Here is a 56,715-nt window from a genome sequence, read left to right as displayed (position 1 = left end):
GGCGAGGAAGGGATCGGGTGCGGGTTTACCGGCCAGACCCTGCTCGAGGATGTCGTTGCCGTCCACGCGGGTGGCGAAGAGATCGGTGATACCCGCGGTGTCCAGGATCGGACCGCTGTTGCGGCTGGAGGTGACCAGTGCAGCGGGGATGCCCTCCTTTTTCAACCGCTTCAGCAGCTGCAGCGTGTCGGGGAATACCTCCACACCCTGCCGGTCAAGTGCCTCATCGAAGTACCCCTGCTTCCGGGCCGCCAGCCCGTGGATGGTGACCTCGTCCGGGCCATCCTCCGCACTCCCCTCAGGGATGTCGACGCCCCGTGAGGCCAGGAATGAACGGACCCCGTCCTCACGGGAGAGCCCATCCACGTAGGCGCGGTAATCCGTCTCCTTGTTGAACAGTTCCTGCTCGGGTGCCCTGTCCGCGATGACATCATCGAACAGGGATTTCCAGGCGGTCGCATGGATCAGGGCGGTGTTGGTGACCACCCCGTCCATGTCGAAAAGCACGGCGGAAATGCCGGGCTCAAGTCCACTGGGAGAATCAGGATCAACCATGGGTACCTCCTCGGCGCGCGTCACCGCAATCGCCGTACATGCTTGTGCGGGCTCGAATATTTCGCCGATACTACCGAAATCAAGCAATACGGTACCGGGGAGTCCCCGTCCGCAAATGTGCAGCTGGGACGGGCCGTCTCGGTGGCAGCACCCTCGTGGTGCTGCTTGTCGACGAAACCCCCATCAGCCGAGGAGGCTCTACCGGAGGCGCCTAATCAGGCCTCCCCCTCGAAGGCGGCCTTCATGCAGCGCATGGCAGCCAGGGTCTTCGGCACACCGATATAGGGCATCAGGTGGACGAAGCATTCCGCCACCTCTTCCCTGCTCATGCCGGCAACATCCACGGCGGTCTTGATGTGGCCGGTCAGCTGTGGTTCCACCCCACCCATGGCGGCGAGGGCGGCCATGTTCAGCATCTGACGGTCCCGCAGTTCCAGGCCCTCACGCTGATAGGTGCCACCGAACACCGCCCCGACAACCCAGTCCGAGGAACCCGGCGCGAACTCATCCAACTGCTGCTTCCAGGCGGCGGCACCTTCCGGTGACTGCGTTGCCTCAACAAACTCGTTGCCCTTGTCCATGCTCAGATCCACAGTGTTCTCCTCTGTTTTTCTCTCTACACAATTCCACTTCGATGCGCCATCGTATCAGGAAAACAGCACGTCAGGGGCACTTAATGGGGAGACTGAGGTTTAAGCCTTGAGCACGTAGCGCAGGGTCTCCACCACCTGGTCGGTGGTCTGGCACCAACCCTGCGCCTCCGCATCGACTTCCTTGAGCGGGTGGATGAGGTCGGCGTCGTGAAGCGTCACGTAGGGCTTACCCAGCGCGGCGCAGTACCCAGCGTCGAAGGCGGCGTTCCACTGCTTGTACTTGTCACCGAAGCGCACCACCACTAAATCGGCCTTCTCGATGAGGGTCCGGGTGCGAATGGCGTTGACCTTGGCGGACTGGTGATCACGCCAGAAGTCGCTGGGGGTCTCACCGAGGTGGTCACCTGCGGCATCACTGGCCGGGTGGTCGGTCACGGGTGCGGTGAAAACCACGTCCAGGCCGGCGGCCTCGGCGCCGCGCTGGATCTCCTCGCGCCAGTCGGTGTGGATCTCGCCGGAAAGGTAGACATTGAAGCTCATGACTGAAAACCTCCTGTTCAGGGGATGGACAGAGCTACTTTTGCTCTTACGTGTCCCCCACCATAACGGCTCAGCGGGCAACCGGGGCCCGGAAGCGTTCCCGGGTGTTTAAGTCTGCAGGGTCTGCCAGGAACGCTCAAAGCGTCCGTGTGCGAGGTCGTCCTCCCTGATCCAGAAGTAGAGGCACCCTTCATTTGCACCCCACGTCATGCCAGTGTGGTCGTCGCTGTCCACCTGCAGCAGCAGCCTCCAGTGACGCGCGCCTTCGCGGACCTCCGCCCCTACGTCGCGACGGCTCTCTGACGTGCCCGCGGATATCCCCCGACTGGCGAGTTCGCAGGTCAGCTCCATGCCCTCCTGGACATTATTCGAGTGGCCCAACAGTTTGGTGTCCAGGCTCAGCTCATGATTCTCGACGAGATCCAGATAGGTGTCGTACTCATCATCGTCGAGGTCGGGATCGACGAGATCGCTCGTCACATCCGGCAGTTCCGTGGCGGCAACGAAGGTCAGACTCCTCGGCTCATACACGTCGATGCCCGTGGGGGCCGGTGTCGGTGTCAGTTCCTCCATCGGCCCGTCGAAGAAGAACACCCGCTGCCCGTGACGGTCCTCTGGCTCGAAACCCCACCCGAAGGCCTCGGCGTCATAGAAGAAGAACAGCATTTCGCGGGCGGGAAGCGGGCGGGAAGCGGGCTGTCCGTCACCGCGGCAACCTCGGCCAGGTTGATCTGCGCGACAAAGTTCAGTGGCGCCCCGGTCGAGGAGTTGAGGAACCAGTCCTGGCCCCGGGGTAAGTCGGGAAGACCGCCGAGACGCGAGCCGCCCACCTGCACGCTCGAGTCCGACATTGGTCGGTGTTCCAGGGCAATCGCCTGCCGGGCATGCGGTTTCAGGCGCTCGAACAGCGACGAAAGGCCCTGGCTTCCATAGAGATCCTGGATTTCATCCAGCGTCCGTGACGTGACATTAGTTTCCACGCAGCCGACGGTAGCGCACACAGGTCAACGACAGGTGAACACCACCGGAAATCCCGTGCCCGACCGTTGACCCTAAACGTTGAACTTGAACTCCACCACGTCGCCATCGGCCATGACGTAGTCCTTGCCCTCCTGGCGGACCTTGCCCTGGGCCTTGGCCTCGGCCATGGAACCGGCTGCCTCGAGGTCGTCGAAGGAGACGATCTCGGCCTTGATGAAGCCGCGTTCGAAGTCGGTGTGGATGACACCTGCCGCCTGGGGCGCGGTGTCGCCCTTGCGGATGGTCCAGGCGCGGGTTTCCTTCGGTCCTGCGGTGAGGTAGGTCTGCAGGCCGAGGGTCTCGAAACCGGCGCGGGCCAGGGAGTGCAGGCCGGGTTCGGTCTGGCCGACGGATTCGAGCAGCTCGGCTGCCTCCTCCTCGTCCAGTTCGAGCAGTTCGGTCTCGGTCTGGGCGTCCAGGAAGACGCAGTCCGCCGGTGCCACGAGTGCGCGGAGTTCTTCCTTCTTTGCCTCGTCGGTCAGCACCTCCTCGTCGGAGTTGAAGACATAGAGGAAGGGCTTGGCGGTCATCAGGTGCAGGTCGCGGATGAGCGTCAGGTCGACCTCACCGTTCTTCGCTGCGGAGAACAGCGTGCGGTCATCCTCGAGGATGGCCTGGGCCTTCTTCACCTCATCGAGGGTCTCCACCAGGGACTTGTCCTTGCGGGATTCCTTCTCCAGGCGCGGGATGGCCTTTTCGATGGTCTGCAGGTCAGCCAGGATCAGCTCGGTGTTGATCACGGAGATGTCATTGGCCGGGTCGACGCGGCCGTCGACGTGGATGACATTGTCATCACTGAAGGCACGGACCACCTGGCAGATGGCGTCCGCCTCGCGGATATTGGCCAGGAAGGCGTTGCCCATGCCCTCGCCCTCGGAGGCGCCCTTGACGATGCCGGCGATGTCCACGAAGGACACGGTGGCAGGCAGGATGCGCTCGGAACCGAAGATCTCCGCCAGGCGGGGCAGGCGGTCATCGGGCAGTTCAACCAACCCGATGTTCGGTTCGATGGTGGCGAAGGGGTAGTTCGCGGCCAGCACATCGTTACGGGTCAGGGCATTAAAGAGGGTGGACTTGCCAACATTGGGCAGGCCGACAATTCCAAGAGTAAGGCTCACGGGCAGTCATCCTATCAAGTGTTGTGCCCACCCAGGTAGAGGGCCTCGGCGTTGCCGTGGAAAACCGCCTCGAGGTTCTCCGCCCCCACCGCCTCGGCCGCGAGCTCGAGGTCGGCGTCGGCAAAGGGCCGACGGGCGCGTGTCGACGGCAGATCCGTCCCCACCATCAACGCCCCGGGGTTGACACCCACGATGGCCCGCATCGCCGCCACCGGATCCAGATCCACCCGCCCGAACCCGGTGGCCTTGACCATGACACCCTCATCCACCAGATCAAGCAGCACCGGCAGGTTCTCCGACCGCATGCCCAGGTGGTCGATGCTCACCGCCGGGAGCCCACGCACCACCTCCGCCACCGGAGCCAGCTCAGTGACATAGAGTTCCGTGTGCCACCCGGCCACCTCGTGGACCCGGCGCGCCAGACGGTCCAGGTCGCCCGCCTCAGCGGAACCTCCCCGGGCCAGGTTGACGCGGACGGCCCGCACACCCATGGCATGCAGTTCAAGGATCCGCTCATCGGAGGTGGTGGCGGGTATCTGGGTGACGCCGACGAAACGGGGGCCCAGGCGTCGTAAAGCATCGCGCAGGTAGGACTGGTCGAATGCCTGGAAGGACCCGGAGACCACCGCCCCGCCGAGCACGTTCAAACCGGCCACCCGGGTGCCGTAGTCCCCCACGGTGAAGGTCGGAGGGAGATAACCGTTGTTCTCCACCAGCGGGAAGCCCGGGTCGATGATGTGGAGGTGGGAATCAAACAGTGCGGTGTCCATGGGTGGATACCCTTCCGAATGGGTGGGGGCGTGTCTGGAAAGAAGTCCAATCTGTAGTCTAGGTCACTTTACTGTGGTACTTTCATCGCACATCCGTAGATCGGTGTCAGGCATCCCATACCTACCCCCATGGGTTGCCCGGCGACCACCTCCCCTTGTTACTCCTCACATTGAAGGAGCTTCAACGATGTCTTCGCCCTCCCCTGCGTCCACTCCCTCCTCCACCACTGGCCCACAGCGCCGCGAAGTCTTCTCCTCACGTTATGTGTTCATGCTCGCGGCCATCGGTTCGGCCGTCGGCCTGGGCAATATCTGGCGATTCCCCTACGTTGCCTACGACAACGGTGGTGGCGCCTTCCTCATCCCCTACCTGATCGCACTCCTGACGGCGGGTATCCCGCTGCTGTTCCTGGATTTCGCGCTCGGCCACCGCTACCGCGGCAGTGCCCCCCTGGTGTTCCGGCGGTTCAAGAAGCGCACCGAACCCCTCGGCTGGATCCAGGTGGGCATCGCCTTCTTCATCACGATCTACTATGCCGTGATCATCGGCTGGGCCGGCCTGTATGCCATCAAGTCTCTCACCCAGGCCTGGGGTGATGACCCGGACACCTACTTCTTCAGTGACTTCCTGCAATTCGACGCTGAGTCAGCCTTCTCCCTGGATATCGTCCCGCAGATCGCGCTCGCCCTGTTCTTCGTATGGTTACTGGCCATCATCGTGCTGGCGGTCGGCGTGGACAAGGGCATCGGCAAGGTGTCGATGATCTTCATGCCGATCCTGGTCATCACCTTCCTCATCGTCTGTATCCGCGCGGTGTTCCTGCCCGGTGCGGAGGTCGGCCTGGATGCCCTGTTCACCCCGGACTGGAGTGCACTGACCAACCCGACGGTGTGGGTTGCAGCCTATGGGCAGATCTTCTTCTCCCTGTCGGTCGGTTTCGGCATCATGCTCACCTACTCCTCCTACCTGAAGCCCCGCACCAACCTGACCGGCACCGGTCTGGTCACCGGTTTCGCCAACTCCTCCTTTGAGGTGCTCGCCGGCATCGGTGTCTTCGCGGCACTCGGTTTCATGGCGGTGCAGGCCAACGTGGCGGTCGATGAGGTGGCCACCTCCGGTATCGGCCTGGCATTCGTGGCGTTCCCTGCCATCATCAACCAGATGCCCCTGGGTGGGCTGTTCGGGTTCCTGTTCTTCGCCTCCCTCTTCCTCGCCGGTTTCACCTCGTTGTTCTCACTACTGGAGGTGGTGGTCTCCGCTGTCAAGGACAAATTCGACCTACAGCGCAAGACCGCGGCCGTCAGTGTGGGGGTGGTCATGGCGATTCTGTCCCTGATGCTGTTTTCCACAACCTCCGGTCTGGCAACCCTGGACATCATGGACAAGTTCACCAACAACGTGGGCATCGTCGCCATCGCCCTGATCGTGGTCATTGTTGTCGACTGGGTGCTGCGCCGCATCGATGAGTTCTCCATGCACCTGAACTCGGTGTCCTCCTTCCGCGTCAACACCCTCTGGCGCATCTGCGTGGTCAACATCACCACCCTGGTGCTGGGGTTCACCCTCATTCAGGAACTGATCACCCTGTCCCAGGAACCCTACGGGGGTTACTCCGAACTGCAGGTGGCACTGTTCGGCTGGGCGGTCCTCGCCATCATCGTGGTGGTGGCCATCATCGCCCCGCTGGTGCCATGGCCCAGCCACCTCAGTGTCGATGGTCCCCCCGGTTCGGATTTTGGTGTTCTGCCGGAATTCAGGCGGGCCTACCACCGCCCGCGTCGTTGGGGCTCCGACGCGGACTTCGAGCCTTTCGACCCCACCGAGAACGCCCTGGCGGTCCCCGTGATCACCAACACCACCCCGGAAGGAAGAACAACACCATGAGCACACCGGCAATTATCATGATGATCCTGTTCATCGTCATCATCTGGGGTGGACTGGTGGTCAGCGCCCTCGCCCTGCGCAGGGAACCAGATGAGCGCACCGGCGCCTTCGGCACCTCTCCCTATGCCACCGACACCGTTTTGATCGGGCAGGAGCTCGGCCGGGCACCATCCCAGTAGGTCATACGGGGGTGTCTTATGCCACGGACACTGTTTCGGGGCAGAATGGGAAACCGTGGCAAGGACGGAAGATTTCCCAGAACGACTCGATGCCTTTGTGGGCAATAACATGGATGACCTGGATGACCTGAAGGATTCCCGTGGGGACTCCCCGGGGAACATCGACTACCCCGCCCGCATCGACCGGTCAGTGGTGATCGGGGACAGTGTGCGGCGGGTCTCTGTATGGAGCCTGCGCATCCTGTTCATCGCCGTGGCCGCGTATGTCGGTTGGTTGATCCTGGGCCAGCTGTGGCGGGGTGTGTTGCCGGTGATCCTCGCCCTGATCGTGTGCACGGTGCTCTCCACCCCGAACATGTGGCTGCGGAAACTGAAATTCCCGCCGGCCCTGGCCGCGGTGACCACCATCATCATCTTCTTCGCCGCCATCGCAGGCGTGTTCTGGTTGATCGCCCCCAGCATCGCCCGGCAGTCCCAGACGCTGTACTACCAGGTCTTCGACGGCATCCTCAGCGTGCAGTTGTGGTTGCAGGGTGACCCCTTCAACCTGGATGCCAATGACGTGGACAACTTCTTCAACGAGGTCGTCGGATGGCTGCAGAACCAGGCGGGCACGATCGCCGGGGAGATCTTCTCCGGTCTGGGTATGGCCACCAGCGTGATCATCACCCTCGGTGTGGTGCTCGTGCTCACCTTCTTCTTCCTCAAGGATGGCGACAGGTTCCTGTCCTGGGGCCGTCAGGCCGTGGGGGAGACCTCCGGCTGGCACCTGACCGAACTGTTGACCCGTGCGTGGAACACACTGGCCGGGTTCATCCGGGCGCAGGCGATCGTGTCCGCGGTGGATGCCGTCTTCATCGGCATCGGCCTGGTCATCGTCGGGGTGCCCATGGCCTTCGCACTGTCGGTGATCACCTTTGTCGCCGGGTTCATCCCCATCGTCGGTGCCTTCACCGCGGGTGCGCTGGCTGTCATTGTCGCCCTGGTCTCCCTCGGGTTCACCGAGGCGGTGATCGTGCTGATCATCGTGGTGGCTGTCCAGCAGCTGGAGGGCAATATCCTCTCCCCCATCCTGCAGTCCAAGGCCATGAATCTGCACCCGGTGATCGTCCTGCTGTCGGTGACGGTGGGCGGCACCCTGTTCGGCATCATCGGTGCGTTCCTGGCGGTACCGGTTGCCGCGATGATCGCGGTGGCGTTCCGCTACTTCCAGGAGGTCATCTCTGTCCAGGCCGGGGAGAAGAACTACCGCGATCTCACCTACGCCACCCCCTACGGACGCCTGGCCGGGCGCAGCGTCACCGAACGCGGTGCACAACTGCGCCGGGATTACTACCGCAATGCCCTTCCCGACCAGAAGCCCGTGGACACGGTGGCAGAACCCGACGACCTGGCCGCCGTACTGGTGGAGGAACCCACCACGGATGTCAACGAGCTGCGCCGCGCCATGTTGAAGAAACGCCTCTCCCAGGGTAGGAAACTCACCGCCCGGGCGCTCGACCTGATGCGCCGCCGGAAGTAGGCGCGCGGGTCACCGTGACGCTTATCGACGCCCCACCCCACCACCCCGGATCCCCCGCACCGGGATCTTCACTGCCCTGAACCGGGTGGTGGAGTCCTGTTTTCCGTGCCGGGACCGGTAGAGTAATCACTCGTGTCACATGGATCAGCAGCGCCGAGGAGAAGATCAAGACCGGACCAGCAGACCCCCTTCGTGGGTCTGCCCACATGGTCCGGCCCCGCCGTGGTTCTGGCGTCGCTGGTGACGGGGCTGCTCGTGAGCCTGCTGTTCGGCACCATCGGACTGCCCTACCAGCTGCTCTTCATCATCTGCAGTCTCGCCGTCACCCTGCTGATCGAGGCCCGGGGACTGTTTATCACCGTGGCCTCCATGCCCCTGCTGTTCGGCATCATGACCCCACTGACTTCGTGGCTGGTGGCCCAGCAGGGCATCTCCGGTGGGCAGGGATTGTCCACCACGGCGGTTCTCACCGCCATCTATCCCCTGGCTGAGATGTTCCCCACCCTGATCATGGTGACCATCCTCGCCACCGTCATCGGTGTGGTCCGCATCAAGCTCCTCCGGCGTAGTCAGCAGCATCTGCAGCTGACCGGTGAGCAGGCCCGGAAGGCCCAGCGGGAGGCCGACCGCACCAATGCCACCGAGGCCAGCCGGGCACGGGCGCAGGCGTCCCGGGCCCGGTCGCGCAGGTCCTCCGCTAACCAGGATCTGACCAGCCGCCAGGTCACCGTGGATGAGCTGATCCGCCGGAACCAGGAGCGGCGTCGTGAGTTATCCCGACCGGTGGAGAAGATCCAGCGGGAGATGCCACGGGCGGGGCAGGTGGAGCGTCGACAAGCTCCCCCACCCATCCCACCACGACGGCGCCCATCGCTGGATGATGACCTGTACAACTGACAAAGAGCCCGGGGGTGACCCCCCGGGCTCTTTCAGCAACCAGGTCTAGCGCGCCGGGCGCAGTACACGCGGCAGTGCGAAGACGATCTTCTCGGCGGCCGTGGTGACCTCCTCCACATCATCGAAACCGTAACCCGCCAGGCGCTCCAGGACACCGGTGACCAGGATCTCCGGGACGGACGCACCGGAGGAGATACCGATGGTCTGCACACCGTCCAGCCAGGCCTCGTCGATCTGGTGGGCGTAATCAACCAGGTAGGCGTTCTTCGCGCCGGCCTGCAGGGCGACCTCGACCAGACGCACCGAGTTCGAGGAGTTGGTGGAACCGACCACAATCATCAGATCGCAGCGCTCTGCGATGGCCTTGACGGCAACCTGACGGTTCTGGGTGGCATAACAGATGTCATCGGACGGCGGGTCCTGCAGCTGGGGGTAGACCTTCTTGAGCTCACGGACGATCTCCATGGTCTCATCCACCGACAGGGTGGTCTGGGACAACCAGATGAGGTTCGGCTCATCGGCGAGGAACGCCGGCAGGCCGGGAATGCTCTCGATGCCGTCCACCAGGTGGGTGCGGTCCAGGGAATGCCCCATGGTGCCCTCCACCTCCTCATGGCCCTCGTGGCCGATGAACAGGATGTGGAAACCCTGCTTGTCAAAACGCTTGACCTCATTGTGTACCTTGGTCACCAGCGGGCAGGCGGCATCGATAGCCTGCAGGTTCTTGGCCGCGGCCTCCTCCTTGACGGCGGGGCTGACGCCGTGGGCGGAGAACACCATATGGGCACCCTCCGGAGCCTCAGAGGCCTCCTCGACGAAGATGACACCCTTTTCGGCGAGGGTGTCCACCACATAACGGTTATGCACAATCTCCTTGCGCACATAGATCGGGGCACCGTATTCCTCGAGTGCACGTTCCACGGTTTCCACCGCGCGGTCAACACCGGCACAGTATCCGCGTGGGGCGGCAAGCAGGATCTTCTTTCCGGTTTCAGGGCTGGGGCTGGATACAGATGAGCTCATGGCTCCCAGCGTATCCAACCTTTGGCCAAACACCTAGACTGGGAACCCGTACCTCCCTGCTGGTTGTTGTCTTCAGCGGGGAACCTCACCACAGGCCGATGGAATAAGGAGCGTCACACACCCGTGCCGTCTGCAAAATCAACCCCGGATACTCCCTGGCCGGTTCGTGATGTCAACAATCAGGTGAAGAACTGGATCGAGCGTCTCGGCCACCTGTGGGTGGAGGGACAACTCGCCCAGATCAACGTCAAACCGAACTGGAAGCTGTCCTACCTCACCCTGCGTGATGTGGAACAGGAGGTCTCGGTGCAGCTGACCTGCCCCACCGAGATCATCCGCAACCGCCCCACCCCGCTGAAGGACGGGGACCGGGTCATCGTCTACGGCAAGCCCGCCTTCTACGCCGGGCGTGGTTCCTTCTCACTGTGGGTCACCGACATCCGCCCGGTGGGCATCGGTCAGTTGCTGGCCCGCATCGAGGAGCTGCGCAGGCAGCTGGCTGCCGAGGGCCTGTTCGATCCGGCGCGTAAGAAACGCCTGCCGTTCCTGCCGAAATGTGTCGGCCTGATCACCGGGCGTGGTTCGGCTGCGGAACGGGATGTCCTCAGTGTGGCCCGTGACCGGTGGCCCGAGGTGCAGTTCAAGGTGATCAACACCGCCGTGCAGGGCGCCTCGGCGGTCCCGGAGATCATCGCCGCCCTGGGCGAGCTCGATCAGGATCCGGGCGTGGATGTCATCATCATCGCCCGCGGTGGCGGATCGGTGGAAGATCTGCTGCCGTTTTCCGAGGAGGCCCTGCAGCGGGCGGTGGCCGCGGCGCAGACACCGGTGGTCTCGGCGATCGGGCATGAACCGGACACCCCCATCCTGGATAATGTGGCCGACCTGCGGGCCGCCACCCCCACCGATGCGGCCAAACGCGTCGTGCCGGATGTCAATGAGGAACGGCTGCTCATCCGCCAGCTGCGCGACCGCGGAGCCGCAGCACTGCGGGGCTGGGTGGCGCGGGAACAACAGGCCCTGGCCTCCATCCGAACCCGACCGGTGCTGGCCGATCCGATGACCCCGATCGTGCGCCGTCGCGAGGAGGTTGAGCGGGCGGTGTCGCTGTTGCGTCGCGATGTCAACCACATGCTGCGAACCGAACAGTCCCTGGTCGCCTCCCTGCGTGCGCAGGTGTCCGCCCTGGGCCCGTCCGCCACCCTGGCCCGTGGTTATTCCGTGGTGCAGGTGGTTCCCCGCGACGGCACCCCACCCCAGGTGGTCACCACCATCGAGCAGACCCCACCGGGCAGCCAGCTGCGTATCCGTGTGGCGGACGGTGCCATCACCGCCGCGGCCATGAACACCCAGAAATCCGATTAACCCCTTAACAAAAACCCCGAAGTGCAAGGAGCAACACCACCATGACCAACCCCGATGTCATCGGATCCGGCGCCGGAAACTACGAGTTCGAGCCCGTTGAGTCCCTGTCCTATGAGCAGGCCCGTGATGAGCTGGTGGAGATCGTCAAGATCCTCGAGCTCGGCCAGATGGGCCTGGATGAATCCCTGAGGTACTGGGAACGCGGCGAGTCACTGGCACGCCGATGCGAGGAACACCTCGCCGGCGCCTCCAAACGGGTGGAACAGGCGCTGGGCAACCAGCCGGCCTGAAGCCCCCCGCCCCACCGTGGGCACGGGGGCGGGTGGGCGTCGATAAGCGTTTTACGGTGAGGCGAGTGGCTCAGCGTCGATGACCGCAGACAACAGTTCGTTGAACTCCTCGTCGGTGGCGGCACCGGACACCAGGATCCGGGCGTCGTTGAGGTCCATCACCCGGAGATCACGCACATCACTCTGCCTGGAGGTGTAGATCTCCACGGTGCGGCCCTGCAGATCATAGGACTCGGAGAAATCACGCCAGCTGCCGTCGTACCCCTCCACGGCATCCTGGACGGTCTCACCGGTCTGGGTGAGCTGGATGAAACCGGTATCGGCGGTGACATAACCGATCACCGGCGCGGGGGTGTCATCGACGACGGCACGACGCGCCGAGTTGGTCACCCACCCCTGAGGGGTGACCGGTTCACGGACCGCGAAGTCCATGCCGCGCGCCTCCATGGAGATGAACGTGGAGGCATCGACCTCCGGGGCCTGGCCCTGTTCCGGGGCGCCCGGGTTGTAGGTGCACATGCCGGTGAAACCCACCGCACCCACCATCACGATGCCGGTGACGATGAGGGACAACACGATGTCCCTGCTTCCCTGAAAGATTCTCGGTCGATTGTCAGCCACCCGCATAGTATGGCACGAAAAATACCCTCCTCCCTCTTTCGGGTGCGGTAAAACCAAACAGACACCTGAAAAGGTGCAAGAATAGGGAAGGTCACGGGTCAACCCAGCATGGGTGGGATCCGTGCCCCACAATAGAGGCGTACCCACCCCCGGGATGAGATCACCGGCGTTTCCCACGCCTGTGTCACGTCCGGGACCGGGTTGTTCACTCCGCTATCGTCGCTATCGTCAAAAGATCTTCAATGTTTTTCACCGGCTTCAGGAGGCCCCCACTATGAACGCACTTCACCCCGAGCAACCGGACCGTAACCTGGCCATGGAACTGGTCCGTGTTACGGAGGCCGCAGCACTGGCAGCCGGACGCTGGGTTGGCCGTGGCATGAAGAACGAGGGCGACGGCGCCGCTGTGGATGCCATGCGTCAGCTCATCAACTCGGTCAGCATGAAGGGTGTCATCGTCATCGGTGAGGGCGAGAAGGACGAAGCCCCGATGCTCTACAACGGTGAAGAGGTGGGCACCGGTTTCGGCCCCGAGGTCGACATCGCGGTTGACCCGGTGGACGGCACCACCCTGATGGCCGAGGGTCGCCCCAATGCCATCACCGTCCTGGCCGCCTCAGAGCGTGGCTCCATGTATGACCCGTCCGCCGTGTTCTACATGAAGAAGCTCGCCGTCGGCCGCGAAGCCGCCGGCAAGGTCGACATCGAGGCCCCTGTCGCACACAATATCAACGCGGTGGCCAAGGCCAAGGGCATCAGCGCCTCCGATGTCACCGTCGTGGTCCTCGACCGCCCCCGCCACACCGACCTCATCGCCGACATCCGTCGCGCCGGCGCCAAGGTCCGCCTCATCTCCGACGGTGACGTCGCCGGTGCCGTGGCAGCCGCCCAGGACACCAACTCCGTGGACATCATGATGGGTACCGGTGGCACCCCGGAGGGCATCATCACCGCCTGCGCCATGAAATGCATGGGCGGCGAGATCCAGGGCATCCTGGCACCGATGAATGACTTCGAGCGTCGCAAGGCACTGGACGCAGGCCTGGAGCTGGACCGCGTCCTGCACACCAACGACCTGGTCACCTCCGACAACTGCTACTTCGTGGCCACCGGCCTGACCAACGGCGACATGCTCCGTGGCGTGTCCTACCGCGCCAACGGTGCGACCACCCGTTCCCTGGTCATGCGTTCCAAGTCCGGCACCATCCGCCACATCGAGTCCGTACACCAGCTGTCCAAGCTGCAGGAATACTCCGTCGTCGACTACACCGTGTAGATTCCGGGCGTACGGGCACCCACCGGCTGACACCCCGCAGGTGGGCGCCCTGCCGGTGGATGCTTGACGACGAACCCCTCCCCCAACCAGAGTGCCCGCGGTTCCGTCTGACAACCAGCCCCCCTTTCCTGCCCTCCTATGCGGCGGGAAGGGTGTATCGGGTCGGTTAATGGGTTGTTCACCCACCGAATTACAGCGCCAATCTGTCGACCCTAAGGGTCGGAGAGAGACCCCCGTGGGCTAGAGCTTATTCCTCCACCCCCGAACTCCCAGGAGCGTCTGCGCCTCCAAAGAGCCCGGATGGGGCATATTCCTTCCATGAATGTGAGCGGACACCAAGAAAAAGGTGGGGTTTCACCGGACCCGGAACGGTTCCCAGGCGGCATACGGCACCGCCAAGGCGCAATTAAACTGCACTGATAGGTTTAACCTGGAGTTAATCTCCCTAGAATCAAAAAGAATGGATCGCTAACCGCACCCCGTTTCCCCATGGAGAGATGGGGGTGACAAAACACTTCCAAAGTGAACCAAACCACTTGCGTGAACCGCGTCACAATTCCAAACTGTCGACACCTACTGATTTCGGTTCACTTACCCAACGGGGAAATACCATGCTTTCTGGTTCCAAGTCGGCTGCCCGTCCCGGTCGTTCCAACCGTGGTCTCCTGTCCACCGCGGCCGTGCTCTCCGTCTCCGCACTGACCCTGACCGCCTGTGGGGGCGGCGGCCTCAACGAGGGCAGCCAGGCTGTCGAAGGGTCACCCGCCGCTGGCGAGAGCATCGTGGTCAAGGCGAATCCGCCCTACGGTCCCGACCACATGATGAGCACCGCGATGACCCAGTTTGGTGACGTGGTCACCGAGGATTCCAACGGTGAACTGACCTTCGAGAACTTCTTCGCCGATTCCCTGGTCAAGCAGCCGGAGGTGGCCACCAGCCTCACCGGGGGTGTCATCGACCTGGGTTACCTGGGTATGGCCTACACCCCGGCCTCCTTCCCGATTGATGCCTGGGCATCCCAGATGGGGTACGGCGGTGATGAACGGCCCGTCGTCGGCCTGCTCGCCAATGCGGCCGCCCTGATCGAGTGGTCCTACAACCACCCGGAGATCTCCGAGGAGCTGGAGAGCCAGGGTATCTATCCCCTGCTCCCCCGTTTCCAGAACCACGACAACTACCAGCTGCTGTGCAAGGATCCCGTGGAATCACTCGCCGATGCCCAGGGTAAGCGCGTCCGTGTCGGCGGCGAGCTCTACTCCGACGCCGTCACCGCGCTCGGCATGACTCCGGTGACCCTGTCCGGCGCCGAGATCTACGAAGGTTTTGAGCGTGGCGTGGTCGACTGCTTCGTCGGCGGCGAACCGGACATGACCGGCCTGGGCCTGTGGGAGATCGGCAAGAACTTCACCAAGGTTGACTTCCCCGGGTGGAGTTCCATCTCACTGGCCTCCTCCACTGACTTCATGGAATCCCTCACCCCGGAGCAGAAGGCCGCGTTCGATGACAACCGTGCGGAGTTCCTCAAGATCTACTACACCGGCTACTTCGATGAGCAGAAGCGTTTCCACCAGGAGCAGGACTCCATGTCCCTGAACTACATCACTCCTGAGGCGGATCTCCAGCAGGCACTGGATACCCACTTCGAGGGCGTGCGCCAGAACATGATCGACAACCCACCGGCTGTGGTCTCCGACTCGGAGGCCGCGGTCACCGAGTACGAGCAGCTGTGCGAGAAGTGGGTCGGCATCCTCGAGGAGCTGGGGTATGACGGCGGTTAATGCCAACCACCAGGAATGGGCCACCGCCCTGGGGGATGAGTCCGTAGATCTCCAGACGTGGGCCGACAGGCTCAACGAGGAGATCTTCAACGAGCTCCCGTAACGCCCTGACCACACAACACCAGCACTCACTGCGTAAGGATTGACATGAGTACCACTCACAACACCACGACGGAGAGGTCGAATGGACTCATCCGTGGCATCGACCTCGCGGTCACAGTCCTGATCCGGCTCTCCATCTCCCTGGGCGCGGCGGCCACCCTGGACATGGTGATCAACGTGTTCCTGGATGTGGTCATGCGGTTCGGCATGAACACCCCGATCCAGGGCACCTACTACCTGGAATCCGGTGATGTCCCGGGCCGCCAGGGCAGCGGCCACGACGCCATCCCCACCTACCGCCAGTTCACCGCCGGCGACGGACGCGACATCGTCACCACCGCCAACACCGAGCGCATGTGGAAGGCCATGGCTGAGGTGCTCGGCCACCCGGAGCTTATCGACGACCCCCGCTTCACCCTCAACCGGGACCGGCTCAAGCACAAGGAGGAGCTGTGGGCCATCATCGAACCGGCCTTCCTCACCCGCGACACCGCCGAATGGGTCCAGCTGTTCAACAAGGCCGGCATCCCCGTCGGCATGGTCAACACCCTCGACCTGGCCCTCGCATCCCCGCAGGTGCTCCACCGCGAGATGGTTGTGGAACTGGAGGACGGCAATGGCTCCTCCGTGAAGACCCTGGGCAACCCCATCAAACTCTCCCGCAACCCCCGCGGGGCGGATTCCTTCCCACCGGCGCTGGGTGAGCACACCACCAACATCCTGCGCACCGTGCTGGGTAAATCCTCCTCCGATATCGACGACCTGCTGGCCTCCGGCATCGTCGTCGCACCGCGCCAGGAGATGGCGGTGGACTAATCCCCCTGCCCCGCCACAACAACCCAGCCCGTCCCCTTCTGTGGGGACGGGCTGGGTTGTTCGTCGACAAGCCCCCTAGCTGAACTGCCAGGTGGAGGGGCTCTCCCCCGTCAACGCCAGGTAGGCGTCCCGGATGATGCCCATCGACAGGGCACGGGCGAGCTGGCGGTCACGGCGTTCGAAGGCACGCAGCAGACGCACATGATCCTGGTAGGACTCCTCCATGCGCCCGGGCAGCGCCATGGATTTGCGCCGCAGACGCAGACTGGACATGCCGATGGAATCGATGAAACCGGCGATCAGGCTGTTGCCGGCGATCTCCGTGGCCGCCTCACCGAAGGAGATACTCGCCCAGAAGAACGCATTGACGTCATCATTTCTCCAGGCTGCACCCATATTGTCCACCTGGGCCCGCATCGGGTCGAGGTCACCGCCCTGCCAGTTGAGGCACACCGCCTCCGACATGAACCCGGTCAGCAGCGCACGCGCATGGTAGAGCTCCCGGATCGGCACATCGAGGAAACCGGACACACGCGGCCGACGACGCGCCGGCACCTCAACCATGCGGTGTTTCTCCAACATCAACAGCGCCTCACGCACCGGGGTGCGGCTGGTGCCGAACTGCTTGGCCAGATCCACGGAGTTGACCTCATCCCCGGGCAGCAGCTCGCCCTCGATGATCCGCAGACCCACATCACCGGCGATCTGCGCCACCAGCGAATCCCCGCGGTCATCCACCCCCAGGCTGCGCATCAGGAGCCGACGCAAACTGTCCCGGAATTCATCCTCAGGCATCGCCTGTGGATCAACGGTCTCAACATCACCGCGGTGATCAGTCATGGTCTACTCCTCGGTGGTCCGTGCACACTGTGTATATTAGCGTCGTTTCCGGGCTGGCCTGGTTGCATCCGGTGGGCAGGCACCCCGTGGAGACACCCCGCCGGTGAATTACCACACCATATTCCACCGGGCCACACCGGCGTGCGCCATAATTGTTGTGGACCCAGACCACTTTCCGTTGACATGCCGGTGAGAATCACTTACCGGCCGGGTAAGCTTGGCTCCAGCCATATTTAACTCGACGCTAGAAATGAGTGATTTCATGACCGAGCAGGAATTCCGTATTGAACACGACACCATGGGTGAAGTGAAGGTCCCCGCACAGGCTCTGTGGCGTGCACAGACCCAGCGTGCCGTGGAGAACTTCCCCATCTCTGGCCGTGGTCTGGAATCCGCACAGATCCGCGCGATGGGCCTGCTGAAGGCAGCCTGCGCGCAGGTGAACAAGGACTCCGGTGCCCTGGATGCCGCCAAGGCCGACGCCATCATCGCCGCCGGCAAGGAGATCGCCACCGGCAAGCATGATGCCGAGTTCCCGATCGACGTCTTCCAGACCGGTTCCGGCACCTCCTCCAACATGAACACCAACGAGGTCATCGCCTCCATCGCGAAGGCCAACGGCACCGAGGTCCACCCTAACGACGATGTCAACATGGGCCAGTCCTCCAATGACACCTTCCCCACCGCGACCCACGTCGCCGCCACCGAGGCAGCCGTCAATGACCTGATCCCGGGCCTGAAGGTGCTGCACGAGTCCCTGGCCAAGAAGGCCAACGAGTGGGATTCCGTGGTCAAGTCCGGCCGCACCCACCTCATGGACGCCGTCCCGGTCACCCTGGGCCAGGAGTTCGGCGGCTACGCACGCCAGATCCAGCTCGGCATCGAGCGCATCGAGGCCACCCTGCCACGTCTGGGTGAGCTGGCCATCGGTGGTACCGCCGTCGGCACCGGCATCAACACCTCCGCCGACTTCGGTGGCAAGGTTGTCGCCGAGCTCGTCGAGCTCACCGGCGTCACCCAGCTGCAGGAGGCAGCCAACCACTTCGAGGCACAGGCCAACCGCGACGCCCTCGTCGAGTTCTCCGGCGCGATGCGCGTTGTCGCCGTCTCCCTCTACAAGATCGCCAACGACATCCGCCTCATGGGCTCCGGCCCGCTGACCGGCCTCGGCGAGATCCAGCTGCCCGACCTGCAGCCGGGTTCCTCCATCATGCCGGGCAAGGTCAACCCCGTCCTGTGCGAGACCGCCACCCAGGTCTCCGCCCAGGTCATCGGCAACGACGCCGCTGTCGCCTTCGCCGGCAGCCAGGGCCAGTTCGAGCTCAACGTGTTCATCCCCGTGATGGCCCGCAACGTCCTTGAGTCCGCCCGCCTGCTGGCCAACACCGCGCGCGTGTTCGCCACCCGCCTGGTTGACGGCATTGTTCCCAACGAGGAGCACATGAAGCAGCTGGCCGAGTCCTCCCCGTCCATTGTCACTCCGCTGAACTCCGCAATCGGCTACGAAGCCGCCGCGAAGGTCGCCAAGGCTGCGCTGGCAGAGGGCAAGACCATCCGCCAGACCGTCATCGACATGGGCTTTGTCGACGGTGAGAAGCTGACCGAGGAGGAGCTGGACAAGCGTCTGGACGTTCTCGCGATGGCCAACACCGACCGCAAGCAGAAGTTCTAAACACGCGTTTAGCCACCACGAGGAGGGGCAGGGCACTTCGGTGCCCTGCCCCTTTTTTCTGTTTGGTCCCTGAGTGGCCTGCCGGTGTGGCTGATGGGCTCCGTGGTCAGTAGCGGAAGTCGTCGGGCCCCAGGTCACGGGGGCCGAAATCATCGAAACTGTCCCCGAACCCGTCCTGCTGGAGCATCTCCATGAGGTAGGCATCCGGTCGGACCTCAATACCGATGGACCCCGGCTGGGGGGCGTCGGCGGTGGGGACGGCCCATTCCTCATCCTCGGTGGGTTCGATGATCCGGTAGTCGGTGAAGGTATTGATCTGGTTGTCATACAGCAGGTGCAGCCGGGGACTGATCGAGGTGGGGTTGCCCAGACCGAAACGCATGGCGATGCGCACCATGGAGGTGATGCCGTTCATGAGGTTCTCACCGGTGGTGACAGGCCGGGCGATGAGGAGATCACGGTCCGGGACGGCGAAGATCACACCCCTGCTCTGATCCAGGTCCGGGGCCCAGCGGTGCAACAAATCCGTGAGGAACAGCGGCGAGCTGCCCAGGTAGTAGGACGAGGATTCAAACGCCCAGAAATCCGAGCCCTCACCGCCTTCATCGTTGTTGAAGTAGGTGACATCCACATCCGCGTCCAGCAGTTCCTGCCAGGTGTTGCGATCGGCCGCCCGTTCCAGGGCATCGAGGGAATCGAACTCCTCCAGCTCATGTAGGGGTTGGATGCGGATGGCGTGCTCGGTGTCCAGGACCAGGGCGATGGAGGTATCCGAGGTGAAGTCCCGCAGCACGGATGTCTCCCGGATCTGGCGTTCCACACCATCGCTGGTCTCCAGGATGCTGTCGCCCTGCTCCGGGTTGGGCAGCAGGCGCAGGCGCAGGCTCTTGTACAGATCCGCCGTGGACAGGGTGCTCAGGGTGGCATCGGCGAGGGTGCCGTGCACGAAGTTGTCGACCAGCTCGGGCAACTGGCCCAGATCATCCAGGCCCGCGGCGTTCATTGCCAGGGTCCGCAGGGAGACATGCGCTGCACCACCATCGGGTCGGTGCACCATGGCGGAGGCACCATCAATGGTGATCTGGGCATCCTTCAGAGCGAAACGGTATTCCAGTTCGCGGCGGAGCATGTTCGCCCGGGAGCGGTTGAGCTGGGGCAGGTCAGTGTCGGGGAGGAAATCCGCCGGGGTGAGGATGCCGTTGCCATCCCGCTCGACCTTCTGCTCCACCGGGTCTCCCGGTCGTCGGCCAGGAACGGGGGTGAAGTCCGGATTGGTGTCATCAGGGGTGTTTTCCGGCGCAGCAGAATGTTCCACCGGTTCCTCCCGGCGGTTCTTTCTGAAACGTCGTCCGAAAAACCCGAAGGCCATGAATACTGACTCCTTCTCTGGCGTTCTCTGACACGATCCTGCAGGAAATCCTAACCCATGCCCTGCTGTGTCGACGGGGTCACCCCGTGCATCATCACCGGGTAGCGGAGGGTATCGGAGCGTAGTGCAGGATATCGCAGCTGAGCTATCCATATTAGTGCATTTTTACCCGTAGGTTTTTGTGGCGGTCGTTTCATCGGCGGGCAGCAGCTCGAGGAGGTTGTTCCGGGAGTGTTCGAGATAACCGCGCAGAAAGGACTCCGCCTCGGAGAACCTGCGCTGCCTCATCAGGTTGAGCAGCTGGCGGTTCTTCTCCACATAGGGCCCGTGGGTTTTCCGACCGCCGCCGGTGGAGATGAAGCCGATCCGGGCCAGCACCAGGACCTTGCGGGCATCCACGGACAGGCGTCTCACCCCGGCGATATCGACCAGTGCCTGGTGGAAGGCGGTGTTGAACATCCCCACCCGGTGCCAGTCCTGCTCCTCCACCGCCGCGCACGCAGCCCGGTAGGCCTCCTCCATGCGGAGAAGACAGTCATCCAGATGGGGGGAATGCTCGGCCTGACGGATCACGGCGGGTTCGATGAAGAGGCGGTAGGCGTAGAGATCAGCCACGTCCTCGTGGGTGAAGGAGTGGACGAACACGCCCCGGTTGGGGATGTGGTCCACCAGGCCATCCCTGGCCAGTATCCGGAAGGCCTCGCGCAGGGTGTTGCGGGAACACCCGAGCTCCTCAGCCAGCGGGATCTCCAGCAACTGGGTGCCGGGGGCCACCTCTCCCCTGTCAATGCGTTCCATGATCTCTGTGGCCAGCTGCGTCGATACTCCCAATGCCGTGGTCATGCCCCCATGGTATTTCACCATTGGTGCGGTGTCGGCGCTATGACGGGGCCAGATCAACCCCACCCCTCTTGTGTCGTGAACCACAGGGGGTCTACACTCAAACCCATATCACCCACATTGTTGAACAATCCTGAGAGTAGGTGGGGCAGTGCCCGCGAAGTCCGAGAAGAATAATGCGCTCCCAACCACACACGGCACCACCCCGGACGTGGACGGTGCCAGCACGGAGACCCACCCCGACCCCCACGCAGCAACCCACCCTGACGCCCGGCGCGCCGCCGCCCCGACGCTGAAACAGGCGGCGGTGGGGGCGACGTCGAGAAGCGCCCTGATGGGGGCGATCTTCCTGATGGCCACCTCTGCCATCGGGCCCGGGTTCCTCACCCAGACCGCCGTGTTCACCAACCAGCTGGGTGCGGCCTTCGCGTTTGCCATCCTGGTCTCCATCCTCATCGACATTGCCGTCCAGCTGAATGTGTGGCGGGTCGTCGGTGTCTCCGGCCTGCGTGCCCAGGAGTTGGGCAACACCGTCCTGCCGGGCCTGGGCTGGGTGCTGGCGGTGCTCGTCTGCGTCGGCGGTGCGGTGTTCAACATCGGCAACATCGCCGGTGGCGGCCTGGGGCTGAATGCGCTGCTCGGTCTCGACGTCAAGATCGGCGGCGTGATCACCGCGGCCATCGCGATCGCGATCTTTCTGTTCAAACGCCTCGGCGCGGCCCTGGACAAGTTCCTGGTGTTCCTCGGGGCGATCATGATCATCCTGACCATCTACGTCGCGTTCGTCTCCCAGCCCCCGGTCGGGGAGGCACTGCGCAACACCGTCCTGCCGGAGACCGTCGACTGGTTGGTCATCACCACCCTGGTCGGTGGCACCGTGGGTGGTTACATCACCTACGCCGGCGCCCACCGCATGCTGGATTCGGGCAAGACCGGGCCGGAGAACGTCCGGGCCGTGGCCACCTCCTCGGTCACCGGCATCCTCATCACCGGTGTCATGCGCGTGGTGCTGTTCCTGGCGGTGCTCGGCGTGGTCGCCGGGGGCATCACCCTGTCCACCGAGGGCAACCCCGCCGCGGAGGCCTTCCAGCACGCCGCGGGTGAGGCCGGTCTGCGTATCTTCGGTGCCGTGCTGTGGGCGGCGTCGATCTCCTCGGTCATCGGCGCGAGCTACACGTCTGCCACCTTCCTGGTGAAGAACAAACCCGAGACCCGTCGACTGCAGAACTGGGTCACCATCATCTTCATCCTGCTGTCCTGCACCGTGTTCGTCTTCCTCGGCACCGCCCCCGCCCTGCTCCTGGTGTTCGCCGGTGCGTTCAACGGTCTGGTGCTGCCGATCGGTTTCACCCTGATGATCTATGTCGCGATCTTCCGTCAGAAGGATCTGCTGAAGGGGTACCGGTACCCGCTCTGGTTGATCATCATCGGACTCATCGGGCTGGCCATCGCCTGGTTCCTGGCCTATGTCTCCTTCGGCGGGGTCTTCGACCTGCTCACCACAACCGGCTGATCCACCGCCGGTTGATCCCGACTGATCCACATTCTCACCTATCCCCCATGAAAGGATTAACCTCATGAATCCCCCACACTCCATCGATCTCAACAGCGATCTCGGGGAGAGCTACGGCAGTTGGGTCATGGGCAATGATGAGGCTGTCCTGGACCTGGTCTCCAGCGCGAATATCGCCTGTGGTTTCCACGCCGGTGATGCCACGGTGCTGCTGAAGACCGTGGTCGCCGCGAAGGCCCGGAATGTGCGCATCGGTGCCCACATCGGTTACAACGACCTCACCGGGTTCGGGCGCCGCGCCATGGAATACGACCATGAGGTACTGGTGGCCGAGACGATCTACCAGATCGGGGCGATCCAGGCCGCCGCCACCACCGTCGGGGCCACCGTCGACTACGTCAAACCACACGGTGCGCTCTACAACCGTATCGCCGTGGATGAGGCTCAGGCCGCCGCGGTCATCGAGGCGATGAAGAAGCTCAACCCCGAGCTGCCCCTGATGGTCCTCTCGGGTGCCCCCATCGTCGAGCAGGCCATCTCCGAGGGGCTCACCGTCATCCAGGAGACCTTCGCCGACCGCGCCTACACCTCCGATGGGCGGCTGGTCTCCCGGACCCAGACCGGGGCGGTGCATCACGATCCGCAGGTGGCTGCCCGGCAGGCACTGGCGTTCGCCACCGGCGGGTCCATCACCTCCATCGATGGTGATCCGGTCACGGTTCACGCCGATTCCATCTGTGTCCACGGTGACAACCCCGCCGCCCTCGAGCTGGTCCGCACCATCATCGACACGCTGCGCGCCCACGATGTGGAGGTGCGTCGTGCTCGCTAGACCATGCGGGGATCAGGCGGTGCTCATCGACCTGCTGCGTGAGGATGCCGAGGCCGTCCGCGGCACCGTCCTGGATGCTGTCCTGTCGCTGCACCGCGTGCTGACCGCCCAGCAGGTGCCCGGCATCATCGACATGATCCCGGCCGCGCAGACCCTCCTGGTCACCCTGGACACCCGCCAGATCAGCCCGGCCCGCTTCGTGGAGATCCTCGACGCGATCACCCTGTTGCCCGCCTCCACCGGCGGGGGTGTCACCCGGGAGACGGTGGAGATCCCGGTGCTTTACGACGGCCCGGACCTCGCCGCGGTTGCCGAACTCGCGGGACTCACCGTCGCCGGGTTGATCCGGGCCCACACCGAGACGGTGTGGACCGCCGCCTTCGGCGGCTTCGCCCCCGGGTTCTACTACCTGGTCCCCCGTGGTGACCGGCGCCTCCCGGACATCCCCCGCAGGGATCAACCCCGCACCAAGATCCCCCCGGGTTCGGTGGCGCTCGCCGGCGAATTCAGTGCTGTCTATCCCCAGCCGTCACCGGGTGGGTGGCAGCTACTCGGCACCACCGACATCCCCATGTGGGATGTCGACCGGTGGCAGCCCTCCCTGCTGCAGGCCGGCGACACCGTCCGTTTCGTGGAGGTCACCCCATGAGTTTCACCGTCATCTCACCCGGGCCGCAGGCACTGTTCCAGGACCGGGGGCGTTTCGGGTTCGCCGGATCCGGGGTCGGTTCCTCCGGCTCCTTCGACCGGCTCTCCGCCGCCCGGGCCAACCATCTCCTGGGCAACGACCCCAATGCCACGGTCATCGAGATCCTCATCGGTTCCTTCGAACTGGAGGTCCACGCCCCCGCCACCATCGTGTTCACCGGTACCGCCGCCACCGTCATGGCGGTCGACCGGCGGGGACGATCCAAGAACGCCACCACCAACACCATCCTCGAGGTGGAGGACGGCGACCTGGTCCGCCTGGAGAACGCAGACCACGGCATGCGCGCCTACCTGGCTGTCAGAGGTGGTTTCGAGGTACCCAAGGTCCTCGGCTCCGCCGCCACCGACCTGCTCTCCGCACTCGGCCCGCCCCCGATCCGGGAGGGCGACCAGCTCACCATCGCCCGGGACATCGCGGATAAACAGTGGTGGCCGGTGCTACGGCAACTGCCCACCGTGTGGCGTCACCCCTCGATGACCGAAACCCTCACCGTCATCCGGGGCCCACGCGATCGGTGGTTCACCGACGAGGCCCTGGACGGGTTCTTCCGGCAGCGGTTCACGGTGTCGGCGGACTCCAACCGGATCGGCATCCGCCTGAATGCAGAAAAACCCCTGAGCCGCCGCATCGAGGGCGAACTCAAGAGTGAGGGTATGGTTCGTGGTTCCATCCAGGTGCCGCCCGGTGGGCACCCGGTGATCTTCGGGCCGGATCATCCGGTCACCGGTGGTTATCCCGTCATCGCTGTGCTGACAGCCCGCTCAGCTGACCGCTGCGCCCAGCTCTGGCCCGGTGACAGGGTCCGTTTCACAGTGCAGCACTAGGGCCTGATATCGGGTTTGGGCAGCAGCTTCTCCCAGACATCGGTATCGCGCCATTCCCCGGCCATCTCCCCGTAAGGCATCTTGGCCAGGTGGTGGAAGGTGGCCACCTTCTCAAACCCCCGGGAGGCATGCAGCTTGGCGGATCCCACGTTCTCCGGGAAGATCCAGGAGTGGATCGACCATTTGTGCAGGTCCTGACAGACCTCGATGAGCTTGTCCAACAATGCGCCACCCACGCCGCGTCCCTGCCCCTGCGGGTGGATGTAGATGGAATCCTCCACCACGCCGTGGAACACCGCGCGGGTTGATGCCGGTGCTGCAGCCACCCATCCCAGGACGAAGTCGGGATCCTTCTTCTCCGCGGCCACGAAGACGGTTTCCATAATCTTCATGCGGGTGAATTGTTTCCACGTCGGGCCCTTGCGTTCATAGGACGCATGCCCGGTTTCCAGTCCCATCTCGTAGATGGCCCGAACCTGAGGGAAGTCCACCTCGCGGATCGGTCGGATGATGAAGTCGGTCTCAGCCATGCCCTGATTTTCCCTACTCTTGCCCACCTCCGCAACGAGACATTCACGGGTGTAACCCACCCCACAAATTATCGACGTTTCCGGGGCTTGGGGGCCGGTTTTTTCTTCACCAACCGTCCCCTGCCACCCCCATTTGAGTCCCGGCGCGCCTGCTTGGCCAGGGTTTTCTCCCGCGCTGACCGCTTGGGGGCCACCTGTCGGCTGGAGTTGATGGTCCGGCCCCGGGCGATGCCCACAAAGTCCTGGATCGCGTCGGAGTCAGCATCCCGTTTCCACACCAGCGCGATGTGGGTCTCCAGGGCACCGGCATAGTCACGGTGTTCCACCAGTTTCCTACTCAGTACCTTCAGCAGTGGGCGGGGGGCGATCACCACGCCCACATTCGCCGCCACGATCTGCAGGGCGTCCCGCACCGCACCGGCATCCACCTCCCCGGAGGCGGGGGGCTCCCAGTTGATGATCTCCCCGGTCAGCTCCTCCGGGCCCACAGCCCCCTCGGCGGCGGCGAGGAAATAATCCTTGGGGAACGCCACACCCGGTGTTTCCCGGTAGAGCTCAACCACGTGGAAGCGGTCGTCGATACGCGCGTCGGGGAGGCGGGTCAGGGCGAGGGCGGCGTTACCCGCCAACAGTTCCCCGAGGGCGTCATCGGTGTCGATTGCCTCAAGTCCGCCGTGACGGGTGCGTTCGCGGAAACGGGTGAACCACTTACCCGGCTCGGTACCGGTGACGAAACTTAAGGTCAGCATGGAAGTAATGCTACCGTTGTGGGCGTGAACGAAGAATCTGTACGCAAGCCATCGGGCACGGCCATGAAGCCGCAGACCGCCGCCAAGAAACTCGGTCTGTACCTGCCCGCCACGCCAGAGGAGTTCCAGAACAATGCGCTGACCCACCAGGAGTTCAATGCATTGCAGGAAAATCCGCCGGAGTGGCTCCAGACCCTGCGCCGTGAGGGACCGCACCCGCGTCCCGTGGTCGCCCAGAAACTGGGCATCACCATCGCTGCACTGAAGAAGAACGACATGGACCAGCCCCTGACCACAGCTGAGATCAAGGCCCTGCTGGAAAACCAGCCGGACTGGTTGCGGGCCGCACGCACCCAGCTGGCCGAGGGTCGCACCCCGGCAGCCGAGGACGAATCCGAGGACTAGACCTTTTCTGCACTCTCCCACAGCGCCTTGTTCCACCGTTCAACCGGTGGGGCGGGCGCTGCTTTTATTCTCCCGGCACCTCTGCCCCAGTGGGTCACCGGTGTCCATCCGTGCAGTGCACTGCCGCACCAGGCCGGCAGCTGGAGCTGCCGGGTATCAGCGCGGATGACGGTGATGCCAGCATCCCGCCACAGCGGGAGGGTCTGCCGCAGGGTCACCGATGCCAGCACCGGACGCGCCGGCAGGATGACGGTGTCCGGATCCCGCCAGAACACCAGCGCGGCGTTGGCGGCCTCCAGCACCACACCGTGCGCGTCGATGAGCAGGGCATCATCACAGTGGTAGTCGGTGGCCAGGGCGCGCAGTCTGGATAGCACGGGCAGGTCCGGCCCCTTGACGGTGTGCCGTCGGCGGGGATCAGTCAGGTCGGGTATCCACAGGCTCGAGGTGCGGCGCAACGGCGGGGCGGGGCGGATGGTCACCCCGAACCGGCCGTGACCATCCCGGCTGTCCCACCCGATCCGGGGGAACCACACCCCATCGCGGGGCAGGGCGTCACGCACCGCCGCGAACAATCCCACCGGCACCACACCGGGCACCCAGCCGGCGAAGCGCTGCTGGTGGGCGGACAACCCCACCACCCGGCCGTGATCCAGCAGGAAGGACGTGGTGATCTCCGGTTCCACCACCGGGCCGGGAACCAGTTCCCCGGCCTCCCACCGCAGGTGCCTCACGGGAACTCCACCCCGAGCAGACCCAGCAGGGGCCTCGATTTCACCCGGATCTCCTCCCACTCTGCGGCGGGGTCCGACAGGGCCAGGATCGCCCCGCCGACCCCGTACTCCAGGACGCCGGGGGTGTAGACCACGGTGCGGATCACCATCGACAGATCCACCGCCCCATCAAGGGAGAAATAGCCCAGGCCACCGGAATAGACACCACGGGGGCCGGTCTCCAGCTCGTCGATGATCTCCATGGTGCGGATCTTCGGTGCACCGGTCATGGAACCACCGGGGAACGCCGCCCGCACGCAGTCAATGGGGTCCTTACCCTCCAGCTGGGCGGTAATGGTGCTGACGAGCTGGTGGACGGTGGCGTAGGTCTCGACGTCGAAAAGCTTCTCCACCTGCACCGTTGCCGGTTGCGCCCCGCGGGCGAGATCATTGCGGACCAGGTCGACGATCATGAGGTTCTCGGCGCGGTCCTTGGGGTTGTCGGTGAGATCGGCGATCAAGGCCGCATCCTCCTGCTCGGTACTGCCCCGCGGGCGGGTGCCCTTGATGGGTTTGGATTCCACACGTCCGGAGGCGTCGATGGTGATGAACCGTTCCGGCGACGAGCTCAGCACCGCCATCTCCCCCAGCTGCAGGAATGATCCATAGGAGGTGGGGTTGGCCGCCCGCAGCGCCAGATAGGCGGCGAGGGGATCCACCTCCACCTCCGCGCGCAGCTGGGTGGTCAGGCAGATCTCATAGGACTCCCCGCGGGTGATCAACTCCTGGGCGCGGGCGATCATGTCCAGGTAGCTGTCGCGGTCATCCCGGACGGTGAGCTGGGCGGCCGGGGCGGCAGCGGCACGGGGTGGGCGCAGCTGCCCCAGGGCGGCGGTCATCTCCGCGAACCACTCCCCCTGCTCACCGAGCGCCATGAGCCACACGCGGCCGGGTTCGATGGCGATGGCCCGGTCGGCGAAGATCAGGTGGGCATCGGGATGCGATGAGGCGTGCCGATTGTCCACCCCGCATTCGGCCTTCATCTCATACCCGAGGTATCCCACCCACCCCAGGCGGAAACCCACCCCCGGGGCCACGCGGTTGCGACGCAGATCATCACGCAGCCAGTCGAACAGCTCCCCCTCCCCCACCCGGTGGGTGCGGATCCGTGCATGCGGCCCGGAGGCATCACCCATATAGGTGGTGCCCTGCGGATCATCGAGCCAGAACGCGTGCTCCGACCCGGCGAAGAGCGTCTCGAACACCGCCGCCGGGTCGACGCTTGTCTCCACCACATGCTCGGTGATCTCCCACCGGTGCGCTTGTCGACGCGCCAGGCTCAGGAAATTCGCCATGATCCGGTGCCCGAACTGCCCGCCGATGGATTCCGGGTGGAACTGCACACCCCACTGGGGCAGCTCGCGGTGGCGCAGCGCCATGATCAGCCCGTCCCCGGTCCTCGCGGTGACCTCCAGTTCCGGCGGCAGATCGGTGGCCACCAGGGAGTGGTAACGGACGGCGTCGAACTGGGGCGGGATGGCGTCGAAAAGCTCGGACCCGTCGTGGTGGATGCGGGTGACCTGACCGTGCACCGGGACCGGCGCCGGGCCCACCGCGCCGCCGTGGGCGAGCGCGATGCCCTGATGCCCCAGGCACACCCCGAGGACCGGGACCAGACCACGTTCGATCACCCCGCGGCAGCTGCCGAAATCCGCCGCCACCCCGGGGTGGCCGGGGCCGGGTGAGATGATGACGGCGTCGAACAGCGTCTCGTCGATCTGCGCATCATTGGGCACCACCGTCGGTGCCGCACCGGTGACCTCCTCCACATACGTGGCGAGGTTGAAGGTGAAGGAATCATAATTGTCGATGATCAGTACGCGCACACGGGGGTCCTTCGTGGAATCCTTTTAAGAATGGGTGAAGGCACCGCCGGGAACATCCGGCGATGCCTTCTCAACACGGCAGAGGTGTCAGTTTAGACGATGGTCCAGTCCTCGAGACCCTCGTACAGCGGGTACTGCTCAGCCAGCTTGGTCACGCGGGCCTGCAGTGACTCCAGATCCGCGGACTTGCCCTGTGCCAGGGCGGTTCCGATGATGTCGGCGACCTCGGTGAAGGCGGTGGCATCGAAACCACGGGTGGCCAGCGCCGGGGTGCCGATACGCAGACCGGAGGTGACCATCGGCGGACGCGGGTCGAAGGGAACCGCGTTGCGGTTGACGGTGATGCCGACCTCGTGCAGGAGATCCTCGGCCTGCTGGCCGTCCATCTCGGAGTTGCGCAGATCAGCCAGGACCAGGTGCACATCGGTGCCACCGGTGAGGACATCAATGCCTGCGGCCTTGGCGTCGGAGGCGGTGAGACGCTCCGCGAGGATGCGGGCACCCTCGATGGTGCGGGCCTGACGCTCGGCGAACTGGTCGGTGCCGGCGATCTTCAGGGCGGTGGCCTTGGCGGCGATCGCGTGCATGAGCGGACCACCCTGCTGGCCCGGGAACACCGAGGAGTTCAGCTTCTTGGCGTAGTCCTGCTTGGCCAGGATGATGCCGGAGCGGGGACCACCCAGGGTCTTGTGGACGGTGGAGGACACCACATCGGCGTACGGCACCGGGCTGGGGTGCAGACCGGCGGCAACCAGGCCGGCGAAGTGCGCCATGTCCACCCACAGGGTGGCTCCGACCTCATCGGCGATCTCACGGAAGGCCGCGAAATCCAGGTGACGGGGGTAGGCGGACCAACCGGCGATGATCACCTTCGGCTGCTCCTTGATGGCCTGCTCACGAACCTGATCCATGTCAACGAGCATGGTGTCGGGGTCCACGCCGTAGGCGGCGACTTCATAGAGCTTGCCGGAGAAGTTCAGTTTCATGCCGTGGGTCAGGTGACCACCGTGGGCCAGGGACAGACCCATGATCTTGTCACCCGGGTCGGCCAGGGTCATCAGGACCGCTGCATTGGCCTGGGCACCGGAGTGCGGCTGGACATTGGCGAACTCGGCATCGAACAGGGCCTTGGCACGGTCACGGGCCAGGTCCTCGATGATGTCGACCTGCTCGCAACCACCGTAGTAACGGCGGCCGGGGTAACCCTCTGCATATTTATTGGTGAGAACGGAACCCTGGGCCTGCAGAACAGAACGGGGCACAAAGTTCTCGGAGGCGATCATCTCAAGGGTGTCGCGCTGTCGGCTGAGCTCGCCAGCGATGGCCTGGGCCACCTCCGGATCGATCTCGCTCAGTGGCTGGTAACGGACATCATCCGCATGGTGGGCATCGGTCATCAGGTCAGCTAACCTTTCACAAGACGAATCCCGCGTGTAAGACCTCACGCGCGGGACAGGTACAAATTCAGCATAGCCCCCCACCCCCCAGATGAGAAAGTGCGGGGGCCAGGTTAATTCCCCTGCGTTCTGCGGGTGTGCGACCGCCCCCCACATCCCCGCCTCTGTTGCCCCAATCACAACCCCGACAGCACGGTGCCGGGGGTCAGGGGGCACAATAGGATCTATGGCAGCTCCGCTCAATGCTCAGACCCGTGCACCCCAGGCAACCGGTCGCGCCCCGGATTTCAGTCCGTACCTCGACTTCGACCGTGCCCAGTGGCGGGAACTGCGCAAATCCATGCCCCAGGTCCTCACCGAGGAGGAGGTCGTGGCGCTGCGCGGACTGGGTGAGAACATCGACCTGGATGAGGTCGCCGAGGTCTACCTGCCACTGTCGCGTCTGATCCACCTGCAGGTCAATGCCCGCCAGGAACTGACCGTGGCCACGGAGACCTTCCTGGGCACCTCCTCCGCTCGCATGTTCCCGGGCAGCCATGTGCCGTTTGTCATCGGTGTCGCCGGTTCGGTGGCGGTGGGTAAATCAACCACCGCGCGTCTGCTGCAGGTGCTGCTGCAACGCTGGAGTTCCCACCCGCGGGTGGATCTGGTGACCACCGACGGTTTCCTCTACCCAGGTGAGGAACTGCAACGCCGCGGCATCATGAACCGCAAGGGTTTCCCCGAGAGCTATGACCAGCGGGCCCTGCTGCGTTTCGTCACCGACGTGAAATCCGGCAAGTTCAATGTGCGGGCACCGGTGTATTCGCACACCGCCTACGACCGGGTGCCCGGCAAGTACATCACCGTGGATCAACCCGACATCCTCATCGTCGAAGGGCTCAACGTCCTGCAGACCGGTCCCACCCTCATGGTCAGTGACCTGTTTGATTTCAGCGTGTATGTCGATGCCCGCACCGAGGACATCGAACGCTGGTACATCGAGCGCTTCCTGCAGCTGCGCGACACCGCCTTCCGTCACCCCGACGCGCACTTCCGGCACTACGCCGACATCGGCGATGAGAAGGCCACCGCCGTGGCCCGCGAGATCTGGCAGTCCATCAACCTGCCCAACCTGGTGGAGAACATCCTGCCCACCCGGGTGCGCGCCTCCCTGGTGCTGCGCAAGAGCGCCGACCACCTCGTCGAGCGGGTGCGGATGCGCAAACTCTGACACGCTGCTTGTCGACGAACCGACCCGCCCGCCATTTGTTGGGCCGTGCGCCCGGCAGTGTGCTCAGCCGTTAGCCCAGGCGACGACCTCATCCAGGCGGGTGAGATCAACCCGGTCGACGTCGGTGTCGAAGGTCTCGATCATCATCTTGTCATTGGCGTTTTTCATCGGCTTGGCCTTGAGCATGTTGACCACGGTCCACATGGTCGTGCGGTGCGCGGTGGACAGCTCCGAGTAGTTCAGGCGACCCGAGAGGTAGAACCGGGTGACGCGGTCGGCCTTGTTGCCCAGCGCCCGGGCGGAACCGTCCTTCTTCACCGCGACATCATCCAGGGTCATGCCGACGGTGCACAGCGCCACGCGGCGATCCCCCAGGTCGGTGTCGGTGATGAACTTCGCCCCCGCATTCATCGGCCCGTGGACCGGGCTCAACACCACCAGCGGTGCCTGCGGGTCGGCGGATAGACGCGCCTGTGCCTCATCAAACGACACCGCCTCCACACCACACCGTGCGGCCAGTTCGCTTGCGTACTGCCGGGTGGATCCGTAGACGGATTCAAACGCAACAATCGGCTGGGACATTGCTCTCCTTCATCAGAAGCTGGTGACTATTTTCCAAACCGCCTGCTGCGCTGCGAATAGTCACGCAGTGCCCGGAGGAAGTCGATTCTGCGGAATGCAGGCCAGTAGGTATCAGTGAACCAGATCTCCGAGTACGCCGACTGCCACAGCATGAACCCGGACAGTCGCTGCTCACCGGAGGTGCGGATCACCAGATCCGGATCCGGCTGCCCGGAGGTGTACAGGTGGGTGGAGATGGCCTGGGCATCCACCGACTCAATGACCTCATCGAGGGTTTTGCCCTCATCCCGGGCGGAGGTGAGCAGATCACGCACCGCGTCGACGATCTCCTGGCGTCCGCCGTACCCGACCGCGATGTTCACGGCCACGCCGGTGTGATCCACGGTTTCGCACACGGTTCCACGCAGTCGTTCGGCGAACTCCTTGGGCAGCAGATCCAGGTGGCCGACCAGCCGCACCCGGCAGTTGGTCTCCGGGAGGGAGAGCTCCGCGACAACATCACCGATGATGTCATAGAGCAGCTGCAGTTCAGCCTCATCCCGGCCGAGATTCTCCGTGGACAGCAGGTAGACGGTGACCAGATCCACATCCACGTCATCACACCAGCGGACCAGCTCCCCGATCTTCTTAGCGCCCACGCGGTGTCCGTGGCTGAGATCAACGAAACCGGCCTCCCTGGCCCAGCGGCGGTTGCCATCACACATGATGGCAACGTGCCCAGGCTGCCTCGCGCCGTTGAGCTCCTTGAGGAGCCGGCGTTCATAGAGGGGATAGAGCAGTCTGGGCAGGTTCAACACGTTTAACAGTCTAGTCCCCACCACCGGGATATCGCGCACCCCCGCACCGCGATTCCCGTCTGGGCGTTGTTCGACTATTGCTACACAGTCCTGGCCGGGGACCCCTGGTGTGTCGGAATAGTTGCATGTCCACCCCGGATGCATGTGACTATTCCACCACGGGTCAGGCTGTGGGGCCCCGGCGTGTCGGGATAGTCGAACTCCGGATCTCCCTGCGGTCAGGCCTGCCGGCGGGTACGGACCGCCGCGGCGAGCTCACCGAGCAGATCGACGGTGGTGTCGATGTCGATGCACTTGTCGGTGACGGACTGGCCGTAGACCAGCCCCTCACCGCCGTTGATCTTCAGCCTGGCAGGATCCAGGTTCTGGGCGCCACCGACGAGGAAGGACTCGATCATGATGCCGGCGATGGCCTCATCACCAGCGGCGATCTGCTCGGCGATCTCACGGACCACACCGACCTGACGGATATGGTCCTTGCCTGAGTTGGCGTGGGAGGCATCGATCATGAGACGTGCCCCCTCCCCCAGCTTCTCCACGGCCTGCGCCACGGATGCCGCATCGTGGTTGGGTCCGGTGGTGCCACCACGGAGGATGATATGGCTGTTGGAGTTACCCGCGGTCTGCACCACCGAGGGTGCACCGTGGTCGGAGGTGCCAAAGAAGAAGTGGGGGCTCCGGGCGGATTCCACCGCATCGATGGCAACCTGGACATTGCCGTCGGTGCCGTTCTTGAAACCGATGGGCATGGACATCCCGGAGGCGAGCTGGCGGTGGACCTGGGATTCGGTGGTGCGTGCACCGATGGCACCCCAGGCCACGGCATCGGCGTAGTACTGCGGGCTGTTCGGTTCGAGGAATTCACAACCGACGGGCAGGTCGAGGTTCACAACGTCGATAAGCACCTTGCGTGCCAGGCGCAGTCCCTCGGCGATGTCGTAGGTCTCGTTGAGGTGCGGATCATTGATCAGCCCCTTCCACCCGACGGTGGTGCGTGGCTTCTCGAAGTAGACACGCATGACGATCTTCAGGTCCTGGTCCAGCCGCTTGGCCAGGGGCGCCAGGCGGTTGGCGTAGTCGATCGCAGCCTCCGGGTCATGGACCGAACACGGGCCGACCACAACCACGAGGCGGTCATCATCGCCGGCGAAGATATCGGCGATCTCCTGGCGGTCGCGCTCAACCTTCTCCGCCTGACGTGGACTCAGGGGGTTGTCGGCGGTGAGTTCGGCCGGGCTGGGCAGCTCATGGAAGGCAACCACCCGTTTGTTGCTGGTGGATGCCGGGTTGGGGAGGGACACTGGGGCGCTCATGGTGCTGGGGTCTGCCTTTCGGGCGGTGATGGTGGTGTGGAAACCGTTTATGGGGGAAATCATATGGGGAAACAAAAAAGCAGCCCCTCGACCCTTGCGGGGAGGTGCTGCTCGGCTCCGGTTCTGTTCGCGTTCTAGCTAGGCACGATCAACGGCCAGCTGACGCGGGAAGGCCCCGGAGCCGGTCGGAAAATAAAATCGTGCTGCGAACATGAAGAAGACCATAACACACTTCCTATCTAAAGGAAGCCTTTCTTGGATTTATCATTCAGACCGGCCTCCGCCATGGCCTTCCGGATCCCCTCGATATCAAAGGGATCCAGGCCGTTGCGCTCGGCGAAGATTCGACGGCGGTTCATCCGCGACCAGCGGCGGTGGAACATCCACCCGAGGGTGAGGATGGCCGCACCCATCAACGCCAGGATGAGCAGGCCGATCGGGGAGGCCTTCCCGAACTCGGGGCCCAGGGGGCCACCTCCCTGCTGCTGGGCAAGGATGAAGAAAGTCGTGTCGTTGTACACGCTGGCTGCGGTAGTCAACACGGGGCTGATGTCAATCACGCCTGAGCGTCCTTCCTGAAGGATCTGATCCGGTAACGGATGTCAGAGGGATGCCAACTAGTCCGCATCCGGGTTGATACCGGCGAACAGGTCGTCTTCCGGGATGGCGGTCCTGACCCGTGTCTGGGCCAGTTCGAATTCCTCTGTAGGCCATAGCCTACGCTGCACCTCCACCGGAGTTCCAAAAAATGCCCCGGCGGGATCGATCTGGGTGGCGTGTGCACGGAGTGCGTCATCACGCTGCTCAAAGTACGCATCACAGGTGACCTGGGTGGTCACACGCGCCATGATGTCTGCCTTGTTCTTCTCCCACCGCTCGATCATCGGCGCATAGGGGCTCGGCTGCCCCATTGACAGCAGCCGCTCGTGGAACATCTCCATCCGCTGGCGGATGAAACCATGGGAGTAGTACAGCTTCAACGGGGTCCATGCCTCACCCAGTTCCGGGGCATAGGACTCATCACCGGAACGCTCCCACGCCAACATGGACACCTCATGGACCTTGAGGTGATCCGGGTGCGGGTAACCACCGTTCTCGTCGTAGGTGATGATCACATGCGGGCGGAATTCGCGGAGGATCTCCACCAGGTCACGGACGATGACCTCGTTGTCCTCGAGCGCGAAGCACCCCTCGGGCAGTGGTGGCAGTGGATCGCCCTGGGGGAGGCCGGAATCGGCGTATCCCAACCAGCGGTGTTCGGTGCCGAGGATCTCCATGGCCTTGTCCATCTCCTCGCGGCGGATGGCCGGGATGTTCTCCAGGACACCCGGCTTTTCCATCGCGGGGTTGAGGATGTCACCGCGTTCACCGCCGGTGCAGGTGACCACCATGACCCGGTTGCCCTCTGCGACATAGCGGGCCATGGTGGCGGCGCCCTTGCTGGACTCGTCGTCGGGGTGGGCGTGGATCGCCAACAGGCGCAGACCACTCACGTGTATTCATCCTTTCCTTGAGGTTTTTCCCGGAACCTGGGGTGGCTGGACGGAAAACCTCATGAAATATTTTGTTGATACGTATCCAGTTAATGATAGACGTAACCGCGTCGACCCCGGTTATTGCTTTGGGCAACTGTGACTAAGATGTTGAGGTGTCTATGCATACGTCCCGCCACGGCTGGGCGGTATGTTCCCCGAACGGCTGTTTAGGATGTCGACGAATTCCGCTATGAGCAACAACCCCAACTCCCCCTCCAACGTCCCAGGCACCCCGGAAATTCCTGACGTCACCCAGCGCCCGGCTTCCCGTTACCGGGGCAACCGGGAGACGATGGCAACCAACAGCTGGTCCGGCAAGGTCATCGCGGTGCTGGCGGTGGTCATCGTGGTGGCGATTGTCATCGCTCTGGTGCAGTTCATGCAGCGTCGCGAGGCGGAGACGGTCACCGGCACCATGGGCGCCTTCGAACGCATCGATGATTCCACGTTTCAGATGAATGTGGATGTCACCCGCGACAACCCCGAGCTGCCCACCTACTGCATCGTGACCGCGCTGGATTACTCCCGTGCGGAGGTTGGTCGCCGGGAGATCCTGGTGGAGCCGAGCACCGAGTCCGTGGTGCGTATCACCACGCAGATCCCCACCAGGGAGCCCGCGGTCTCCGGTGGGGTCTACGGTTGCTCCACCACCATCCCCTCGCATATGAACCTGTAATTCGTGGGGGTCGGGCTGTGCTAAAATCACACCCAGAAAACGTACGTTGACATCGCTGGTCGACTTCCACGCGCGCATATCCGAATGTTGGCCCCGGTTTTCCCGGGGCCTGTGTCATGTGCGCCGGAGGTTGCCCCGGTGGTACATCTCTACAGTTCCCGGGAGGGTTAAAACCATGGCAAGTGCAGATAAGCAGTACATCACGCCTGAAATGAAGGCCAAGCTGGAGGAGGAGCTCAACACCCTCATCGCCCGTCGCCCGATTGTCGCCGCGGAGATCAACGAACGTCGTGAGGAGGGCGACCTCAAGGAGAACGCCGGCTACGACGCGGCCCGCGAGATGCAGGACCAGGAGGAGGCCCGCATCAAGCAGATCTCCGAGGTGCTGGCGAACGCCACCACCGAGCGTGAGGGCATCGTCGAGGGCGTGGCCAACGTCGGTTCCGTCGTCCACGTCTACTACGACGGTGATGAGTCCGACAAGGAGACCTTCCTGATCGGCACCCGTGCCGCCGCGACGGACAACCCCGATCTGGAGACCTACTCCGAGCAGTCCCCGCTCGGTGCAGCAATCCTGGGTGCACACGAGGGTGAAACCCGTGAGTACACTACTCCCAATGGCTCCGCTGTATCAGTTACGATTGTTTCCGCTGAGCCATACAATTCTGAGAAGGCCGCGACCCCGCGCGGCGAGAACTAAGGATTTTGATCTTTGATGACTTCCCTTTCCCGAAAGCTCCTGATCACCGGTGTCACCGCTGCTGCGGCTCTGGCCATCACCGCGTGCACCCCTCCGAATGAGAATGATTCGGACGTGAAGGTCGACACCGCCACCGGCGTTGCCGCCCCCACCACGGAAACCACCGCCCGGACCACTGGTGCGGAGGGGACCACCACCGCTGTCGCCGTTGCTGATCTCCCCGGTTACATCGATTGTGTGGCCGCCCCCACCCGGGAGCCACAGGTGATCTCCCTGAACTGTGCTGACAACAGCGATCAGCTCACCGCAATCGAGTGGGTGTCCTGGGATGAGGACGGCGCCACCGGTTCCGGTACCCGCATCATCACCACCACCGTCGGCGAGCAGGAAGTCATCGAGGACGTCGACGTGGAACTCTCCGCCGTGACCGAAACCTCCCAGGGCCTGGTTTTCTCCCAGGTTGAGGTGGACGGTCAGGTCGTCGCCCTGTAGCACACCGGTCGCACCGGATACACAGAGAAACTCCGGCCCGCTCCCCTGATCACAGGGGGCGGGCCGGAGCTTTTCTTGCGCTCGAGATGCGCGGGAGCTAGCGGTTGGTGAAGTAGCTCAGCAGGCGCAGGATCTCGGTGTAGAGCCAGACCAGGGTGACGGCCAGGCCGAGGGCCACGCCCCAGGCCATGCGGGCAGGAACGCCCTCACGGACCATCTTGTCGGCTGCGTCGAAGTCGGTGAGGAAGCTGAACGCCGCCAGGCCGATGCAGAACAGGGAGAAGACGATGGCAAGGATGCCGCCGTCACGCAGCGGGCTGCCGAAGCCGAACAGCGACATGGCGAGGTTGCCCAGGACCAGGACGAGCACACCGAAGATCATGCCGGTCATGATGCGGTTGAACTTCGGGGTGACCTTGATGGCGCCGGTCTTGTAGACGAACAGCATGCCGAAGAACACGCCGATGGTGCCCAGAACGGCCTGGCCGATGAGGGCACCGGCGCCGTCGTAACCCTGCAGGAATCCGGAGAACAGCAGGGAGATACCGCCGACGAACAGGCCCTCGAAGGCCGCGTAGATGATGGTCACTGGTGCGGAGCCATACTTCTTGCCGAAGGTGGCCACCAGCACGGTGATGAAACCACCGATGGCGCCGATGATGGTCAGGATCATCGCCATGCCCGGGTTCACCAGGGAGACGCCGAAGGTCAGGACTGCGAAGGCAACAATGATCGCCAGCGTGATGCCGGTCTTGGTGATGACATCATCGACCGTCATCGGACGCTCAGTCTGCTGGGGTGCGTTGTACTGGGTCTGGTACTGCCCGCCGAACTGATCATAACCGGCGTAGGAGTTCTGGCCGTGGCTCCGCTGGGTGTCTGTCAGTGAACTGAAAACGGGATTGCTGCTGCGCAAGAGGTTCCCCGATCCTTTCGTTGGTTTTTCTACTACTACTGCTAAGACAACGAAAGTTTATCGGTTTTTGTTCCCGTTACCACCCGAGTAATCCATAGGGGTGAAGCATCAGAGCGACACAGGTGCCGTGGCGGGCAGCAGTTCCCTACCGAGGTGCACCCACCGGGATTCCTCGACGAGCATCAACCCCGTGGAAGGTTCCTGGTCGCGCAGGGTGGCCACCTCCTGCAGGCTCATGCCCTGCTCCCCCACCCCGATGGGCACGGGGATGGCGATGGATCCTGCGGCCACATCGATGCGTGTGTGGGTGCCCGCCGGGATGGTGGCCATGTCCCCCTGGGTGAGAAACCGGCAGTAACCGGGGGTGGTGACGGTGGCGGTACCGGTGTAGATCCACAGCTGCTGATCACGGGTGGCCGCGGCGAAGGTGGTGCGCGAGGGGATCGCCGCCGGGGTCCCGGCCACCCCCATGCCGATGCCACCGGTGGTGAAGGCGGACGGGGTGGTGCCGATGTGGCGTCGAAAAGCTCTGGTCAGGCTGCTGGTGGCCGAGAAACCGACCAGGTTGGCCACCACGGCGATGCTGAAGTCATGTGCCAGGAGGCTGGTGGCCACGCATACGCGCTGCGCTGCGCGCCACTCACTGAAGGAGTACCCCGTGGAGCTGAGGAACTGACGTTGGAGGGTGCGCGCCGATACACCGCGCTGCGCGGCGAACTCCTCGAGGCTGGTCTGGTCGGCGGGGTTGGCCGCCAGCGTCTGCGCCACCGCCCGGGCGTGCCGGGGTGCGGGCAGGGGTGGGGTGGGCACGCGGTCCGCAAAGAGCTTTGCGACGTCCCCGCTCACCGCATCCTCACCGAACAGCGAGCGGGAATACTCATGGACCATGCGCTCCGCCCAAGCCCGCCCCAGGTGGATACGTCGCGCGGGCCCATCGATGCCCAGGATGCGGAACCGCAGCTCCAGAATCAGACCCGATCCCGTGTCAGACCAGAAGGCACCCTCGGGTGCATACAGCAGGTCCCCGGCCACCAGGGTAAATGTCTGCTCCCCGAGACATACATTCACCACACCGGAATGACACCACAACAAGCGTGCATTGTTCATCAGCGACTCCCTTTCTCCCAAACCGTTAGCACACTTCAGATAAGGTAACGCTAACCTTAAAAGATCAATGCAAGCGATACTACGTTCTACCTCACCCATCACGCAACAGTGTGATTCACCACTCCCCCACGGAATGCAAAAAGTCCCGAGACAAGGGATGTCTCGGGACTTCTCTACTGTGCCCCCAGTGGGACTCGAACCCACACTGAATTGATTTTAAGTCAACCGCCTCTGCCGATTGGGCTATGGGGGCGCCGTACCGGCTGGCACCAGATCATCATAGAACATGGCACCGGCAGGTCAGGCGAGAAGGGCCCGGTTAGGGTGCCACGGTGCCGTATTCCTCCACCAGGCCCAGGATGAGACCATCGAGGATGTCCTTCTCCGAGATGACAATGGAGTTGACCCCCGCCTCACGGGCAGCCAGGTCGATGGCTCCCTGGACCACCACGGACCCACCGGCGATGACATCGGCGCGCCCCGGATCCACCACCGGGTTGCCGGCGCGCTGTGCAGCGGATTCGCGGATGATCTCATCGGTGACCACGCGCAGGGCGTCGAAGTTCAACTCCGAGAGGTGAATGGCCGCACGGTCATAGGATTCCAGCCCCTGCACCCAGGCCGAGATGGTGGTGAAGGTACCGGCCACCCCCACGAAGGTGTTGGCGCGGGAGATCGGCACGATGGCGCTGACCTCCGCGATCCGCTCGGAGACATAATCGCGGGCGATCTCGACCTCCGTGGCGGTGGGGGGATCACTGCGCATGATGCGTTCGGTCAGGCGGACACAGCCCATCTGTGCGGAGTGGGAGCCGAGGATCTCACCGTCGTGGGTCCCCACGATGAATTCCGTGGACCCACCGCCCAGATCAATGACGCAGAATGGCCCCTGTGCGGGGTCCAGATCGGCTACCGCACCACGGAAGGACAACTGCGCCTCCTCCTCACCGGTGATGACCTCCGCCTGGTATCCGGGGCGGATGCGTGAGAGCAGGACGCGGGTCATGGAGAAGAACGCATCGCGGTTGGCGGCGTCACGGGTGGCGGCGGTGGCCACCATGCGCACCACCTGCACACCTTCGGCCTCCATGAGTTCGACGTACTCGGTCAGTGCGACGCGGGTGCGTTCGATGGCCTCCGGATCTAGTTCACCGGTGGCATCCACGCCCTGGCCCAGGCGCACGATCCTGTTCTCGCGGGTGATCTCCCGGAAAACATCCGCGGTCACCTCCGTGATGAGCAGGCGGATGGAGTTGGTGCCACAATCCACCGCGGCGAAACGGGTCATCACAGTCCCCCCGCCCGGGAGAAGTCAAAGTCCCCCAGATCGATGCCGAGGTCGGCGGTGGTCGGCCAGTCCTGTGGAATGGCGGTGCCCCGCAGCTCACCGTGATCCGCGGCAAGCGCCACGGCCTCGGTACCCAGCCGGAAGTGGTCAGGTCCCTCCGCCAGTGCGTAGGCGATCAGGACGTGCAGGCACTTGACGCGATCCGGCATGCCACCACCGGAGAAATCGGTGCCCAGATCCTCGATCGCGTTGCGCTTGGCCAGGAAGTACTCGTGTGCCCGCTGGTAGTCGGCACGGAGCTCCTCATCGGTGTCGAGGCGGCCCGTCATCCACTTCATCACATGCGCCACCTCGAGGCGGGAGGCCTCGGTGGTCAGGCGTGGATCGGTGAGGTAGTACAGGGTCGGGAACGGGGTGCCGTCCTCCAACCTGGGTGCGGTCATCACAACACCGGGGGCGCCGTCCGGGCACCGGTAGGAGATTTCCAGAACTCCACGGGGAGCCCTCCCCAGCTGTTCTTCGACCGCGAGAAGGTCTGCTTCAGATACACTCATGCGCTCTATTCTGTCATGAGTGCGCGAAGTCCTCCCTATTGCACCGTCTCCCCCTCCGGCACAGCGGGTTCACCGGTCCCATTGTCCGGGGTGACCGGATCCGCCGGCGGTGGGGGCAGCTCATCGGGTTCCAGCAGCTCAGGTTCCGTAACCGATTCCCAGAGGGTCTCATACCAGGTGCCGCGGGGCTCCTCCTCCGTGCCGTCCGAGGTGACGGTCGCATCGTTTTCCAGGGCGGGATTCAGGATGCGGAAGGCGGTCTCCCCCTCCTCGATGACACCGAGCCTCAGGCGCGCCTGCTCACGGATATAGGCTTCCGAGCGGTACCGCTCCAACTCGCCGGTCAGTTCCTCGATCTGTTGCTGCTTGGCCAGGATGGATTCCTCGGTGCGTGCGATCTCCGCCCGCTGCTGGAAGTAGTTGCGCAGCGGGATCGCCACGGCGATGAGGATGAGCAGCACCACCACCGCCAGGGCCACCACCCCCACCGCACCGAGCCGGAAAGGCGCGCGAGCAGCGGAAACAGTCTCAGGTGCACGATCTCTGCTGGAGACCGGAACAATGCCCCTGTGGGGTTTCTTCTGCTTCGCCATAATCAACGATCATAGTCCCACCCGTCACGCCAGCTGCTTTGCGACGCCCGAACATGCCCCGATACGCCAACATCCCGCCACCTTTTGAGGAGGTGACGGGATGCGGGGTCAGGGTTTCGTCGAAAAGCGTCTAGCCCTGGAAACGTGGGAACGCGGAACGGCCGGCGTAGACGGCTGCGTCACCCAGCAGCTGCTCGATGCGCAGCAGCTGGTTGTACTTGGCCACACGGTCGGAACGTGCCGGTGCACCGGTCTTGATCTGGCCGCAGTTCAGCGCGACAGCCAGATCGGCGATGGTGGTGTCCTCGGTCTCACCGGAACGGTGGGACATCATGGAGGTGTAACCTGCGCGGTGTGCCATGTCGACGGCGTCGAAGGTCTCGGTGAGGGTACCGATCTGGTTGACCTTGACCAGGATGGAGTTGGCGGCCTTCTTGGCGATGCCCTCCTTCAGACGGGCCGGGTTGGTGACGAAGAAGTCATCGCCGACGATCTGAACCTTGTCACCGATCTGGGCGGTCAGTGCGACGTAGCCATCCCAGTCGTCCTCCTGCAGCGGATCCTCGATGGAGACGATCGGGTACTCGTCGACAAGCTCGGCGTAGACGTTCGCCATCTCCTCGGCGGTGTGCTCGCCACCCTCGAAGTGGTATTTGCCGTCCTTGAAGAACTCGGAGGAAGCAACATCCAGGGCCAGGGCGATGTCCTTGCCCGGCTCGAAGCCGGCCTTCTTGATGGCCTCGACGATGAGGTCCAGGGCTGCACGGGTGGACTCGACGGACGGGGCGAAGCCGCCCTCATCGCCCAGACCGGTGGACAGGCCCTTCTCGTTGATGACCTTCTTCAGTGCGTGGTAGACCTCCGCGCCTGCGCGCAGGGCCTCGGAGAAGGAGTCGAAACCGATCGGGGCGATCATGAACTCCTGGACATCCACACCGGAGTCGGCGTGTGCGCCACCGTTGATGATGTTCATCATCGGGACGGGCAGCACGTGGGCGTTCGGGCCACCGATGTAACGGAACAGGGGCAGACCTGCGGAATCCGCGGCGGCCTTGGCCACAGCCATGGAGACACCCAGGATGGCGTTGGCGCCCAGGCGGGACTTGTTCTCGGTGCCGTCCAGCTTGATCATGGCCGCATCGATGAGACGCTGATCGTCGGCCTCCAGGCCGGCCAGCTCGTCGCCGATCTCCTCGTTGACGTTCTCAACAGCCTTGAGAACACCCTTGCCCAGGTAACGATCTCCGCCGTCACGCAGCTCGTGCGCCTCGTGGACACCGGTGGACGCTCCGGAGGGAACGCCGGCAACGCCGTGGGAACCGTCATCCAGGAAAACCTCTGCCTCGACGGTCGGGTTACCGCGGGAATCCATGATCTCGCGAGCAAATACGTGCATGATTTCAGCCACTGTGGCCTCCTATGCCAACTTGGGAACTAACCAGATATGTTCACGCGACAAAAGGAACCAGGGCGGCGGCATGCACCGGAATGGACCATCAGTCACGTCTGAGTCCAATTGTTACACGAAATTCCTTTTTGTGACGCAAAGGGATCACATTCATCGCAGTGTCGTGGTTGAAATGGGGTTTTTGGGTGCGCGGGGCGTCACAATCGGGGTTACGGGAAGGGCTGAAAGTCGCCGGGGGCGCGGGTTCAGATCACCGGTTGGCGCAGGGCGTAGGAGGCCGCCGCATCACGGACGTTGATGAGGTACTCGGTGGATCTGTTGTAGGCGTACAGTGCCGTGGTCCACCCCTCCGCCGTCGTGAGGTTTCCACCCGTCTTGCACAGCAGGTGCGCGGCACTCAGCGCCGCATCATCGATCTGGTGCGGATCGGCATATCCATCCCCGTTGGCATCCCGACCGTAGCGTTTCCAGGATTCCGGGATGAACTGCATGGGGCCCACCGCCCGGTCATATTCGGTATCCCCGTCGTATTTGCCGTCATCGGTGTCCTGGATGCGGGCGACCCCCGGGGACCCATCGAGCGCAATTCCGATGATGGGCGGGGTGGCGACCCCGTTCTCATCGAGCGAACTGCCGCCGAACATCTTGCCGTTGTAGGTACCGTGACGGGTTTCCACATATCCGATGCCCGCCAGCGTGGTCCAGGCGATACCGCACTCCGGCCACGCCTCCGCAGCGATCAGGGCGGCATTGCCATAGGCCGCGATGGCCTGGGAGGACACGCCGGTGTCCGCGGCGATGGGATCAGCCCAGTACCTCAGGTGGTCGGAGGTGCGCCCCTCTGCGTGGATGTCGATGGAGGGCACCGGTTCCCCCGCCGCCGGGGGAACATTGTCCGGAATCGGCTGCAGCTGGCGGATCGGGGCGGCCCCATCCATGAAACTCAACGCCCACCCCACAAACGAGATGACCATGATGACAGCCAGAACGGCACCACAACCACATCCAGCTGCACCTTTTGCCCCAGAACCCATGGGTAGCGATGTTACCGTTTCCGACCCGTGAGACCCATTCGACCGTGACGCGGAAGTGATCAGCCGGTGGTCATTCCAATAATCCGCCACCGTACTCACCCATTAACGCAGGGCGGATGAGGTGTGGAAATTTCTCTACCCGGTCATGCTCCGTGAAATGTAGTAGTCAGAGACTATATATGCACTACTGAGCCTCCTTTTCTACCGGGAAGATAATGGATTGGACGTTGTTGTGCCCTATGTCACTTCGGTATACTCGCAGTCATCCAGCCAACCATCCACCTGGAACCACTACCGAAGGAGCCCCTCCATCATGAAGATCTCAACCCGTGTCGCAGCCATCGGCGCAGCCGCAGCCCTCGGACTGACCGCCTTCGCCGGACCGGCATCCGCCGTGTCATCCTCAGATGAACTGTCTGACCGTTTCGACTGGGTCGGATGTCCCATAGTCGAGGCCTCCCTCGCCTTCTATGGACTGCCGGAGGAGGGCATGCGCAACAATCAGCTCGCCGCGGCCCTCGAGGAGAAGAACGCGAACTTCGCAGCCTACTTTGAAGGTGGCGGGGATTGGAACGCCCAGGCATCGGCCGACTACGCCGACCGTGCACAGAAGTGCGGGATCGTCGAGCCGAACACCGCGATCGAGAACGCCAGCTCCAACCTGAACGACTTCTTCGCAGGCCTTTCCTCCTAACTGGAAGCGATGAGGAGGGGGGGGATCACCCCCTCCCCAGTCGAATGATCACAAACGCCACACCAGTCACATCAATAACATATGATGTGGCGGGTGTGGCGTTGGTCATCCACCGGCACCCCACGCAACCCCGACCCGTCAAACAATCAAGGACACCCCATGAACCTCCGTCGCACCCTCGCTGTCGCCGCCGCCTCCGTCATGGCCCTCACCGCCACCATCGCGCCTGCGCAGGCTCAGAATGCGGACATCGTCAGCGGCATCAACAACCTCATCGACACCTTCGACTGCGATCTTCTTCGCACCGGCCTGACCCAGACCGGTCTGGTCACCCCGGAGACCACCCGCTCCGAGCTCGCCGCCACTCTGCGGACCACCGCCAACCTCGGTGAGATCGACGTTGCCTTCGCCTTCGTGGGTTCCGCCTACGCAGGACGCATCGCAGACCGCGCGCAGACCTGTGGGATCGTCCAGCCAGACCCGGAGCAGGACATCCTCACCCAGCTGCAGAACCTCTCCAGCAACCTGTCCTCCTAAGCGCACCGACACCCCGCCTTTCATTAACCCAGAGATCCTGTTTCCAGAAACCGCACTTTTTAACCCAGAGATCACTCTGGATTGTGACTGCTTTCTGGAGACAGGATCTCTGGGTTAAGGGGTGGGCCCGGGAATCATCCCCCGGAAACCTCCCCAGCGGAAACCTCCCGTGCCTTGCCCTCGGCCCAGAGCCGTTCCGCCTCCTCCACCGTCACCAGACCGCGGCGGCCGTTGAACAGGTAGGGCGAACGCGAGCGCATCTTGGCCACGAAACTGGCGGCCACATCCCCGAAATCCCACGCACCCCGCCGGGCGGCGATCTCCGCGTGAAAGAGCACCTGCAGGAGAACATCCCCCAGCTCCCTGATCAGTTCCTGTTCTGGTACCCCCTGTTCCACCGCCTCGATGAACTCCTCGGTTTCCTCCCGCAGGTAGGGAATCAGGCTGTGATGGGTCTGGGACTGCTCCCACTCCCCCTGTTCACAGGCGCGGCGCATCACGCCGATGGCGTCGGCGACGTGGGTGAGGCGGGCGTCGATAAGCACCCCGGTGCGGGTCCGCGCAGCTGAGGGGTCGGCGGTGACAAACCACGGTGACCCCGGCGCGACGGTGATGCCCCAGGACAGGAAATCGACCCCCACGGTCTCATCCACCTCGGCTGAGTCCCCTTGCCGGAGGACGGCGTCGAGGAACTCAGCGGGCAGGACGGGGTTGTGGGAGTCGATGAGGAGGATACGGGTGGCCATGGCTCCTTAGTCTAGGAGTTGCCGGGGGCTGCACCGGGCGTGGTGCCGGGGTGTGGCTGGTCATTGGCATCGGCAGCCTGTCCCGTCCCGGTATCAGGGGTGTCGTCCTTATGGCCGATGCGCTCATCGATCTTGTCGCGCACCTGATCGATCTTGGCTGCCTTGTCCTCGCCGAGTGTCCGCTTGGCCGCATCCGCGGCCTTGTCCAGCAGAGCATCCGTCCGGCTCTCCCCGGACTCGGAGTTGAGCAGCTCGCTGGCCTTCTTCTTGGCGTTGTCCAGAATGCCCATGAGGATTCACTTCCTATCCATGATGATCCATATGTGGTGTGGGTAACACTCCATAATAACGGGAGTTAGAGAAACCCGCCGGGGTGCATTATTTTGAGCTAATGCTCAAAGACACCGCCGGTACATCACCCGGCATTCACACCGCCCCCAGCGCGGGCCCCGGGGCCACAAGCCCCACCGTCCCTATGCGCACGCTCATCGCCCTGATCGTCGGATCGATGGTCGGCGCAGGCATCTTCTCACTCCCCCAGAACATCGGATCCGTGGCGGCGCCCGGTGCGATGCTCATCGGGTGGGTCATCGCCGGTGTCGGCATGCTCGCGGTGGCCTTCGTGTTCCACATCCTCGCGCGCCGGAAACCGCATCTGGATTCGGGTGTGTACTCCTATGCGCGGGTGGGCCTGGGGGATTTCGTGGGGTTCTGCTCCGCGTGGGGTTACTGGTTGGGGTCGGTGATCGCGCAGGTGGGTTATGCCACGTTGTTCTTCGGCACCCTGGGGCATTATGTGCCGGTCTTCTCCTCCGAGAACCGGGTGACCTCGGCGCTGGCGGTCAGTGTCCTGACCTGGGTGATCTTCGCCGTGGTGGCCGGGGGTGTGAAACAGGCGGCTTTTCTGACGACGGTGACCACCATCGTGAAGATCCTGCCACTGCTGGCCTTCATCATCCTGGTGGCCTTCCTGGGTTTCAGTTGGGACAGATTCACCGTCGATTTCTGGGGCACCGGGGCTAACAGCACCGTGGGGTCGGTGTTTGACCAGGTCAAGGGCATCATGGTGTTTACCGTGTGGGTGTTCATCGGCGTGGAGGGTGCCTCGGTGTACTCTCGGCAGGCGCGCTCACGGAAGGACATCAGCCGGGCGACCATCATCGGTTTCTTCGCTGTGCTGGCGCTGCTGGTCACCATCTCCTCATTGAGTTTCGGTGTGCTCACCCAGCAGGAACTGGCGGTGCTGCCCGACAATTCGATGGCTTCGGTGCTGGAGGCCGTGGTCGGTGACTGGGGTGCGGCCCTGATCTCGGCGGGCCTGTGCCTGTCGGTGCTGGGCGCCTACGTGTCCTGGCAGATGCTGTGCGCGGAACCCCTGGCACTCATGGCGATGGACGGGCTGATCCCCCGCCGGGTCGGCACCATCAACTCCCGCGGTGCCGCCTGGGTGGCGCAGCTGATCTCCACGATCGTGATCCAGCTGTTCATCGTCATCTTCTTCCTCAACGAGACCACCTACGTCTCCATGGTCCAGCTGGCCACCATCCTGTACCTGGTGCCGTATTTCTTCGCGGCGCTCTACCTGGTTGCGCTTGCCACCCGGGGTCGCGGCATCAGCCACCCGCACGCGGGCACGCTTATCGACGACTCCGGCCCCACCATTCCCCCGCGCGAGAACACCCGCCACGCCATGGTGGGCATCGCCGCCACCGTGTACTCGATCTGGCTGTTCTACGCCGCCGACCCGAAGTACCTGCTCTTCGGCGCCATCGCCCTGCTTCCCGGCCTGATCCCCTATGTGGGCACCCGCCTGTACCGCAGGGAGCAGGTGTTCAACGCCTTCGAATGGGGTGTCCTGGTCCTGCTGCTGGTGGCCGCAGGCTTCGGCGCGGCCGGCCTCATCGGGGGCGGGTTGACGCTGTAGGGAGTTCCCCCTCCCGGGCCCCTACTGCCCCACCGAGATCACGCCGGGGTTCTTCTTCTTTCCCTTCCCCGCACGGGGCCCGCGTACATCGCGTTCGTCGATGTCGAACATCTTCGCAATGAAGTCGGAGACCCACTGGAGGAGATCGACGTCGCGGAGCAGTGGGTCGGTGACGTTGCGGCCGGCCTTGGGGAAGGAGACCTGGATCGCCTTCGCCGCGGCCCGGTAGGTGGCGCTCGGGAACAGGCGTTTGAGGCGCACCTGCTGGGAATCCTTCAGCTCCACCGGGTGTATCTTGATGCGGGTGCCCTGCACGGCCACATCGGTCAGCCCGGCGGCACGCATCTGGTGACGCAGTCGGGCCACGGCCAGCAGGCGGGAGACCTCCTCCGGGATCGGGCCGTAGCGATCCTCCATCTCCTCCACGGCCAGCTGCAGGTCCGACTCGGATTCGGAGGTGGCCAGCTTGCGGTAGATCTCCAGGCGCAGACGCTCGGAGTTGATGTAGTTCTCCGGGATGTGGGCATCGACGGGCAGATCGACACGGACCTCGGTGGGGCCCTTGACTGTGCCGTCGACAGACTTGCCGTCCGCCAGCGCGCGGTAGGCCTCCACCGCCTCGCCGACGAGACGGACGTAGAGATCGAAGCCCACCCCGGCGATGTGACCGGACTGCTCCGCGCCGAGAACGTTGCCGGCACCGCGCATCTCCAGGTCCTTCATGGCCACAGCCATACCGGCACCCAGGTCATTGTTCTGGGCGATGGTGGCCAGACGGTCGTAGCTGGTCTCGGTCAGCGTGGCGCCCTTGGGATACAGGAAGTACGCATACCCGCGTTCGCGGGAACGACCCACGCGGCCACGCAGCTGGTGCAGCTGGGACAGACCCATGTGGTGGGCGTTCTCCACGATCAGAGTGTTGGCGTTGGCGATGTCCAGGCCGGTCTCCACGATGGTGGTACAGACCAGCACGTCATATTCCCGGTCCCAGAAGCCCTGGACGGTCTGTTCGAGGAGTTCCTCACTCATCTGTCCGTGGGCCACCACCACGCGTGCCTCGGGAACCAGGTCGCGCAGTTCGCGGGCCTTCTTCTCGATGTCGGCGACCTTGTTGTGGATGAAGAACACCTGGCCGTCACGCAGTAGCTCACGACGGATCGACGCCGCCACCTGCTTGTCCTCATAGGGGCCGACGTAGGTGAGGATCGGGTGACGGTCCTCAGGCGGGGTGAGCATGGTGGTCATCTCCCGGATACCCGCCATGGACATCTCCAGGGTTCGCGGGATCGGGGTGGCGGACATGGTCAGCACATCGACGTGGCTGCGCAGGGCCTTGATGTGTTCCTTGTGTTCCACACCGAAACGCTGCTCTTCATCCACGATGACCAGGCCCAGGTTCTTCCACTGCACACCGGTCTGCAGCAGGCGGTGGGTGCCCACCACGATGTCCACCTCACCGGAGGCCAGACCTGCCAGGGTCTCCTTCGATTCCGCGGTGGAGGTGAACCGGGACAGCCCGTGGATGGTCACCGGGAAACCTGCCATGCGTTCCTCGAAGGTGGATTTGTGCTGCTGCGCGAGCAGGGTCGTGGGCACCAGCACCGCGACCTGCTTGCCATCCTGCACGGCCTTGAACGCGGCACGCACCGCCACCTCGGTCTTGCCGTAACCGACATCACCGACGATCACGCGGTCCATAGGCACGGGTTTTTCCATGTCCTCCTTGACCGCGTCGATGGCCAGCATCTGGTCCTCGGTCTCGACGTAGGGGAAGTTGTCCTCCATCTCCTTCTGCCACGGGGTGTCGGGGCCGAAGGCATGACCCGGCGCGGCCTGCCGCTTGGCGTAGAGCTCGACCAGTTCACCGGCGATCTCACGGACCGCGGCGCGGGCCTTCTTCTTGGTGTTCTTCCAGTCGGAGCCACCCATCTTCGACAGCGTGGGCTTCTCGCCACCGACGTACCGGCTGAGCATGTCGAGGGAATCCATCGGCACATACAGCTGGTCACCGGGCTGCCCGCGCTTGGACGGGGCGTATTCCAGGACGATGTACTCCCGGCGCGAGGTCTCATCACCGGTGGAGATGGTGCGTTCGGTCATCTTGATGAACCGGCCGATGCCGTGGGTTTCATGGACCACCAGATCACCCGGGGTCAGTGCCAGCGGATCGACCTTGTTGCGTCGGCGGGCGGGACGCCGCTTGGCACCGGCGATGTCACCGACGCGGTTGCCAGTGAGGTCGGTTTCGGTGATGACCACCAGCGGCAGGGCGTCGGCGTCGCGGTGTTTACGCACCTTCGGGAACACCAGCCCGGCGTGGCTGAGCGCGTGGTAGAGCGTCACCTGTCCGGGGCTGGGTTCCCAGCCGGGTGTGGCCACATGGGTGGGGATGCCCTGCTCGGCGAAGCGTTCCACCATGCGTCTGATCGCGCCCTCGGACGGGGCGATGAAGGCTGCGCGCCCACCGGCCTTCGTGTGCGCCAGCAGCAACGCCATCATCTCGTTGATGGCCTCCAGATCACCACGCGGGGTGGGACCCGGCTCGAAATCCAGTGGCAGCGTCTCCGCGTCGGAGGCCTCGAACATCCCGGTCGGGGCGAAGGTCCACCAGGGCAGGTTGCTTGTCGACGCCGATACCTCCAGCGAGTCATAGCTGCGGTAGGAGGACGCCTCCAGATCCAAGCCTTTTACCGACACCGGGCCATCCGCACCCATGGCGGCAGCCTCCCAGCCCGCAGCCATGAACTCCGCATCCGTGGCCTCCAGATCCGCGATGCGGGTGCGGACCTTCTCCGGGGCGATGACCATGATGTGGGTGTTCTCCGGCATGAGCTCCAGCAGCGGCACCATCGGGGTGTCCACCAGCGCCGGGATCAGTGCCTCCATGCCGTCGACATCCGTGCGGTCGGAGATACGCGACAGCATCTCCACCAGCGTCGGGTTGCCGGGGTGCTTGACCATCAGCTCCGCCGCGCGGGCGGCCACCTCATCGGTGATGAGCAGTTCACGCGCCGGGTAGATCTCGATCTCATCCAGGGTCATCTCCGGGATGGTGCGCTGGTCGGCCACCGAGAACTGACGGATGTCGGAGACCTCATCGCCCCAGAACTCGATGCGGACGGGGTAATCGAGGGTGGTCGGGAAGACATCGAGGATGCCACCGCGGGTGGCGAACTCCCCCCGCTTGGCCACCATGTCCACATTCTTGTAGGCACGGAAGACCAGTTCCTCACCCAGGGCGGAGAAGTCCGCCTCCGCCCCCTCCCTCAGGATGAGGGGCTGGCGTCCTGCTGCCTCCTTGAGAACAGGTTGGCAGAAGGCACGGGCGGCGGTGACGATGATCTTTGCGTCGTCAAGCTTGTTGAGCACCTGCGCGCGCCGGCCCACAATGTCCACGCCGGGGGACAGACGCTCATGCGGGAGCGTCTCCCAGGACGGGAACCAGGCAACCTTGTCCCCCATCATCGCGCGCAGCTCCGCGGTGAGATCCTCCGCCTCACGGCCGGTGGCCGTGACCACCAGCACCGGCGCATGATGCGCCAATGTGCCGATCACCCAGGGACGTGCCTGATCCACACCCGTGAGATGCAGATTGCGTGCGCCCACATTCGAGATCATGCCCTTCAGCTTGGGATCTGTGGCCGCGACCTTCAACAGGCCGGCGAGCATCGGTGTCACTCTCGGATCTCCTTCACGGTGTTCTTGCCATCACTTTTCTCTTTACCCAGGATCGCGCCGACGGGGCTGCTCTCCTCCGACAGCGTCGGATTCGCCTCCATGCCGGCCAGACCGTTCCAACACAGGTTGACGATATGCGCCGCCACCTCCTCCTTGCTGGGATGACGCTGATCCAACCACCACTGGGCGGTCATGGACACCATCCCCACCAGCGCCTGCCCGTAGAGGATGGCGTACTGCGGATCCAGCTCGGACCGGGCAAACGCCCGACCAAGGATATGCGACACCTGCGTGGTGGCGTCATTGAGCAGCGTCCCGTAGGTGCGCTCCCGCCCGGACTCCTCATCCCGCACACCCGGGTTCATGTCCCGGACCAGGATGAGGAACCCATCGGTCTCATCCTCCACATAGGTCAACAGGGCGAGCACCGCCTGTTCAATGCGGTGCCGGGACCGCCCCTGCGCCAGGGACTGGGTGATCGCCGTCTCCAGCTTCACCATCTCCCGTTCCACCACCACCGCGTAGAGCCCCTCCTTGCCCCCGAAGTGCTCATAGATCACCGGCTTGGACACCTTCGCGCGGGCAGCGATCTCCTCCACACTGGCACCGTCGAATCCGCGTTCCGCGAATACCGCACGCCCTATGGAGATTAACTGTTTCCGGCGTTCCTGCCCGGTCATCCGCTGTCGAACCATGATCTCCAGACTATCCCAGCCCTGGCCACCCCGATAATTGGAACCATGACGCAATTGTGTAATATCTAGCGGTGCGGTCTATGTTCCGTATTGGCGGGCATATCCCCGCATTTCTCTCTATTTCGCCGCATTTCCCCATGGTGTAATTGGCAACACAGCGGTTTTTGGTACCGTCGTTCAAGGTTCGAGTCCTTGTGGGGAAGCTTTCATTCCGTGTTTTACTGCACGGACAACACCCGCCCACCCGGTGGCAGATTCACACCGGGTGGGCGGGTGTTGTACGTCCGTGGGGTGCCTGACTAACGCACCTGGGTACCCTGGGCAACCTCGGCGAAGAGATCCTCGTAGATCCCCAGAAGCTCATCACGCTGGGCATCGGTCATCGGCTCGAAGGGATCGGTCTGGGAGTCGACGGTGGAGACGTGGCTACCGACCACCTCACCGTCCTTGACTGCGACCACCAGCGGGACATAGATCCGGCGCTGTTGGGGATCATCCAGGCCCTCATACTCCGGTGCGGCATCACCCAGCTCGGCGAGGATCTGTGAGTAGGCCTCGGTGCCGGGTTCCTCGACCACGATGGTGCCGTCCTCATCCAGGGTCCGGACATCACGGATCTCGGAGACGTTGAGGTAGTGGATCTGACCGACATCGGTGTTCTTACCGGCCTCATCCATCACCGGCATGGCCGCCCGGCACCATGGGCACTCGGGGAAACCGAAGTAGAGCACGCCGGTGCCCTGCTGCAGCATCGCCACCGCCTCGTCCTCGGTGATGGTGGAGAATACATGGTCATCGGGCAGGGAGACGTCCAGGTACTCCTGTCCATCCGGGGTGGTGCTTCCGTTGAGGGCAGCATATTCCTCGGTGACCTCCGGATCACCTGATCCGGTGACGGATGCTGTCTCCGTGGCCGGATCCGTCCCCTCATCATCTGAGGAACAACCACTCACCACCAACACCGTGGCGAGCAGGGCTGCGAAGAGGATGAAACCGGTGGACCGTGAATTGAGGCGGGGCATGGACAGGTTCCTGGACGATGCGGGCACAGCAGATCCCTTCGGGACGATGACGGTTGAGGATGACAGTTGCAGTCACCAGCCTATTCACTTCACAGGGTGTGTGCTGCACATTCATCGAACCCGGAAAACAACAACCACCCGTCCACCTGCTCTGTGCAAGCAGGTGGACGGGTGGCGGTGGAGCGCTTCTGCGACGCTTCTGTGCCGCAGTGCTCAGTGGTCAGCCAGGCTGTTAAGCCGCGGTCAGTCCACGGGCCACCCAGACACCGGGGACGGTGAAGTCCGGGTGGGCCCCTGCCATCTCCTCAAGCTGGAACATGGCCTTCTTCTCGATGAAGATCTTGTGGAAGCGGTTGATGCGCCCCTCGTATCCGGCTGCAACGGCATCGAGTACACCATCGACAAGGTGCGGCTTGACCAGTCCATCGAACTTTTCGTGAAGATCCTCCCGGATGCTCCACAGGTTATCGTGGCTGCGCTCAATCCGGGTGATCTCGTCGTTGATATTCCTCACTGTTCGTTCCTTTCCAGAACGGGTGGAGTTAATTTTTTTAACCCCTTTTGTTTACCTGCCGTTAACCTTAGTTTACCTTTGGTTAAATGTCCAATTAGTGCGGGTGGGGCGGGACAAAACAGCGTCGCAAAGCAGTCGCGCTACCACCCGGCCCGCCAACCCCTTCCCGACCAGCGGAAACCCTGATAATCTCATGCCATGAATGTGATACGGAACACACCACATAGGATTGTGGCTGCGTTGTCCGCAGCCACCCTGGCACTCACACTGAGCTCCTGTGTCAACGAGGATGGCTCCAGCGCCGTCACCGAAGCAGCTGACACCACCCAAACCCAGGACACCGCGACCTCTGTGACCACCGGCGACACCTCCGCCACCACGTCCGCGGAGACCTCCATAGCAACCGTCACCGAAACCACAACCGGAAGCGCTCCCCCGCCCATGGAACCCTGCGAACTGCCCGAGGATGCCAACCGGGAGGAGGGGACGGACGGCACCCATTCCGGTGAGGACATCTCGGTCGCCCCGGAGATCTCCACCGGTTACCGGTCCGGCATGGAACCGGTCACCACCCGCAACTACGCGGTCTCCACCGCCAACCCCCACGCATCACGGGCCGCGTGTGAGATCCTGCGCGAGGGCGGAACAGCTGCGGATGCCCTGGTCACCGCCCAGTTCGTCCTCGGGCTCACCGAACCCCAGTCCTCCGGTATCGGTGGTGGCGGCTACATCCTCTACTATGACGCCGGCACCCACCAGGTCACCGCCATCGACGGCCGCGAAACCGCACCGGTGGCCGCCGATGAGAACTACCTGATCCGGGTATCAGCCGAGGACGAGTCCGCGCCCGTCCCGGATGCCCGTCGTTCCGGCCGCTCCATCGGTGTGCCGGGTATCGTCGCCGCCCTCGGACACCTCCACGAGTCGCAGGGACGCACCGAGTGGTCAGGGCTGCTGGAGGAGGCCCAGACGCTGGCCACCGACGGCTTCGAGATCAGCCCCCGCATGTCCGCCTCCATCGCCAACTCCGCGGAGGATCTCGCGCGTGATCCCGAGGCTGCGGCCTACTTCCTCGACGCGGACGGCGAGGCCAAGTCCCCGGGCACGCTGCTGCGTAACCCTGAGTACGCCGACACCCTGCGCCTGATCGCCGAGGGGGGCCCCGATGCCTTCTACACCGGCGACATCGCCGCCGACATCGTCGAACGTGCCACCCGGGAGGTTGAGGGTGTCACCCCGTCGCTGCTGAGCACCGCTGATCTGGCCGCCTACACCCCCGTGACCCACGACGCGCTGTGCGCCCCCTACCGGGACCGGGTGGTGTGTGGCATGCCGCCGTCCTCCTCCGGTGGCTCCACGGTGCTGGGCACACTCGGCATCCTCAACCACTTCGACCTGGGACAGTACGCGCCCACCGGCGCCGGCCCCGACGGTGGACTCCCCGACCCCGAGGCCGTCCACATCATCGCCGAGGCCCAGCGCCTGGCCTACGCCGACCGCAACGCCTACATCGCCGACCCCGCCTTCGTGGACGTGCCGGGTGGCGGCGTCGAGGAGCTGATCAGCCGGGAGTACACGCAGCGGCGTGCCGAGCTTATCGACGAAAAGACCTCCATGGGCACAGCCGAGGCCGGTCTGGATGATGTCCCCGTCGGGGCCCCGGTCCCCGAGAGCGGCACCAGCCATGTCTCCATCATCGACTCCTACGGCAATGCCGCCTCCCTGACCACCAGTGTCGAGGCCGCCTTCGGGTCCTTCCACTTCACCCGCGGTTTCATCCTCAACAACCAGCTGACGGACTTCTCCGCCGAACCGGTGGATGAGAACGGTGAACCGGTGGCCAACCGCGTGGAATCAGCGAAACGACCACGTTCCTCCATGGCCCCCACCCTGGTCTTCGCCACCGGCGACAATGGTGACATCGGTGAACTCGAGATGGTCCTCGGCTCCCCCGGCGGCGCCCTGATCATCCAGTATGTGGTGAAGACCCTGGTCAACATCATCGACTGGGGCATGAACCCCCAGCAGGCTGTCTCCGCACCGAACTTCGGTGCCATGAACCAGCCCG

57 protein-coding genes, 2 tRNA genes and 1 pseudogene (2 of these 60 only partly in view) are annotated in these 56,715 nt (G+C 63.8%); 24 read left to right on the top strand and 36 right to left on the bottom strand.

The annotated features are described in order from the left end of the window. The 7 genes and pseudogenes from CE_RS05545 to CE_RS05520 all read right to left on the bottom strand — a co-directional run. Positions 1-555, bottom strand: partial view of a beta-phosphoglucomutase family hydrolase gene (locus CE_RS05545; protein WP_231295161.1) — the beginning only. The gene continues 2,616 nt to the left of window position 1, outside the view; the window shows 555 of its 3,171 coding nt (coding positions 1-555); its start codon is at positions 553-555; its stop codon lies beyond the left edge, outside the window. Positions 556-770: 215 nt separating this feature from the next. Beyond that, complete coding sequence (locus CE_RS05540) at positions 771-1,148, bottom strand: carboxymuconolactone decarboxylase family protein (protein ID WP_011075284.1); 378 nt, start codon at positions 1,146-1,148, stop codon at positions 771-773. 99 nt (positions 1,149-1,247) lie between these two features. Further along, the gene (locus CE_RS05535) at positions 1,248-1,688 is read right to left on the bottom strand and encodes a YtoQ family protein (protein ID WP_006769954.1); all 441 of its coding nucleotides are present in this window, start codon (positions 1,686-1,688) and stop codon (positions 1,248-1,250) included. 108 nt (positions 1,689-1,796) lie between these two features. Continuing rightward, entirely contained in the window at positions 1,797-2,468 is a 672-nt protein-coding gene (locus tag CE_RS05530; protein ID WP_269208247.1) for a YwqG family protein, read from the bottom strand. Next, positions 2,405-2,539, bottom strand: a pseudogene (locus CE_RS15825) (DUF1963 domain-containing protein); the annotation flags it as partial. The gene CE_RS05530 and the pseudogene CE_RS15825, both read right to left, overlap by 64 nt. Positions 2,540-2,740: 201 nt before the next feature. After that, a complete protein-coding gene (ychF, locus tag CE_RS05525) occupies positions 2,741-3,826 on the bottom strand; it encodes a redox-regulated ATPase YchF (RefSeq protein WP_006769956.1) in 1,086 nt (361 codons plus the stop codon). A gap of 14 nt (positions 3,827-3,840) precedes the next feature. Further along, complete coding sequence (locus tag CE_RS05520) at positions 3,841-4,596, bottom strand: amidohydrolase family protein (RefSeq protein WP_006769957.1); 756 nt, start codon at positions 4,594-4,596, stop codon at positions 3,841-3,843. A gap of 187 nt (positions 4,597-4,783) precedes the next feature. Between CE_RS05520 and CE_RS05515 the strand changes: the two genes are divergently transcribed. From CE_RS05515 to CE_RS05500, 4 genes are all read left to right on the top strand, one after another. Then, positions 4,784-6,481 carry a sodium-dependent transporter gene (locus tag CE_RS05515; protein ID WP_035109926.1) on the top strand — a complete coding sequence of 566 codons (1,698 nt, stop codon included), beginning with the start codon at positions 4,784-4,786 and terminating at the stop codon, positions 6,479-6,481. Further along, positions 6,478-6,660 carry a methionine/alanine import NSS transporter subunit MetS gene (gene metS, locus CE_RS05510; RefSeq protein ID WP_006769959.1) on the top strand — a complete coding sequence of 61 codons (183 nt, stop codon included), beginning with the start codon at positions 6,478-6,480 and terminating at the stop codon, positions 6,658-6,660. The genes CE_RS05515 and metS overlap by 4 nt, the downstream gene beginning before the upstream one ends. A 109-nt stretch (positions 6,661-6,769) precedes the next feature. After that, positions 6,770-8,182: an AI-2E family transporter gene (locus tag CE_RS05505; protein ID WP_006769960.1), complete on the top strand. Its 1,413-nt coding sequence runs from the start codon at positions 6,770-6,772 to the stop codon at positions 8,180-8,182. A 132-nt stretch (positions 8,183-8,314) separates the two neighbouring features. Beyond that, positions 8,315-9,079 carry a DUF6542 domain-containing protein gene (locus tag CE_RS05500; protein WP_011075280.1) on the top strand — a complete coding sequence of 255 codons (765 nt, stop codon included), beginning with the start codon at positions 8,315-8,317 and terminating at the stop codon, positions 9,077-9,079. A 45-nt stretch (positions 9,080-9,124) separates the two neighbouring features. On the opposite strand, the gene CE_RS05495 is transcribed toward CE_RS05500, so the two are convergent. Next, positions 9,125-10,102: a 4-hydroxy-3-methylbut-2-enyl diphosphate reductase gene (locus CE_RS05495; protein ID WP_006769962.1), complete on the bottom strand. Its 978-nt coding sequence runs from the start codon at positions 10,100-10,102 to the stop codon at positions 9,125-9,127. A gap of 123 nt (positions 10,103-10,225) precedes the next feature. Between CE_RS05495 and xseA the strand changes: the two genes are divergently transcribed. Both xseA and CE_RS05485 read left to right on the top strand, forming a co-directional pair. Beyond that, positions 10,226-11,467 carry an exodeoxyribonuclease VII large subunit gene (gene xseA / locus CE_RS05490; protein WP_035109867.1) on the top strand — a complete coding sequence of 414 codons (1,242 nt, stop codon included), beginning with the start codon at positions 10,226-10,228 and terminating at the stop codon, positions 11,465-11,467. A gap of 41 nt (positions 11,468-11,508) precedes the next feature. Then, complete coding sequence (locus tag CE_RS05485; protein ID WP_006769964.1) at positions 11,509-11,757, top strand: exodeoxyribonuclease VII small subunit; 249 nt, start codon at positions 11,509-11,511, stop codon at positions 11,755-11,757. Between the two features lie 51 nt (positions 11,758-11,808). Here CE_RS05485 and CE_RS05480 read toward each other — a convergent pair whose 3' ends face one another. Beyond that, a complete protein-coding gene (locus tag CE_RS05480; protein WP_006769965.1) occupies positions 11,809-12,384 on the bottom strand; it encodes a DUF4245 domain-containing protein in 576 nt (191 codons plus the stop codon). A 268-nt stretch (positions 12,385-12,652) separates the two neighbouring features. Here CE_RS05480 and glpX point away from each other — a divergent pair, with 268 nt between their 5' ends. From glpX to CE_RS05465, 3 genes are all read left to right on the top strand, one after another. Next, positions 12,653-13,654 (top strand): class II fructose-bisphosphatase, encoded by a 1,002-nt coding sequence (glpX, locus tag CE_RS05475; protein WP_006769966.1) that lies wholly within the window; start codon positions 12,653-12,655, stop codon positions 13,652-13,654. Positions 13,655-14,265: 611 nt separating this feature from the next. Next, positions 14,266-15,432, top strand: coding sequence for a C4-dicarboxylate TRAP transporter substrate-binding protein (locus tag CE_RS05470; RefSeq protein ID WP_162096714.1), 1,167 nt, complete (start codon positions 14,266-14,268; stop codon positions 15,430-15,432). A 147-nt stretch (positions 15,433-15,579) separates the two neighbouring features. Continuing rightward, entirely contained in the window at positions 15,580-16,350 is a 771-nt protein-coding gene (locus CE_RS05465) for a CoA transferase (protein ID WP_006769968.1), read from the top strand. Between the two features lie 75 nt (positions 16,351-16,425). Here CE_RS05465 and CE_RS05460 read toward each other — a convergent pair whose 3' ends face one another. Continuing rightward, a complete protein-coding gene (locus CE_RS05460) occupies positions 16,426-17,190 on the bottom strand; it encodes a GntR family transcriptional regulator (RefSeq protein ID WP_006769969.1) in 765 nt (254 codons plus the stop codon). A 262-nt stretch (positions 17,191-17,452) separates the two neighbouring features. On the opposite strand from CE_RS05460, the gene CE_RS05455 reads away from it, so the two are divergent. After that, positions 17,453-18,862: a class II fumarate hydratase gene (locus CE_RS05455; RefSeq protein WP_011075274.1), complete on the top strand. Its 1,410-nt coding sequence runs from the start codon at positions 17,453-17,455 to the stop codon at positions 18,860-18,862. A 106-nt stretch (positions 18,863-18,968) separates the two neighbouring features. Here the strand turns inward: CE_RS05455 and CE_RS05450 are convergent, their stop codons facing one another. Both CE_RS05450 and CE_RS05445 read right to left on the bottom strand, forming a co-directional pair. Then, the gene (locus CE_RS05450) at positions 18,969-20,231 is read right to left on the bottom strand and encodes a hypothetical protein (RefSeq protein ID WP_011075272.1); all 1,263 of its coding nucleotides are present in this window, start codon (positions 20,229-20,231) and stop codon (positions 18,969-18,971) included. Positions 20,232-20,396: 165 nt separating this feature from the next. Next, on the bottom strand, positions 20,397-21,074 hold the full coding sequence (locus tag CE_RS05445; protein WP_049783607.1) for a GntR family transcriptional regulator: 678 nt from the start codon (positions 21,072-21,074) through the stop codon (positions 20,397-20,399). A 148-nt stretch (positions 21,075-21,222) separates the two neighbouring features. Here CE_RS05445 and CE_RS05440 point away from each other — a divergent pair, with 148 nt between their 5' ends. The 4 genes from CE_RS05440 to CE_RS05425 all read left to right on the top strand — a co-directional run bounded on the left by CE_RS05440 (position 21,223) and on the right by CE_RS05425 (position 24,949). Next, positions 21,223-22,584: an NRAMP family divalent metal transporter gene (locus CE_RS05440; RefSeq protein ID WP_006769974.1), complete on the top strand. Its 1,362-nt coding sequence runs from the start codon at positions 21,223-21,225 to the stop codon at positions 22,582-22,584. 64 nt (positions 22,585-22,648) lie between these two features. Continuing rightward, positions 22,649-23,416 (top strand): 5-oxoprolinase subunit PxpA, encoded by a 768-nt coding sequence (locus CE_RS05435; RefSeq protein WP_006769975.1) that lies wholly within the window; start codon positions 22,649-22,651, stop codon positions 23,414-23,416. Beyond that, a complete protein-coding gene (locus CE_RS05430; RefSeq protein WP_173362565.1) occupies positions 23,406-24,065 on the top strand; it encodes a 5-oxoprolinase subunit B family protein in 660 nt (219 codons plus the stop codon). Before CE_RS05435 ends, CE_RS05430 begins: the two co-directional genes overlap by 11 nt. Further along, the gene (locus CE_RS05425) at positions 24,062-24,949 is read left to right on the top strand and encodes a biotin-dependent carboxyltransferase family protein (protein ID WP_006769977.1); all 888 of its coding nucleotides are present in this window, start codon (positions 24,062-24,064) and stop codon (positions 24,947-24,949) included. Before CE_RS05430 ends, CE_RS05425 begins: the two co-directional genes overlap by 4 nt. Here the strand turns inward: CE_RS05425 and CE_RS05420 are convergent. Next, the gene (locus tag CE_RS05420; RefSeq protein ID WP_006769978.1) at positions 24,946-25,479 is read right to left on the bottom strand and encodes a GNAT family N-acetyltransferase; all 534 of its coding nucleotides are present in this window, start codon (positions 25,477-25,479) and stop codon (positions 24,946-24,948) included. The genes CE_RS05425 and CE_RS05420 overlap by 4 nt on opposite strands. 68 nt (positions 25,480-25,547) lie before the next feature. Continuing rightward, complete coding sequence (locus CE_RS05415; protein WP_006769979.1) at positions 25,548-26,228, bottom strand: hypothetical protein; 681 nt, start codon at positions 26,226-26,228, stop codon at positions 25,548-25,550. 63 nt (positions 26,229-26,291) lie between these two features. Between CE_RS05415 and CE_RS05410 the strand changes: the two genes are divergently transcribed. Then, positions 26,292-26,633 carry a DUF5997 family protein gene (locus CE_RS05410; RefSeq protein ID WP_006769980.1) on the top strand — a complete coding sequence of 114 codons (342 nt, stop codon included), beginning with the start codon at positions 26,292-26,294 and terminating at the stop codon, positions 26,631-26,633. On the opposite strand, the gene CE_RS05405 is transcribed toward CE_RS05410, so the two are convergent. The 3 genes from CE_RS05405 to glyA form a co-directional block, all read right to left on the bottom strand. Continuing rightward, positions 26,630-27,367, bottom strand: coding sequence for an aminotransferase class IV (locus CE_RS05405; protein WP_006769981.1), 738 nt, complete (start codon positions 27,365-27,367; stop codon positions 26,630-26,632). The genes CE_RS05410 and CE_RS05405 overlap by 4 nt on opposite strands. Next, on the bottom strand, positions 27,364-29,232 hold the full coding sequence (gene pabB / locus CE_RS05400; RefSeq protein WP_006769982.1) for an aminodeoxychorismate synthase component I: 1,869 nt from the start codon (positions 29,230-29,232) through the stop codon (positions 27,364-27,366). Before pabB ends, CE_RS05405 begins: the two co-directional genes overlap by 4 nt. 92 nt (positions 29,233-29,324) lie before the next feature. After that, positions 29,325-30,629 (bottom strand): serine hydroxymethyltransferase, encoded by a 1,305-nt coding sequence (gene glyA, locus CE_RS05395; RefSeq protein WP_006769983.1) that lies wholly within the window; start codon positions 30,627-30,629, stop codon positions 29,325-29,327. Between the two features lie 226 nt (positions 30,630-30,855). Between glyA and coaA the strand changes: the two genes are divergently transcribed. After that, positions 30,856-31,842, top strand: coding sequence for a type I pantothenate kinase (gene coaA / locus CE_RS05390; protein WP_006769984.1), 987 nt, complete (start codon positions 30,856-30,858; stop codon positions 31,840-31,842). 63 nt (positions 31,843-31,905) lie between these two features. Here coaA and CE_RS05385 read toward each other — a convergent pair whose 3' ends face one another. The 5 genes from CE_RS05385 to mca all read right to left on the bottom strand — a co-directional run bounded on the left by CE_RS05385 (position 31,906) and on the right by mca (position 36,027). Then, entirely contained in the window at positions 31,906-32,424 is a 519-nt protein-coding gene (locus CE_RS05385) for a flavodoxin domain-containing protein (RefSeq protein ID WP_006769985.1), read from the bottom strand. Positions 32,425-32,450: 26 nt separating this feature from the next. After that, entirely contained in the window at positions 32,451-33,221 is a 771-nt protein-coding gene (locus CE_RS05380) for an isoprenyl transferase (protein WP_143758428.1), read from the bottom strand. Between the two features lie 218 nt (positions 33,222-33,439). Further along, entirely contained in the window at positions 33,440-34,534 is a 1,095-nt protein-coding gene (locus CE_RS05375) for a 3-deoxy-7-phosphoheptulonate synthase (protein WP_035109934.1), read from the bottom strand. A 239-nt stretch (positions 34,535-34,773) separates the two neighbouring features. Continuing rightward, positions 34,774-35,094 (bottom strand): hypothetical protein, encoded by a 321-nt coding sequence (locus CE_RS05370; RefSeq protein ID WP_006769988.1) that lies wholly within the window; start codon positions 35,092-35,094, stop codon positions 34,774-34,776. 57 nt (positions 35,095-35,151) lie between these two features. Next, positions 35,152-36,027 (bottom strand): mycothiol conjugate amidase Mca, encoded by an 876-nt coding sequence (gene mca, locus CE_RS05365; protein ID WP_006769989.1) that lies wholly within the window; start codon positions 36,025-36,027, stop codon positions 35,152-35,154. Between the two features lie 232 nt (positions 36,028-36,259). On the opposite strand from mca, the gene CE_RS14830 reads away from it, so the two are divergent. The 3 genes from CE_RS14830 (at position 36,260) to CE_RS05350 (ending at position 37,937) form a co-directional block, all read left to right on the top strand. Beyond that, on the top strand, positions 36,260-36,745 hold the full coding sequence (locus CE_RS14830) for a DUF4307 domain-containing protein (protein WP_143758427.1): 486 nt from the start codon (positions 36,260-36,262) through the stop codon (positions 36,743-36,745). 175 nt (positions 36,746-36,920) lie between these two features. After that, positions 36,921-37,445 (top strand): transcription elongation factor GreA, encoded by a 525-nt coding sequence (gene greA, locus CE_RS05355; protein ID WP_006769991.1) that lies wholly within the window; start codon positions 36,921-36,923, stop codon positions 37,443-37,445. A gap of 15 nt (positions 37,446-37,460) precedes the next feature. Then, on the top strand, positions 37,461-37,937 hold the full coding sequence (locus tag CE_RS05350; RefSeq protein ID WP_006769992.1) for a hypothetical protein: 477 nt from the start codon (positions 37,461-37,463) through the stop codon (positions 37,935-37,937). A 97-nt stretch (positions 37,938-38,034) separates the two neighbouring features. On the opposite strand, the gene CE_RS05345 is transcribed toward CE_RS05350, so the two are convergent. From CE_RS05345 to CE_RS05310, 8 genes are all read right to left on the bottom strand, one after another. After that, the gene (locus tag CE_RS05345) at positions 38,035-38,853 is read right to left on the bottom strand and encodes a Bax inhibitor-1/YccA family protein (protein WP_006769993.1); all 819 of its coding nucleotides are present in this window, start codon (positions 38,851-38,853) and stop codon (positions 38,035-38,037) included. Between the two features lie 108 nt (positions 38,854-38,961). Continuing rightward, positions 38,962-39,960 (bottom strand): helix-turn-helix transcriptional regulator, encoded by a 999-nt coding sequence (locus CE_RS05340; RefSeq protein ID WP_006769994.1) that lies wholly within the window; start codon positions 39,958-39,960, stop codon positions 38,962-38,964. Between the two features lie 179 nt (positions 39,961-40,139). Continuing rightward, positions 40,140-40,213 (bottom strand) — tRNA-Leu (locus tag CE_RS05335). A 66-nt stretch (positions 40,214-40,279) separates the two neighbouring features. Continuing rightward, positions 40,280-41,248, bottom strand: coding sequence for a Ppx/GppA phosphatase family protein (locus CE_RS05330; RefSeq protein ID WP_006769995.1), 969 nt, complete (start codon positions 41,246-41,248; stop codon positions 40,280-40,282). Beyond that, positions 41,248-41,802 (bottom strand): DUF501 domain-containing protein, encoded by a 555-nt coding sequence (locus CE_RS05325; protein WP_006769996.1) that lies wholly within the window; start codon positions 41,800-41,802, stop codon positions 41,248-41,250. Before CE_RS05325 ends, CE_RS05330 begins: the two co-directional genes overlap by 1 nt. A 35-nt stretch (positions 41,803-41,837) precedes the next feature. Continuing rightward, positions 41,838-42,395, bottom strand: a complete 558-nt coding sequence (locus CE_RS05320; RefSeq protein WP_006769997.1) for a septum formation initiator family protein — start codon at positions 42,393-42,395, stop codon at positions 41,838-41,840. A gap of 130 nt (positions 42,396-42,525) precedes the next feature. After that, entirely contained in the window at positions 42,526-43,803 is a 1,278-nt protein-coding gene (eno, locus tag CE_RS05315) for a phosphopyruvate hydratase (RefSeq protein ID WP_011075256.1), read from the bottom strand. Between the two features lie 245 nt (positions 43,804-44,048). Beyond that, positions 44,049-44,837 carry a lytic transglycosylase domain-containing protein gene (locus CE_RS05310; RefSeq protein WP_035109871.1) on the bottom strand — a complete coding sequence of 263 codons (789 nt, stop codon included), beginning with the start codon at positions 44,835-44,837 and terminating at the stop codon, positions 44,049-44,051. Between the two features lie 313 nt (positions 44,838-45,150). On the opposite strand from CE_RS05310, the gene CE_RS05305 reads away from it, so the two are divergent. Next, on the top strand, positions 45,151-45,531 hold the full coding sequence (locus CE_RS05305) for a hypothetical protein (RefSeq protein ID WP_006770000.1): 381 nt from the start codon (positions 45,151-45,153) through the stop codon (positions 45,529-45,531). Positions 45,532-45,690: 159 nt separating this feature from the next. Next, positions 45,691-46,068, top strand: a complete 378-nt coding sequence (locus CE_RS05300) for a hypothetical protein (RefSeq protein WP_006770001.1) — start codon at positions 45,691-45,693, stop codon at positions 46,066-46,068. A 134-nt stretch (positions 46,069-46,202) separates the two neighbouring features. On the opposite strand, the gene CE_RS05295 is transcribed toward CE_RS05300, so the two are convergent. Both CE_RS05295 and CE_RS15775 read right to left on the bottom strand, forming a co-directional pair. Then, complete coding sequence (locus CE_RS05295; RefSeq protein WP_006770002.1) at positions 46,203-46,814, bottom strand: MazG nucleotide pyrophosphohydrolase domain-containing protein; 612 nt, start codon at positions 46,812-46,814, stop codon at positions 46,203-46,205. Between the two features lie 11 nt (positions 46,815-46,825). Beyond that, on the bottom strand, positions 46,826-47,104 hold the full coding sequence (locus CE_RS15775) for an Rv0909 family putative TA system antitoxin (protein ID WP_006770003.1): 279 nt from the start codon (positions 47,102-47,104) through the stop codon (positions 46,826-46,828). 101 nt (positions 47,105-47,205) lie between these two features. On the opposite strand from CE_RS15775, the gene CE_RS05285 reads away from it, so the two are divergent. After that, a complete protein-coding gene (locus tag CE_RS05285) occupies positions 47,206-48,738 on the top strand; it encodes an amino acid permease (RefSeq protein ID WP_081447257.1) in 1,533 nt (510 codons plus the stop codon). Positions 48,739-48,759: 21 nt separating this feature from the next. Here the strand turns inward: CE_RS05285 and mfd are convergent, their stop codons facing one another. Both mfd and CE_RS05275 read right to left on the bottom strand, forming a co-directional pair. Beyond that, entirely contained in the window at positions 48,760-52,407 is a 3,648-nt protein-coding gene (mfd, locus tag CE_RS05280) for a transcription-repair coupling factor (protein ID WP_006770005.1), read from the bottom strand. A gap of 5 nt (positions 52,408-52,412) precedes the next feature. Then, positions 52,413-53,111 (bottom strand): TetR/AcrR family transcriptional regulator, encoded by a 699-nt coding sequence (locus CE_RS05275; RefSeq protein WP_006770006.1) that lies wholly within the window; start codon positions 53,109-53,111, stop codon positions 52,413-52,415. A 131-nt stretch (positions 53,112-53,242) separates the two neighbouring features. On the opposite strand from CE_RS05275, the gene CE_RS05270 reads away from it, so the two are divergent. Beyond that, positions 53,243-53,314: transfer RNA gene (locus CE_RS05270), tRNA-Gln, on the top strand. 96 nt (positions 53,315-53,410) lie between these two features. Here the strand turns inward: CE_RS05270 and CE_RS05265 are convergent. Both CE_RS05265 and CE_RS05260 read right to left on the bottom strand, forming a co-directional pair. After that, positions 53,411-54,133: a hypothetical protein gene (locus CE_RS05265; RefSeq protein WP_006770007.1), complete on the bottom strand. Its 723-nt coding sequence runs from the start codon at positions 54,131-54,133 to the stop codon at positions 53,411-53,413. 232 nt (positions 54,134-54,365) lie between these two features. Next, on the bottom strand, positions 54,366-54,647 hold the full coding sequence (locus CE_RS05260; RefSeq protein WP_006770008.1) for a hypothetical protein: 282 nt from the start codon (positions 54,645-54,647) through the stop codon (positions 54,366-54,368). 198 nt (positions 54,648-54,845) lie between these two features. On the opposite strand from CE_RS05260, the gene ggt reads away from it, so the two are divergent. After that, on the top strand, positions 54,846-56,715 hold the 5' portion of the coding sequence (gene ggt / locus CE_RS05255; protein ID WP_011075246.1) for a gamma-glutamyltransferase. Its footprint extends 194 nt past the window's final position; the window shows 1,870 of its 2,064 coding nt (coding positions 1-1,870); its start codon is at positions 54,846-54,848; the stop codon falls past the right edge of the window.

The sequence above is a fragment of the Corynebacterium efficiens YS-314 genome (assembly GCF_000011305.1).
GTDB classification, from domain to species: Bacteria; Actinomycetota; Actinomycetes; order Mycobacteriales; family Mycobacteriaceae; genus Corynebacterium; species Corynebacterium efficiens.
The sequence above is the reverse complement of the archived record's forward strand: the minus strand, read 5'-3'. Positions and strand labels throughout refer to the sequence as shown.

What these genes read in the sequence shown, in the direction of transcription:
- CE_RS05535 (WP_006769954.1), bottom strand. Translation starts at nt 1,688, where the DNA reads ATGAGCTTCAATGTCTACCTTTCCGGCGAGATCCACACCGACTGGCGC.
- CE_RS05520 (WP_006769957.1), bottom strand. Translation starts at nt 4,596, where the DNA reads ATGGACACCGCACTGTTTGATTCCCACCTCCACATCATCGACCCGGGC.
- CE_RS05515 (WP_035109926.1), top strand. Translation starts at nt 4,784, where the DNA reads ATGTCTTCGCCCTCCCCTGCGTCCACTCCCTCCTCCACCACTGGCCCA.
- metS (WP_006769959.1), top strand. Translation starts at nt 6,478, where the DNA reads ATGAGCACACCGGCAATTATCATGATGATCCTGTTCATCGTCATCATC.
- CE_RS05505 (WP_006769960.1), top strand. Translation starts at nt 6,770, where the DNA reads ATGGATGACCTGGATGACCTGAAGGATTCCCGTGGGGACTCCCCGGGG.
- CE_RS05495 (WP_006769962.1), bottom strand. Translation starts at nt 10,102, where the DNA reads ATGAGCTCATCTGTATCCAGCCCCAGCCCTGAAACCGGAAAGAAGATC.
- CE_RS05485 (WP_006769964.1), top strand. Translation starts at nt 11,509, where the DNA reads ATGACCAACCCCGATGTCATCGGATCCGGCGCCGGAAACTACGAGTTC.
- CE_RS05480 (WP_006769965.1), bottom strand. Translation starts at nt 12,384, where the DNA reads ATGCGGGTGGCTGACAATCGACCGAGAATCTTTCAGGGAAGCAGGGAC.
- glpX (WP_006769966.1), top strand. Translation starts at nt 12,653, where the DNA reads ATGAACGCACTTCACCCCGAGCAACCGGACCGTAACCTGGCCATGGAA.
- CE_RS05470 (WP_162096714.1), top strand. Translation starts at nt 14,266, where the DNA reads ATGCTTTCTGGTTCCAAGTCGGCTGCCCGTCCCGGTCGTTCCAACCGT.
- CE_RS05465 (WP_006769968.1), top strand. Translation starts at nt 15,580, where the DNA reads ATGAGTACCACTCACAACACCACGACGGAGAGGTCGAATGGACTCATC.
- CE_RS05460 (WP_006769969.1), bottom strand. Translation starts at nt 17,190, where the DNA reads ATGACTGATCACCGCGGTGATGTTGAGACCGTTGATCCACAGGCGATG.
- CE_RS05455 (WP_011075274.1), top strand. Translation starts at nt 17,453, where the DNA reads ATGACCGAGCAGGAATTCCGTATTGAACACGACACCATGGGTGAAGTG.
- CE_RS05450 (WP_011075272.1), bottom strand. Translation starts at nt 20,231, where the DNA reads ATGGCCTTCGGGTTTTTCGGACGACGTTTCAGAAAGAACCGCCGGGAG.
- CE_RS05445 (WP_049783607.1), bottom strand. Translation starts at nt 21,074, where the DNA reads ATGACCACGGCATTGGGAGTATCGACGCAGCTGGCCACAGAGATCATG.
- CE_RS05435 (WP_006769975.1), top strand. Translation starts at nt 22,649, where the DNA reads ATGAATCCCCCACACTCCATCGATCTCAACAGCGATCTCGGGGAGAGC.
- CE_RS05425 (WP_006769977.1), top strand. Translation starts at nt 24,062, where the DNA reads ATGAGTTTCACCGTCATCTCACCCGGGCCGCAGGCACTGTTCCAGGAC.
- CE_RS05420 (WP_006769978.1), bottom strand. Translation starts at nt 25,479, where the DNA reads ATGGCTGAGACCGACTTCATCATCCGACCGATCCGCGAGGTGGACTTC.
- CE_RS05415 (WP_006769979.1), bottom strand. Translation starts at nt 26,228, where the DNA reads ATGCTGACCTTAAGTTTCGTCACCGGTACCGAGCCGGGTAAGTGGTTC.
- CE_RS05410 (WP_006769980.1), top strand. Translation starts at nt 26,292, where the DNA reads ATGAAGCCGCAGACCGCCGCCAAGAAACTCGGTCTGTACCTGCCCGCC.
- glyA (WP_006769983.1), bottom strand. Translation starts at nt 30,629, where the DNA reads ATGACCGATGCCCACCATGCGGATGATGTCCGTTACCAGCCACTGAGC.
- coaA (WP_006769984.1), top strand. Translation starts at nt 30,856, where the DNA reads ATGGCAGCTCCGCTCAATGCTCAGACCCGTGCACCCCAGGCAACCGGT.
- CE_RS05385 (WP_006769985.1), bottom strand. Translation starts at nt 32,424, where the DNA reads ATGTCCCAGCCGATTGTTGCGTTTGAATCCGTCTACGGATCCACCCGG.
- CE_RS05375 (WP_035109934.1), bottom strand. Translation starts at nt 34,534, where the DNA reads ATGAGCGCCCCAGTGTCCCTCCCCAACCCGGCATCCACCAGCAACAAA.
- CE_RS14830 (WP_143758427.1), top strand. Translation starts at nt 36,260, where the DNA reads ATGAGCAACAACCCCAACTCCCCCTCCAACGTCCCAGGCACCCCGGAA.
- greA (WP_006769991.1), top strand. Translation starts at nt 36,921, where the DNA reads ATGGCAAGTGCAGATAAGCAGTACATCACGCCTGAAATGAAGGCCAAG.
- CE_RS05350 (WP_006769992.1), top strand. Translation starts at nt 37,461, where the DNA reads ATGACTTCCCTTTCCCGAAAGCTCCTGATCACCGGTGTCACCGCTGCT.
- CE_RS05340 (WP_006769994.1), bottom strand. Translation starts at nt 39,960, where the DNA reads ATGAACAATGCACGCTTGTTGTGGTGTCATTCCGGTGTGGTGAATGTA.
- CE_RS05330 (WP_006769995.1), bottom strand. Translation starts at nt 41,248, where the DNA reads ATGACCCGTTTCGCCGCGGTGGATTGTGGCACCAACTCCATCCGCCTG.
- CE_RS05325 (WP_006769996.1), bottom strand. Translation starts at nt 41,802, where the DNA reads ATGAGTGTATCTGAAGCAGACCTTCTCGCGGTCGAAGAACAGCTGGGG.
- CE_RS05320 (WP_006769997.1), bottom strand. Translation starts at nt 42,395, where the DNA reads ATGGCGAAGCAGAAGAAACCCCACAGGGGCATTGTTCCGGTCTCCAGC.
- CE_RS05310 (WP_035109871.1), bottom strand. Translation starts at nt 44,837, where the DNA reads ATGGGTTCTGGGGCAAAAGGTGCAGCTGGATGTGGTTGTGGTGCCGTT.
- CE_RS05305 (WP_006770000.1), top strand. Translation starts at nt 45,151, where the DNA reads ATGAAGATCTCAACCCGTGTCGCAGCCATCGGCGCAGCCGCAGCCCTC.
- CE_RS05300 (WP_006770001.1), top strand. Translation starts at nt 45,691, where the DNA reads ATGAACCTCCGTCGCACCCTCGCTGTCGCCGCCGCCTCCGTCATGGCC.
- CE_RS05295 (WP_006770002.1), bottom strand. Translation starts at nt 46,814, where the DNA reads ATGGCCACCCGTATCCTCCTCATCGACTCCCACAACCCCGTCCTGCCC.
- CE_RS15775 (WP_006770003.1), bottom strand. Translation starts at nt 47,104, where the DNA reads ATGGGCATTCTGGACAACGCCAAGAAGAAGGCCAGCGAGCTGCTCAAC.
- CE_RS05285 (WP_081447257.1), top strand. Translation starts at nt 47,206, where the DNA reads ATGCTCAAAGACACCGCCGGTACATCACCCGGCATTCACACCGCCCCC.
- mfd (WP_006770005.1), bottom strand. Translation starts at nt 52,407, where the DNA reads ATGCTCGCCGGCCTGTTGAAGGTCGCGGCCACAGATCCCAAGCTGAAG.
- CE_RS05275 (WP_006770006.1), bottom strand. Translation starts at nt 53,111, where the DNA reads ATGGTTCGACAGCGGATGACCGGGCAGGAACGCCGGAAACAGTTAATC.
- CE_RS05265 (WP_006770007.1), bottom strand. Translation starts at nt 54,133, where the DNA reads ATGCCCCGCCTCAATTCACGGTCCACCGGTTTCATCCTCTTCGCAGCC.